The organism is Halomonas halocynthiae DSM 14573, from assembly GCF_000425725.1.
Lineage (GTDB): Bacteria > Pseudomonadota > Gammaproteobacteria > Pseudomonadales > Halomonadaceae > Halomonas > Halomonas halocynthiae.
The window spans coordinates 345,219-402,889 of record NZ_AUDZ01000013.1 but is presented as its reverse complement, the minus strand read 5'-3'; the positions used below and the strand labels follow the sequence as shown (position 1 = coordinate 402,889).

The following is a 57,671-nucleotide window of genomic DNA, read 5'->3' as shown; positions in this document are numbered from 1 at the left end:
GTGCAGAAGCTGCTAAAAAAAGCCCAGATCACAGCCAATGAAATTCGTGCTATCGGCAGCCATGGTCAAACCATCGAGCATGCCCCTGGAGGCTATGACGGCGGACCCGCTTATACATGGCAGCTGGATAACCCAAGCCTTCTGGCCGAGCTAACAGGCTGCTGCGTAGTTGGCGACTTCCGCCGCCGAGATTTGGCCGCCAATGGCCAGGCGGCACCATTGGCCCCTGCTTTTCACACCGCGCTCTTCCGTCACCCCGAGCAGTGGCGCTTAGTGTTGAATCTAGGCGGTTTCGCCAATTTGACGGTGCTACCGCCGGCTAGCGACTCTCGGCAGCCACTAGGTTTTGATACCGGTCCAGCCAATGCGCTGATGGATGCATGGATTGAGCGTCACCTTGGTGAAGCCTACGACAAGGATGGCTCTTGGGCAGCATCAGGCCAGGTAGATGAAGCCCTACTGTCGCGCTGTTTGGCTGACCCATTTTTCAGCCAACCCCCTCCGCGCAGCACCGGTAGAGAATATTTTCACCTTGACTGGCTAAACGGGCACTTACGGGGTGATGAACGCTCGGAAGATGTTCAGGCCACGCTTTCAGCGCTGACCGCTGCCAGCGTGGCTCAAGGCGTTGACCTCGCCATGCAAACGTTCAACGCCTCCACCCCTGCGGCACTTTTTGCTTGTGGCGGCGGCGCGTCCAATATCCACCTAATGACTCGGCTCGCGCACCATCTGCCAGGTACCGAGATATATGATACGTCACGCTTGGGCTGGTCAGCAGACTGGCTAGAAGCCGCCGCTTTTGCTTGGCTGGCATGGCGACGCCTAGAGCACTTGCCTGGCAATTTACCCTCAGTAACTGGCGCACGAGGACCGCGCATACTCGGGGGGGTTTACTCCCCCTGAGCTCCAGTTTCGCGACTCACTCACAGCCCGTTAATACACAGCGTTAACGCAAAACACTGCGGTTCAGAAAAACTCATCTCTTGCCTGGCTGGAGGCGTCCTCACACGTCACGACGTGAGAAGCCACCAGCTGAGCCAGCGCGTCGTCGAGCGTCTGCATCCCCAGGCTGCCGCCTGTTTGCATAACCGAATACAGTTGCGCCGTTTTACCTTCACGAATCAGGTTGCGTACCGCATTGGTCGCCACCAATATCTCGTGCGCCGCCACACGTCCTGAGTCTTTCCGTTTAAGCAGCGTCTGGGCAATCACCACCTGTAACGATTCAGACAGCATTGCACGCACCATGGCTTTCTCATCGCCGGGAAATACATCAACAATACGCTCAATGGTTCTGGCGGCCGAGCTGGTATGCAGCGTGCCAAACACTAAGTGACCTGTTTCAGCAGCCGTCAGCGCCAGCCGAATAGTCTCTAGATCCCGTAATTCACCAATCATGATCACATCAGGATCTTCGCGCAGGGCACTGCGCAATGCAGCACTAAAGCTTCGGGTATGACGGTGAACTTCCCGCTGGTTAACTAAGCAGCCATGACTTTGGTGAACAATTTCTATCGGGTCTTCCAGCGTCAGTATGTGTGCACAGCAGTGTGTATTGATGTGATTGATCATGGCGGCAAGGGTAGTCGTCTTACCTGATCCAGTGGGCCCCGTCACCAGTACCAAACCGCGCGGCAACAGGGCAGCTTTTCTGAACACCTCACCCAACCCGAGGTCGTCCGCGCTTGGCGCAGTATTAGGCACCGTGCGAAATACAGCACCAACGCCTCGTGCCTGATGAAACGCATTAACGCGAAAACGCCCCACATCAATCAGCTCGAAGGAAAAATCGGCTTCCAAATGCTCGTTAAAATCACGACGCTGATCTTCCGTCATCGTCTGACCTATTAAGTCGCGAACCTCATCATCGCCCATGATCGGCGCACTAAGCCGACGCAGCTCTCCATCAACACGAATCATCGGCGGCATTCCCGCTGACAAATGCATGTCGGATGCACTCTGCTTTGCCGAGAACGTCAGCAATTCGGTAATATTCATACGATCTCCCTGCTCCCTGCAATGGAGCTTTTCTTTCATATAGCAGATATACAGCAGGCCGCTTCCATGACGGATACTGATATCCAACAATCCCTTGCTACCGCTCATCACCGCATGGAAATGGCGTTGGTGAGCGCTGGGCGCGACCCACAAGGCGCACGACTGCTTGCGGTCAGCAAAACCAAACCGGCTTGTATGCTTCGTGAAGCGTGGCAGCACGGGCAGCGTGAGTTCGGTGAAAACTATGTTCAGGAAGCGTTAGGCAAACAGGCCGAACTTGCGGACCTTGAAGGCATCATCTGGCACTTCATTGGACCACTGCAGTCCAATAAGAGCCGTGACGTTGCTGAACACTTCGACTGGGTACATAGCGTAGACCGTATCCGGCTAGCACGACGCCTAAACAGTCAACGTCCTGACTCCTTGGCACCTTTGAATGTATGTATCCAGGTCAATGTCAGCGGCGAAGGCAGCAAATCCGGCATTGCGCTGGATGCTCTGATACCGTTGGCCGAACAGGTGCTCGCACTACCTCGGCTCCGGCTACGCGGACTGATGGCGATACCCGCCCCAGCGGAGACGCTAGATGCCCAACGCCAGCCATTGGCCGCGCTTCACAGTGCCTTTATAAAACTCAAAAAGCGCTTTCCCGACGCACCGCTGGATACGCTGTCGATGGGCATGAGCAGTGACCTGGAAGCCGCGATTATTGAAGGCTCAACCTTGGTTCGGCTGGGCACCGCCATCTTCGGCGCACGCGACAACTACAGCGGCGCATCACAATGATCCGTATACTGACAAGCTGCACGTAGCGGCCTTTCACCTCTGAACAGGACAACAGCATGGCTAGCCATATCACCTTTATCGGCGCTGGAAATATGGCGTCGGCCATTATCGAAGGACTGATCAACAGCGGGCACGATGCCAGTTCGTTGACCGCAACGGCCACCAGCGATACCACACTGTCACCGTTGCGCTCCCGACTGGGCATCAAAACCTCAACGGACAACATACACGCCATTGCCGACTGCGATGTGGTCGTGCTTTCGGTAAAACCACAAATCATGCATCAAGTCTGTGAACAGATTCGCGACAGCATTCAAGCCCGTAAACCTCTGGTCATCTCAGTAGCCGCTGGGCTGACAGCCGATACGCTGGAACGCTGGCTGGGTGGTAATTTAGCTGTCGTGCGCTGCATGCCTAATACACCATCGTTGGTTGGCGTGGGCGCGTCCGGCCTATATGCCAATGCCAATGTCAGCTCCAGGCAGCGCCAGCTTGCTGAAGATTTGCTCAACGCAGTAGGTATTGTTGAATGGGTTGACGATGAGCAGCTACTCGAAGTCGTGACAGCCGTTTCAGGCAGCGCACCGGCCTATTTCTTTCTGATGTTTGAGGCAATGGAAGAAGCAGCCGTGGCGCGCGGACTCCCCGCTGCTACCGCTCGTCGATTAGCCCTGCAAACGGCTCTAGGCGCAGCGACAATGGCCATGGATAGCGATCAGTCGCCCAGCGAACTCAAACGTAACGTTATGTCGCCCGGCGGCACCACTGAGCGCGCCATTCAACGCTTAGAAAGTGGCGGACTGCGTCAGCTGTTACAAGACGCCATGGGCGACTGCGCCAACAAAGCAAGCGAGATGGCCAAACAGTTCAGCACTCGCTAAGCCTCACATCACCAAGCGTTTTTATCTCACATAATTTGGAGAAGCTCGATGGGCAGCAACCTTGGAGGCGCAGGCCTTCTACTAATCAATACCGTTGTTAATTTCTATCTGCTGCTGCTGATGCTGCGCTTTTTGCTGCAGGCGTCTCGAGCCGATTACTTTAACCCTCTTAGCCAATCGGTGGTTAAAGTCACCCAGCCAGTGGTAAGGCCATTTCAAGGCTTTTTAAAGCCACTGCTAGGGCGATTTGACTTAGCCACACTGGTCAGCGCGCTGCTGATAAAAATGGCTGTAATCACCATGATCCTTCTGATTTCTGGCTTTGGCATGCCGCCGCTAGTACAGCTGATCATTGCTGGCATAGCCACACTCGCCAGCACTATCTTGAAGATTTATTTCTTCGCCTTGATTGCCATGATCATTCTTAGCTGGGTTGCTCCTCAGTCAGGCCACCCTGCCGCCTTATTAGTCATGCAATTAGTGCAACCAATCATGGCCCCGGTTCAGCGCGTAATACCCCCTCTGGGCATGATTGACCTCTCACCCATTGTCGTGTTTATCGCCATCAATCTGCTCGACAGCTTCGTGGTCGGCCGACTCATCCAGGCTTCTGGGGCGCTGGCTGTACTAGTGGGTTTTTAATTTCATATGACAACTACACACACACCGACATTTCCTAGCGGTTCGGTCGGGCTGATTAGTCCTCAGACGCTACACTTCGACGAGCCGCTACCTTTAATCTGCGGCAAGACGCTGTCAGCCTACGATCTCATCTTTGAGACCTACGGCACGCTCAATGCCAACCGCACCAATGCTGTGCTTATCTGCCATGCTCTTTCGGGGCATCACCACGCAGCCGGTTACCACTCGACGGATGACAAAAAGCCCGGTTGGTGGGACGCCCATATTGGGCCGGGCAAATCCATCGACACCAACCGTTTCTTTGTGGTTTCACTGAATAATCTTGGCGGCTGCCACGGCAGTACCGGCCCCAACACCATTAACCCAGAAACCGGTAAACTCTGGGGACCTGACTTCCCTATGGTGACCGTTCAAGACTGGGTGCATAGCCAAGCACGCCTGGCCGACCGTTTGGGTATCGAGCGTTTTGCTGCTGTCATCGGCGGCAGCCTTGGCGGCATGCAAGCGCTACAGTGGACACTAAGCTACCCAGAGCGCGTAGCCCATGCCGGCGTCATTGCCGCGACTCCTAAGCTGTCGGCACAAAATATTGCCTTCAACGAGGTGGCGCGACAGGCTATCCGCTCTGACCCAGACTTCCACGACGGCCACTACAGCGACCACCACACCCTGCCTCGGCGCGGCCTGAAGCTGGCACGCATGGTGGGGCACATTACTTACCTGTCAGAAGGCGCCATGGGCAGTAAGTTTGGCCGTGACATGCAAGGCGATCAGAAGTTTAACTTCGATTACGATGTGGAGTTTCAGGTCGAGTCCTACCTGCGCTACCAGGGAGATACGTTCTCAAACTCGTTTGACGCCCACACGTATTTGCTGATGACCAAAGCACTGGACTACTTCGACCCCGCCTCACGTCATGACGGTGATTTAGCCAAAGCGCTGGCACCCGCTCAATGTCCGTTTCTGGTCGTCAGCTTCAGTACCGACTGGCGCTTTCCGCCATCACGCTCTAAAGAGCTGGTTAATGCTCTGGTTCGGGCTGACAAGGCAGTCAGTTACGTCAATATCGACTCGACTCACGGGCACGACGGCTTTCTGATGCTCGACTCTCGTTATCAGGATGTATTTGCTGCTTATATGGACCGAATTGCCAAGACACTGAGCCTGGGAGAGCGTTTGTAATGCGCGCCGACTTAACCGTAATTTACAACTGGATTCCCGATCGGGCTCGTGTTCTTGACCTCGGGTGTGGTGACGGCACTCTGCTCAATGCCTTGGCGCGTGACAAAAACGTGACGGGTTACGGGTTAGAAATAGATCCTGACGGCATCACAGCCTGCCTTGCCCGCGGGGTTAACGTTATTGAGCAAAACCTCGATGATGGCCTGGCCAACTTTGACGATAATGCCTATGACTTGGTGGTAATGACCCAGGCGCTGCAGGCACTACGACGCCCCGACCTAATGCTGGATGAAATGTTCAGAGTGGCCAAGGAGGGCATCATCACATTTCCTAACTTTGCTTACTGGCGCCATCGCGTACATCTGGGGCTGCGCGGCTACATGCCGGTCTCCAAGTCGCTACCCCATGCTTGGTACGATACACCCAACATTCATTTGTCGACCTTCAACGACTTTGAGCACCTGTGCCGTGAAAAAAACCTAAAGATTATTGACCGAGCGGTCGGTGTTGGCGGAAACAAAGGCAGCCTCTTGTCTCGCCATTGGCCGAACCTGTTTGGCGAAATAGCAATCTTTCGTGTGGCTCGCCAGTGCTAATCATACGACCTAGAACAATGCGGAGAGACATTTCATGGTGGCAATAACACGTACTTTCTTCAGCGGACTGATTGCCTTGGCTTTGCTAATCAGTACGCCCTCAATGGCTGAGCAATATCAGCAGTTTGGTGACTACCAAGTTCATTACAACGCCGTTAACACCAGCTTTCTCACACCCGAGGTAGCCGCGGCATCAGGCATTACTCGTAGCCGTGCCACAGGTTTTCTTAATGTGAGCGTGCTGAAGGTACAGCCTGACGGCTCACTTAAAGCCGTCAACGTACCTGTTGATGGCAGCATCAAAGCATTATCTGGCCAAGACATACCGCTGCCGTTTCGCACCCTTCGCGATGGCGACAGTATCTATCGCCTCGCTACCTTTGGTATTCAAGATGGGGAAGCCATGCGTTTCACACTCAACGTTGGCCTAGAGCGTGACGAGCCGCCAGTAAGCGTTAACTTCATGCAGCGGCTGTACGTTGACCCTTAATGCGACAGCGCCATGTTGAGCTCGCGCTGCAACACAACCGGCAGCGGCTGCCCAAGAGCCACTGCTGCCGGGCGCCCATCACGCCAGCTAAAACAACACGCTCTTGCCAACACCTCCACGCCTTGGGCTGTAGCCTGTCGTAGTGCCTTGGCATAGGCAGGGTCTAGATGGTCTGCTGGAGCAACTGACTCAATCCCTTCATGAGCCACAAAAAACAACAACACTGCGCGATGACCTTGACGAGCAAGTGCCATTAACACCTCAAGATGGCGTCGCCCTCGCTCGCTCACCGAGTCAGGGAAATAGCCGTGTCCGTCACTCTCTCGCAGCGTGACCTGCTTGACCTCGACATAAGCTTGGCGCCCATCCGTATTACTCAGACAGAAATCCAGCCGCCCTCCGTCTACCGCCACTTCTCGACGCAACTGGTCAACATCGGACAACTCATCCACACGTCCAGCCACCAGCGCTTCTTCCACAATTCGGTTCGCTCGCCCTGTGTGCACCGATACCAGCGCCATATTTCCTTGTGGCTGCAACAGCTCAATCAGCTCCCATGTCCAGGCAAGCTTACGGCGAGGGTTGTCGCTAGGTGACAGCCACACGCGGCTCCCCGGCACGTTGACTGCCCGCATGCTGCCGGTGTTGGGACAATGGGCGACCACCTCACGACCATCATCGAGACGCACATCAGCGAGAAAGCGCTTATAACGACGCAGCAACACACCCGGCACCAGAGCGGGATAGTCCATTACACGCCCCCTTGGTACGCAGGATCATACCGCGCCAGAAAGCGGCTCAGTCGTGCCACCGCTTCCTCGAGCCTCGCCACCCCAGTAGTAAACGCAATTCGCACATGATGCTCGCCACCCTGCAGCGCAAAATCAGTACCCGGCGTAATCGCGACATTTTCTTCGATGAGTAGCTGGCGACAAAACGCTTCGCTATCAGTGCTATAACGAGAAATATCCAGCCATAGATAAAACGCTCCCTGAGGCGGCAACTCAGGTGCCAAACCCAATGGCGCAAGGCTTGCAATTAACGCATCACGACGCCGCTGCATTTCCTGACGCCGGACTTCAAGCTCGGCCAGGCATTCTGGCGTGAATGCTGCCAGCGCCGCGTGCTGAGCCGGGGTCGATGACGCCAGAAAAACGTTCTGCATCAATCGCGTCAGCGGTTCAACAGCAGCCTTCGGTGCCACCAGCCAGCCCAGCCGCCAACCGGTCATACCAAAATACTTAGAAAAACTATTCACCACGAACGCATCGGGTGTGACTGCAGCGGCAGATATCGGTGCGGTGTCGTAACACAAGCCCTGGTAGATCTCATCAACCAACAAGTGGCCTCGGCGGCGAGCAACTTCCTCAGCCACCTTACGCAGCTGTGGCTCGCTCAAGGTATGGCCAGTCGGATTAGACGGCGTTGCTAACATAGCTAGCCGAGTGTTTTCCTGCCAATGGCTGGCAACCAGCTCCGACGTCAGCTGCCAACCACTCTCAGCAGATACCGGCACAGCATCTACTGTAGCGCCTGCCAGCGCCATAAAATGGCGATTACACGGATAAGTAGGATCAGCCATGACGACACGATCACCACTTTCCACCAGCAGCTGACTTGCCAACAGCAGGGCACCAGAGGCACCCGGCGTGACCAGTATCCGCTGCGGGTCAATGTTAGTACCGAAGGTATCCGCATAGTGCCTAGCAATCGCTTCGCGCAGCGCGGGTAGCCCAGCCGCTGGTGTATAGCGTGTGCGCCCTTCCGACAGAGCCCGCTGGCCAGCATCGATAACCGGCATCGGCGTGGGAAAATCTGGCTCACCGATTTCTAAGTGAATCACATCATGGCCCGCCGCCTCTCTGGCTTGAGCGATTTCCAACAACCCCATGACACGAAATGCAGCCACTTCTTGAATGCGTGAGTTCCAAGGCATCACGGTCTCCTTTGTTCATAATACGTTGGCCTGCTGTACCAGCCCTTCCATGACCTCAGTATTGTTCGAATTAACTGTGACACGGCACGGCGCTAACGCGGCTGCCAGAGTCATACTTTGGATTTATTTCTGCGACCGATTTGGCAAGAATAGTTGCAAATCCTGACGTTTTTAGCTAAACAAGCACACCTTTGGCGTGACATGTCCTCAAAACGGACATTGGTCAGAAATCATTTAACGTAGCGAGGCCGTCAAATGCCAGTCACTGAAAAGAAAATGGATGTGCCCCGTAAGTTCGTGCCCTACGAACCAGCGAAGGGCGAAGAGTACATGAATGAGCAGCAGCTCGAGCACTTCCGTGACATCCTGCTGACATGGAAGCAGGAGCTAATGGAGGAGGTCGACCGCACTGTTCGTCACCTTCAGGAGGACGCGAGTAATAACTACGCCGACCCCGCTGATCGTGCCACTCAGGAAGAGGGCTTTAGTTTGGAGCTGCGCACTCGTGACCGCGAGCGTAAGCTGCTCAAAAAAATTCACGAGACCATCGATAAAATTAATGAGGACGACTACGGCTTCTGTGAAGCGTGTGGCGTTGAAATCGGCATTCGCCGCTTAGAGGCACGCCCCACCGCAACACTATGCGTCGACTGCAAAACCTTAGCCGAACTTAAGGAAAAGCAACTCGGAGGCTAAGCCACCACCTTTCGACGCTGCATCATTCAACCAACGACGGGGAGCCAGTAGCCACCCGTCGTTGACTAACGCTACCTGTCGCTACCCGCTCGGAGCCGACAATGGGCGCTTACCGCGGTCGCTTCGCCCCTACACCCTCTGGCCCGCTACATTTCGGGTCTCTGGTTGCCGCACTGGCCAGCTTTCTCGACGCCCGCCAAGCCGGCGGTCATTGGGCATTGCGCATTGAAGATATTGACCCTCCACGCTGCCCGCCAGAAAACACTGACATCATCAAACAGCAATTGACGGCTTTTGGCCTAGGCTGGGATGGCCCAGTGTTATATCAACACCATCGTTACGCTGCTTATCAGCAAGCACTGGATCACTTGGTCAATACTAACTTGGCGTATCCCTGCAGTTGCTCGCGACGTCAATGGAAAGCATATGACATTTACCCCGGCTGGTGCCGACATGCCATTTGCGAACCTGACAAACCCGTTGCTTGGCGGCTACGCAGCGACCGTGGGCTACGCCCTGTGACTTGGGAAGACCGGCGCTTCGGCACATGCCGCTTCGACCCAGCCAAACTAGGTGATACCGTGCTCAAGCGCAAAGATGGGCTATGGGCCTACCAGCTAGCAGTGGTCATCGATGATGCAGACCAAGGTATCAATCAGATAGTCCGTGGCGCTGACTTACTGGATAACACCCCTTGGCAGCGCCAGCTACAGCATGCGCTTGGCCTTCCTATGCCATACTATTTACATTTACCGCTGATACTGGGCGAGGATGGCCAAAAATTGTCCAAACAAAACCTGGCACCTGCGCTGCCCCTCAACGAGCATCAAGCGCGTCCACTGCTCTTTCAGGCACTTGCTGCTCTTAAGCAATACCCTCCAGACGAACTCATTCATGCGCCGGTCGATGAGCAATTGGCCTGGGGCATCGCTCACTGGTCACCAGAACGCTTACGCTGCAACGCCCCTACTAGCGCCTGAGGAAATACTGTGTACGTCTATCGCATCATGCTGTTACTGGTCTTTTGTGGCTACTTATTTTCCCCGCTATTAATGAGCGGCTGGGGCAACTCTGACATGGCGTGGTACCGTCCTTTTGCTATTTGGGCGGTACTGATTGCGCTGACGGGGTGGCTTTCCTGGAAACGCCGACAGGACAACCTGCGCCAACGCCGCGGCCATCACGAGCCGTCACAATGATCCCCTCTGGATTAGCCGCTTTAACGGGACTCGGCGTCGGTTACCTGATGCTATTGTTTGCCTGCGCAACCGCTGTCGACCGCGGTTGGCTCCCGCGCAGCTTAGTGCGTCATCCAGCAACGCATATTCTGGCACTGGGCGTTTATGCCAGCGCCTGGGCGATTCATGGCAGCTTAGAGCTTGCCCAACGTAGCGGCTTTGGCTATCTGGCTTATTATCTGGGCGTCGCTGGCACCTTCCTGCTCGCTCCTGTGCTATTAATCCCCATCCAGCGCCTGTCACGCACCTATCAATTAGCCTCTCTGGCTGACCTGTTCACTTTCCGTTTTCGCTCACGCTGGGTGGGTACGCTGGTCACAATAGTCAGCCTGCTAGCCGTACTGCCGCTGCTAGCACTTCAAGTTCAAACCATAGGAACATCAATCTATCGGCTGTCCGGCATCGGCTCAGCTGACTGGTATGCACTAGGTTTCAGCGCCCTGATTGCTCTCTTTGCTATGTTATTCGGCGCACGGCATAACCACCTAAACGCTCGTCATGACGGCCTATTAGCCGCTATCGCCTTTGAGTCGCTGGTCAAGCTGGCCGCTATGCTGGCACTTGGCGCCATTGCTCTTTTCGGCATCTTTGATGGCCCAGCGGACCTACAGGCATGGCTAAATGGCCCAGGCCAGCAGGCGCAACAGTTAAGCGAGCCACTGGATGCCAGCCAGTGGCGCACGCTGCTTTTACTGTTTTTTGCCGCGGCCTTACTGATGCCACACATGTTTCACATCACCTTTGCCGAAACACTCAGTCGACGCACCCTGCTGAGAGCAGGCTGGGGACTGCCGCTATATTTGCTGTTAATTGCCTTACCGATTCCACTGATCCTTTGGGGAGCCCAGCGCCAAGGTATTGATGTTGGCGCCAACAACGTCGCTTATCTCGCCTTTGACTTATCCTATAGCTGGTGGGCAGATGCACTCGCCTTCTTGGCCGGGCTAGCCGCTGCCAGCGGCACACTCATTATTCTGTCGCTGGCACTTTCAGGCATGCTCATCAACCACTTGGTGCTAGTCGCCCGCTCTCCGCTTGATCGTCCCAACCTATATCACTGGCTGCGCTGGTTGCAGCGCGGCCTGATTGCAGGAGTCATAGCGGCTGGTTGGCTTTTTTACCGCCTAGTTGGCATCGAACACGACCTGTCATCGCTAGGCCTTGCTGCATTTGTCGGTATGGCACAGTGCCTACCAGGGTTGCTGGCACTGCTCTACTGGCCCGGCGCTAACCGTACCGGCATGGTGAGTGGCCTGTGCACAGGTCTTCTTATCTGGTTGTTAGGCCTAGGACTGCCTCTGGTTGGGGTTGACCAACCACTCACACTCCTCATGCCTGACGGGTTGACCTCCTATCCGCCCTGGTATCTCACCGCCCTGACGTCACTGATCGCAAATGGCTTAGCGCTGATTCTGGTGTCATTGACAACACCAACGTCAACTGGCGAGCGAGCCGCCGCCGAGGCCTGCTCAGTAGATGCCGTGGTTCGCCCTATGCGACTTCCATTAATGGCGGCTAATGCAGACGAAATGACCCACCAGTTGAGCCATGCACTCGGCGAGTCCGTAGCGCAACGCGAAATCGAACGCGCTCAGCAAGCACTGGGGCAATCCCCCAGTGAAGCCCGCCCTTATGCACTACGTCGCTTACGTGATCGTATTCAGGCCAACCTGTCGGGGCTAATGGGGCCTGCCATTGCCCAAGATATTGTTGACCGTTGGCTGCCTTACCGCCAGATGAGCCAGCCAGCAACAGAAGATATCCACTTTGTAGAGCGCCGGCTGGAAGGGCGCCGTACTCGTTTGACAGGCTTACCCCGTGAACTCGACGACTTACGTCGCCACCATCGGCAAACATTACTGCGGCTTCCTACAGGGTTATGCGTCTTCGGTAGCGATGGTGAACTGCTGATGTGGAACGACGCACTAGCCAAGTTTTCTGGTATCGCAGCAAGTACCGTCGTCGGCGCCCACCGCAATAGCCTACCAACACCATGGAGCGCGTTGTTTCAACGTTTGCTGTCAGAGCCCAGCGGTAAACTTTATAAACAGCCGGCCCAAATCAGCGGAGACACTCGCTTTTTGGGTCTACGCCGCTCCTCACCTCACCCACTAGAGAGCAACGGCAGTACCGTCATCCTGGTCGAGGATCAGAGCGAAATGAAATGGCTGGAAGATGAGCTAGTACACTCAGCCCGGCTCGCTTCAATTGGCCAACTCGCGGCAGGCGTCGCACACGAAATCGGCAATCCAGTCACAGGTATTTCTTCGCTAGCCCAAAACCTACGCTATGACACTGACAACCCCGAGCTACTGGAAACTGCTCACCAGATCCAGGAACTCACGACACGCATTTCAACTATCGTTTCTTCATTAGTGGGCTTTGCGCACGGCGGGCGTCAAGCCATCAATGCTGACATGGTGCCGGTCTCCATCGCACGAGTCACCGACCAAGCGTTACACTTGATCCAGCTGACTCGCTCAGGCGAAGATATTTGCTTTGTTAATCGCTGCTTACCACAGCTTCAGGTGATCGGAGACGAACAACGACTGCAGCAGGTGATGGTCAACTTACTGAGTAACGCCAGAGACGCCAGCCCACCTGGTGATACCATCACCATCGACGCTCACATCGAATGTGATACAGCGCATGGCAGCAACAGCAACCTACTGCGCATCAGCGTCACAGATAACGGCGAAGGTATCGATCCGGCAATTCGTGATCACCTGTTTGAACCCTTTACCACCACCAAGGCGCCAGGCAGCGGCACAGGGCTCGGGCTACCGTTGGTCCATAGTATTATTAGTGAACACAACGGACAGATTGACATCGAGTCACCACCAACAGGCCAAGCCCAGGGCACACGCATTGTACTGCGACTCCCCGCTCACCAGGAGCCGCCTCCCATAGACGAGCCCTTGTAATCACGGCCCCATAAATCGCGCGCCATAAATGCTATGTGGTCACGCATGGAGACAAGAGTTGCCGATGAGTCGCATCCTGATCGTTGAAGATGAAGCCATTATTCGCAGCGCACTCAAGCGTCTGCTCGAACGGCATAACCACCAAATCAGCGAAGCTGGTTCCGTGGAAGAAGCCCGCAGGCTCAAGCCAGCCAGCTTCGATCTCGTGCTCAGTGACCTACGCTTACCTGGGGAGCCTGGCACTGAAATGATCTCTCTGGCAGAGCCAGTCCCCGTCCTGATCATGACCAGCTACGCCAGCATGCGCTCAGCCGTAGATGCACTCAAGCTTGGCGCTGTGGACTATATCGCCAAGCCCTTCGACCACGACGAACTCCTCGAAACAGTCGAGCGCCTGCTGCACCAACAGGCTTTGGCTCAGGGAAAAACACCCGAATTAACTAGCACCGATAACCAACGCCAAACGATGATTGGCAGCTGCACAGCCATGCAAATGGTCTATAACCGTATTCACAAGACAGCACCGACCGATGTCACCGTTCTCGTTCTTGGCGAGTCAGGTACCGGCAAAGAACTGGTGGCCCGCGCCATCCACCACCAGAGCCAGCGCGCTCAACAGCCATTGATCAGCGTCAACTGTGCAGCAATTCCCGAAACCTTGATCGAGTCAGAGCTGTTCGGCCACGAAAAGGGGGCATTTACTGGCGCCTCGGCAGCGCGTACTGGGCTGGTTGAGGCCGCTGACGGCGGCACCCTGTTTCTCGATGAAATTGGTGAACTGCCACTGGACGCTCAAGCGCGCCTACTGCGTGTTTTACAAGAAGGAGAGATTCGTCGCATTGGTGCAGTAGAAACGCGCCACGTCAACATTCGCCTGATTGCCGCCACCCACCGCGACTTGCATGAGATGTCAAAAACTGGCGAGTTTCGCCTCGACCTCTACTATCGCCTGAATGTCATGCAGGTCGACCTGCCAGCATTACGCGACCGCGACGACGACATTTTGGAAATTGCTGACGCGCTACTCAGCCAGGTTTGTCAGCGTCACCAACGAGAAGGCCTGCGGCTAACTCAAGCCGCACGCCGACTCATTCACGAGTACCTGTGGCCCGGTAATGTACGTGAGCTTGAAAACGCGCTAGAGCGCGGTGTTATTCTCGCCGAGGGTCATCTGATTCATCCGGAGGATTTAGGTCTAGCTCCCACCAATAGCGAGCACCTCTCAAGGCAGGCCAGGCCGCCCGCAGAACGCACGAGAAGCCTCGCGCCAGCAACCGAGACAGAGACAGAGACAGAGACAGAGACAGATGACAACGAGGAGGAGGACCTGTCACTTGAAGACTACTTCCAACATTTTGTGCTGGAACATCAAGACAGGATGAGCGAAACCGAACTGGCTCAAAAACTCGGGATCAGTCGAAAATCGCTATGGGAGCGCCGCCAGCGCCTGGGAATACCTCGTAAGAAAGCCTCACGCCGCAGTAGTTCATGACAGACAGCGTTACGCCAATGTTACCTTCCCACACACACAGCACTCAGATAATGGCATTAATGGGTAACACTTCTAGACATCATCAGGTTACTGGCGCCTAAAAAAATCGCAAGCTCATGATATAAAAGAAATATCAAAAAAATGGCACGCCAAGTGCAACATTCTGGGTAAGAAAAATAATTTCGGCCGTCACGTGCGATACCAATAACAACAAGATCGCCAAAATGACGAGAGTCTGCCAGCAACAACAACAAAATTTGCGCAGACCTGTACGACGTGAGTGGAGTCACCAATAACAACAATAACGTGAACGCCACACCTGATACGTCGATCGAGCCAAAACAATAACAACAAGCTCGGGACCCGGAGTGAAACACGATGCAACCAAGCAGCCTACGATAAAAACAACTGGCACTGGTGCAACCCCGTGAATAATAACAAAAAACGGGGAAGGTCATCACACCTTCGTGGATTTGGATTATTGTTTTGAATACGAGACGGTTGCCATACAGGTCATGGAACCTCAAAAACAACAACATTGCTTGCCTGAGAGCCAATAGGTGACTGTGATACGTATTCAGGGCGATGTGCCATAAAAACAGAACAAGCCAGTGACACGGATGCTGCACTCCGCTTGAACATCTCTAGGGAAGGCCAATCGGCCTTCCCTTTTCTGTGCTGACTTTTTACTGAGTTATCTTTAGCTACCCAGCGACTTTTGTCTCATATCCAGCCCAGTGCCCAGCGATATTCCGGCCTGAGCCCACAGAGGCTTTCACTTGGGCTATTGCACTTTGCTTTCCAAGGTGTCAAGCGTCCGCTACACTGCCAGACTATCTCCATAGCCCCCGCGAGTCGAAAACGACGCATGATCAAAGGTTTTACCCGCTTTCTAAAGAGCCCCGGCGAGCATCTGAGATCGCTGCTTGGCCCCGAGGCGGCCCCATCCGGCCCTGCCGCACCTCGTGTCATTCCACGCTCGGAACATCCGGTATCACGCCAGCATTTTAGCGAGCCGGCACTCAAGGTATTGTACCGCCTACATAATTCCGGCTACGACGCGTACCTGGTGGGAGGCTGTATCCGTGACGCTCTGCTGGGCCTGATGCCTAAAGACTTTGACGTTGCTACCAACGCCACACCAGAGCAAGTACGCGAACTATTTCGCAACTCACGAACCATTGGCCGACGCTTTCGTATCGTTCACGTGCGCTTTGGCCGCGAAGTGATCGAAGTCACTACCTTTCGTGGCAAACCCAACGATGACCATGCCAACCATATCGCTCAGCAGGCCGATAACGGCATGCTATTACGCGATAACGTATGGGGAAGTATCGAACAGGACGCACTGCGCCGGGACTTTACCATCAATGCGTTGTACTACAGCATTGCCGATTACTCGATTCACGACTTTGCCAATGGCGTCGCCGATATCCATGAGCGCACCCTGCGCCTGATTGGAGACCCAGCAACGCGCTACCGAGAAGATCCGGTTCGCATGCTGCGTGCCGTGCGCTTTGCTGCCAAACTCGACTTTCAACTGGCAGCAGAAACGGAGGCCCCTCTTCATGAGCTGGCCCCTCTGCTGTTACAGATCCCGCCAGCACGCCTGTTCGATGAGTGCCTCAAGCTATTCATGAATGGCCATGGCTTGGCAACATTCCGCCTATTGCGCCACTACGGGCTTTTCGCCATGCTGTTTCCCGCCGCTGATGAAGCCATGGCAGAGCTGCCATGGGCTGAAGCGGTGATTGAAAAAGCCTTGGCCAGTACCGATCAGCGCATCCAGCAGGAGCGCCCAGTAACGCCAGCCTTCCTGTTTGCCGCACTGCTCTGGGGACCTGTTTACCTTCAGCGCCAGCAGCAAGAACACGATGGTTTGTCGCCGGTACCAGCCCAACAAACGGCGGCCCAAAACGTTATTCACCGTCAGCTTAAGCATGTGTCAATTCCTAAGCGCTTCAGCATGCCGATGCGTGATATCTGGGACCTGCAGCTGCGCCTACCCCAGCGTCGCGGAAAGCGTGTTTTCCAGACTCGCGAACACCCACGTTTTCGTGCTGCTTACGATTTCCTGCTCATTCGTGAAACAGCTGGTGAACTGGCACCGGGTCTCGGCAGCTGGTGGACAGCTTTCCAAGAAGCAGACGAGCATGGCCAGCAGCGCCTAATGGCAAAGGCGGACGCTGACCCCAATGCACCGCGCAAACGCCGCTCTCGCCGGCGCAAGCCACGACGTGCCAACCCAGAACAATGACACTATCCTTAGCCTGGATTGGCCTAGGCAGCAATATTGATGGCCCTCACGAACATATTGAGCGGGCGTTTCGCGCGCTTGATCAGCTGCCTCTAACTCGCTGCCAACAACAGTCATCGCGCTACCGAAGCCGCCCTGTTGGGCCGGCTGACCAACCAGACTTCGTCAATGCTGTAGCTCAGCTTGAGACGCGGCTCTCGCCACTGGCACTGCTTGATCAGCTGCAAGCATTAGAGCAACAGCACGGCCGCGTTCGCCAGCGTCACTGGGGGCCACGCACCCTAGACCTAGACCTGCTGCTGTTTGATGATCGCCAGCTATCAACACCCCGGTTAACCGTGCCACATGCTCATATGCATCAGCGCGGCTTCGTGCTGATCCCGCTCGCCGAACTGGTCCCCGACTTGCGCCTGCCCAACGGGAAGCGTATTGATGAACTACTGGCAACGCTTGATACCAGCGACTTACAGAGAGTGTTACCAAAGAACACATTAACACCCCAGTGATGCCACCTATCGACACCACTGTGTACATCAGGTAACAATTAGCTTACCCACGAGGGCCTACTGCCCTCAGCGACCCGAACACACAACGAGAGACAATCATGAAAACCGTCACCCTGAGCACGCTGCAAGCCTACAAGCGCGCCGGTGAAACCTTCAGTTGCCTTACCGCCTACGATGCCAGCTTTGCCCACGCTGCTAGTGCGGCAGGCATTGACGTCCTGCTAGTTGGCGACTCACTCGGCATGGTTCTTCAGGGCCATTCCAGCACACTACCGGTAACACTGGAAAACATTCGCTATCACACCCATTGCGTGGCCCGTGCCAACCCGCACAGCCTGCTAATGGCCGACCTACCCTTCATGAGCAACGCCACCACCGAGCGCATGTTAGAAGATGCAGCAGTACTGATGCGTGCAGGGGCTCAGATGGTTAAGGTCGAGGGCGAAGCCTGGATGGCGGATGGCATTCGTGAACTGACGCGACGCGGCGTGCCCGTCTGTGCACACCTTGGACTGACCCCGCAAACGGTCTACCAGTTGGGTGGATACAAAGTTCAAGGACGCAGTGCTGAGCAGGCCCAGAAGATTCTTGACGATGCACGCCAGCTAGTTGAGGCCGGCGCCTCGATCATTCTGCTGGAATGCGTGCCCTCTGAGCTAGGTCAAGCAGTGGCCGAAGCCCTTGATGTACCAGTGATTGGCATTGGCGCAGGCCCAGGCACCGATGGTCAAATTCTCGTCATGCATGACATTCTTGGCGTTTCAAGCGGAATAAAACCACGCTTCGTCAAGAACTTCATGGCCGAAGCCAACGATATCCATGACGCATTTCGTCGTTATCACACCGACGTTAAAGAGCGCCGTTTCCCTGCCCCTGAGCACGGTTTCTAATGCAACAAATTCAAGATATTTCCGAGCTACGACAAGCACTTGAAATCATTCGGCAGCGCAATCAGCGTATTGCCCTGGTTCCCACCATGGGCAACCTTCATGATGGCCACTTGGCGCTCGTTCATGAAGCCCGCCGACGCGCAGACTTTGTCGTGGCAACAATCTTCGTCAATCCGATGCAGTTCGGCCCTAACGAGGACCTGGCAACCTACCCACGCACACTGGCCAGCGATCAAGCGCGCTTAGCGGAGGCAGGTTGTGATTTACTGTTTACGCCAGATGCCGCTGATATTTACCCGCGAGGCTTGGAAGCCCAAACTCGCGTCAGCGTACCAGAAGTCAGTTTGGGGCTTTGCGGCAGCTCACGCCCTGGCCATTTCGATGGCGTTGCCACTGTTGTCACCATGCTGTTTAACTTGGTACAACCACAGCTGGCATGCTTTGGTGAAAAAGATTACCAGCAGTTAGCCGTGATCCGACGCTTAGTGAGCGATCTCCACCTGCCGGTCGAGATTGTCGGCGTACCCATTGTTCGCGCCACAGACGGTTTGGCACTGTCGTCGCGCAATGGCTATCTCAATGAACAAGAGCGCCAGCGCGCTCCTCGCCTACAAGCCATTTTGATCGAACTACGCGACGCCTTACAAGCAGCCCAGCCTTCGGAACAAGTGCTAGAAAAAGGCCTGAAACAGCTTGTTAATAGCGGATTTGTACCCGACTATCTAGAACTACGAGCAGCAGACCTAACGCCGCTGCGAGCCGACACGCATAACGCAGTGTTGCTAGTTGCCGCACATCTTGGCAATACCCGCCTGATCGACAACCTAGTACTGACTCTGCCCTACCAAAGCGAACATTGAGCAGGCCTAAACACCACCACCCTACGTCAACCGACACTGGAGAACTGTAGACCGTGCTGACTACCATGCTGAAAGCCAAGCTACACATGGCTCGGGTTACCCATTCCGTGCTTAACTACGAAGGCTCTTGCGCCATCGATGGCGAACTTCTAGACATGGCCGGAATACGCGAAAACGAACAGATACAGATTTACAACGTCGAAAATGGTCAACGCTTCACCACTTATGCCATTCGTGGCGAAGAGGGATCAAAAATCATTTCGGTCAACGGGGCTGCTGCCCATTTGGCCGAGGCAGGCCAACGGGTCATTATCTGCAGTTATTGCCAGTACACTTTGGCAGAGCTTGAAGTCCATGCCCCGTCACTGGTCTATTTGCAGGAGGGTAACGTAGTCAGCCACACCAGTAACGCCATTCCTGTGCAGGTTGCGTAACAAGCTACCTGAAAAACAAAAGACAAGATCGATCACTGAAACTAGCACCGGTATAGCCCAAGGCGTAATACTCATACCTTCAGACTGCTCTATACTTGAAAGTCGATCCTTAGGGGCTGCTAGTACCTAAGCACCCCTTACTTTCTAGCGCAGAACGAAACGTCGTAAATCGCGTCGGTGAAACGCAAATCTGTACAATTCAGTCCGTGAACCTCAGGAGTATTTCTTATGCGAGATGTGGTGATTGTTGCTGCTCGTCGGACCGCCGTAGGTACTTTTGGCGGCTCTCTAGCCGGCATTCCTGCCAGTGACTTGGGTGCCAGTGTGATCAAGGACATTCTTGCAACCACTGGCGTTGCTGGTGAGCAGATCGATGAGGTACTGCTTGGTCAGGTGCTGACAGCAGGCACGGGGCAAAACCCAGCCCGCCAAGCGGTTATCAAAGCTGGCCTGCCTGACGGCGTTCCTGCTATGACGATCAATAAGGTTTGTGGCTCAGGCCTCAAAGCACTACACCTTGCTACCCAAGCTATTCGTTGCGGCGATGCAGAGATAGTTCTAGCGGGTGGTCAGGAAAACATGTCGCTGTCACCACACGTTCTGCCGAACTCACGCACAGGACAGCGCATGGGCGACTGGAAAGCCGTCGACTCCATGGTGCATGACGGACTGTGGGACGCATTCAATAACTACCATATGGGTATCACTGCCGAAAATCTGGCAGAGAAATACAGCATCACCCGTGAAGAGATGGACGCGTTTGCTGCATCGTCACAACAGAAAGCTCGCGCCGCCATCACCGAAGGCCGGTTCAAAGGCCAGATTACTCCGATCGACATCCCGCAGCGCAAAGGCGACCCGATCGTATTTGACACCGACGAAGGCCCACGTGATGTCACTGCCGAGAAGCTAGGTGGCATGCGCCCCGCGTTCAAAAAAGACGGCACCGTGACGGCAGGAAATGCGTCGTCTATCAATGACGGCGCAGCCATTGTCATGCTGTGTTCCGCCGAAAAGGCTAAGGAGCTAGGGTTAGAGCCATTGGCACGCATTAAGGCTTACGCCAATGCTGGCGTTGACCCCGCAATCATGGGTATCGGCCCAGCCCCAGCAACTCGTCGCTGCCTGGAAAAGGCTGGCTGGAATATCGATGATCTCGACCTGATTGAGGCCAATGAAGCTTTTGCTGCTCAGGCTTTATCAGTCAATAAAGAGCTTGGCTGGGACGCAGAAAAAATTAACGTTAACGGCGGTGCCATTGCTATTGGCCACCCCATTGGCGCTTCAGGCTGCCGTATTCTGGTTACCCTAGTGCATGAGATGATGGCTCGAGACGCCAAAAAAGGCTTGGCAACACTATGTATTGGTGGTGGACAAGGTGTGGCCCTGGCCATTGAGCGTTAAACCGCGCTTCGCACCAGTAGGCGTTTAAACAACATCGCCCCCGCAGCCTTAGGCTGCGGGGGCGATGTACGTTACCGTCGAGTCTTTACGGCTTACTGCGCGGCAGCACTTTCTTCCGCTTCAAAAGCCGCCTTCTCTTCGTCAGTCATTTCTTTAATGGTCAGCTTGACTCGGTTGCGGTTATCGATATCGAGCACCTTAACGATCGGCTCATCTCCCTCATTGAGGAAGTCGCGCACATCGTTAACCCGCTCTGGCACAATCTGGGAAATATGTACCAGCCCATCGGTACCAGGCATGATATTAATAAAAGCACCAAAGTCAGCAATACGCACGACTTTGCCGCGATACAGCTTACCAATTTCTGCTTCAGCGGTGATTTCAAGAACCGTATCAATCGCTTTTTTGGCCGCGGCCTTATCTTCAGCATAGATACGCACAGTACCATCATCGTCTAGGTCGATTGAGGCTCCGGTATCTTCGCAAATCTTGCGAATGGTCGCGCCGCCTTTACCGATCACATCACGAATCTTGTCTGGGTCAATCTTGATGGTAGCCATCGAAGGCGCGTTGTCAGAAACATCCGCTCGGCTTTGATTGATGACGTCATTCATCTTACCAAGAATGTGCTGACGTGCTGCATGTGCCTGCTGCAGCGCCTGCTCCATGATCGGCTCGTCGATACCTTCAATTTTGATATCCATCTGCAGCGCAGTTACGCCTTCCGCAGAGCCGGCCACTTTGAAGTCCATGTCACCGAGATGGTCTTCGTCGCCCAGGATGTCAGTCAGCACGGCAAAGCCGTCGTCATCCTTGACCAGCCCCATGGCAATACCAGCCACCGGTGCTTTCAATGGCACACCAGCGTCCATCAACGCCAAAGAGGCACCACACACAGAAGCCATAGAGCTGGAACCGTTAGACTCGGTGATTTCAGAAACCACGCGAATGGTATACGGAAAGTCTTCCTCGTTGGGCAACATCGCTTGAATACCACGACGCGCCAAACGACCATGGCCAATCTCGCGACGCTTAGGACCGCCCATAAAGCCGGCTTCACCCACGCTGTAAGGAGGGAAGTTGTAGTGCAGCATAAAGCGGTCTTTACGCTCGCCTTCCAGCGATTCGATCAACTGAGAGTCACGCAGGGTGCCCAGCGTCGCCACTACGATAGCTTGTGTCTCACCACGTGTGAAAATCGCTGAACCATGCGTCTTAGGTAGGCTGCTCACTTCAATATCCAGCGGCCGTACCGTTTTGAGGTCGCGGCCATCAATACGCGGCTCACCTTTAACTACGCGTGAGCGCACAACGCGCTTTTCAAGACCAGCAAAGGCACTTTTTATCTCATCAGCTGCATACTGGCCGTCTGCATCACCAGCCAATTGCGCAACCGCAGCGTCTTTAAGCTCGGACAGCGCATCCTGACGTGCCATTTTGTCGGTTATGCGATACGCATCGCCTACTTTAGCTTCAAAGGCTGCAGCTACCGCTTGCTTGAGCTCAACATTTTCAGCCGGAGCACTCCACTCCCAACGTGGCTTACCCGCCTCTGCAACCAATTCATTGATAGCGGAGATAGCCGTTTGCATTTCCTGGTGGCCATACAACACGGCACCCAGCATCTCGTCTTCGAGCAGCTCTTGAGCCTCGGACTCAACCATCAGTACGGCTTTTTCAGTACCTGCTACAACCATATTCAGTTCAGACGTGGTCAAGTCTTCAACCGTAGGGTTGAGGTAGTAACCACGCTCTTCATCAAAGCCAACCCGCGCAGCGCCAATAGGCCCGTTGAACGGTACGCCAGAGATGGCCAGCGCAGCTGAAGTACCAAGCAGGGCTGCTATATCCGGGTCTTGATTGCGATCAGCCGACAGCACCGTACACACGACTTGCACTTCATTCATGAAGCCTTTAGGAAACAGCGGACGAATTGGGCGGTCAATCAACCGCGATGTCAGCGTTTCTTTTTCAGTAGGCCGCCCTTCGCGCTTGAAGAAGCCACCGGGAATCTTGCCGACCGCATAGGTCTTTTCTTGGTAATGGACAGAAAGCGGAAAGAAAGACTGCGATGGATTCGCTTCTTTTCTTCCAACAACGGTGCATAACACCACGGTATCGTCCATGGTGACCATTACGGCACCTGAGGCCTGACGGGCAATACGCCCTGTTTCCAGGGTGACAGTGCTACGACCATACTGGAATGATTTCTTGACCGGATTCACGGCAACTTCCTTCGACGTTTGCGATTCATATTGGGATCATTTTGACTCGGCAACCATTTTAGGGGTTGACGCGCCCGACGGCCACCATTAGCGGCGTTTCAATACCCCGCAACGTAAAACGGGCGGCCCCAAAGGGCCACCCGTTTTACTTCTTGAGGCGCTTGAGGTGATCTTACCGCCTCTTGCCACAAGCTAAGCCTGTCTTAGCGACGCAGACCGAGGCGCTTGATCAGCGACTGATAGCGCTCTAAGTCTTTGCGGCGCAGGTAGTCCAGCAGCTTGCGACGCTGGTTAACCATGCGAATCAGGCCGCGACGCGAGTGGTGGTCATGCTTGTTGGTCTTGAAGTGGCTCTGCAGACCATCAATATTGGCGCTCAACAGGGCAACCTGAACTTCAGGGGACCCAGTATCGTTATCACCACGACCAAATTCGCTGACGATTTCTGACTTCTGTTCGGCAGTAAGTGCCATCTGTCTCTCCAGTAGCAATATGCTAGATAATGAATGTCGAAGACCACGCATATTTGCAGTCTTCATGCCCGTTCAACGAACGGTTATACCAAGCCCGCCTCATCGGCAGTACTCAATAAGCGGCGCGGAGCAACTTCCCCCACCGCTGGCACTACACCAAGGCCCAAAAAGACCCTGTCGCAGTAAAGTCGTGTCACATCGCCCGCCACAAGACCCCTCGTGTCAAAGCGTGTACTTTGTCCATAGCGCAAGCATCGTGATGCCTGTGTATCCAGGTCAAGTCTCGGCAAACCAGCCACCAACACATCCACTGGCATCAGCACAGCCTCTCGGGCCGCTTGGTCTGGCAGCGCCTCAAGCGTGTCAGGCGTCAACATAGCGTGTGCCGAAAAAGGCCCGACCTGCAACCGACGCAGCTGGCTAATATGCGCCCCACAGCCGATGGCATTACCAATATCTTCGGCCAGGGTCCGTATATACGTGCCTTTGCTGACCCGCACCTCAAGCTCAAAGGACGTGCCTTCAAACCCAAGCAGGCGGGCATCATACACCGTCACTCGCCGAGCTGCACGTGCGACTGTCTTACCTTCTCGCGCCAACTCGTAAAGCTTACGCCCCTGATGCTTAAGCGCTGAATACATTGGCGGAATTTGTTCGATCTCGCCGGTAAAACGCTGCAGCACTTGCTCAAGCCCAGCAGTGCTAAGTTCGGGCACGGCACAACGTGCCATCACCTCTCCCTCGGCATCGCCGCTATCGGTGGTTACACCCAGCTCAACTCGAGTGCGGTAAACCTTATCGGAATCCAGCAGCCCACTTGAAAACTTGGTGGCCTCACCAAAACATACCGGCAACAAGCCAGTCGCCATTGGGTCCAGCGTGCCGGTATGCCCGGCTTTCTGGGCCTGAAACAGGCGACGAGCCCGCTGCAGTGCATGGTTGCTTGACGCGCCTTGGGGCTTATCAAGCAGCAGCACGCCATTGACCGGCAAACCTCGACGCCGACGCGCCATCAGTTTTTCTCGTTATCCGTGGTTGAACTAGCCTCGCTCGTGTCATCGCTGACTTGACGCGTAAGATCTTCGGCCACAGCCTCTTCGATTAATGAGGACAGACGCTGCCCCCGCACCACGCTCTCATCAAAATGAAAGCGCAGCTCTGGCACATGGCGTAATTTGACGCGCTGCGCTAACCGGCTACGTAGAAAACCCGCAGCGCGCTTAAGCACACTCAGGTTTTCCTTGACCCGCTCAGCATCAGTATCACCAAGTAACGTCACATGAACATCGGCATAACCGAGGTCACGACTGACTTCAACACCACTGACCGTCACCATACCCAAGCGAGGGTCTTTCACCTCACGTTGTATGAGAACCGCCAGCTCCTTCTGGAGCTGGTCGGCCACTCGATCGGTACGTTTGAACTCGCGCATTCACCTTGCCTCGCGACTAGAGCGTCCGTTCGACTTTGATCTGATCGAATACTTCGATCTTATCGCCAACCTGGACGTCGTTGTAATTCTTCACGCCGATGCCACACTCCATGCCATTACGCACTTCGTTAGCATCATCCTTGAAGCGGCGCAGCGACTCCAGCTCGCCCTCATAGATCACCACGTTGTCGCGCAATACGCGGATCTTCTTATGACGGTAGACAGTACCCTCAACCACCATACAACCGGCAACGGCACCAATCTTCGGCGCCCGGAAGACATCACGGACTTCAGCCACACCAACGATCTCTTCCTTCCACTCCGGCTCAAGCATGCCACTCATGGCCTGCTTAACTTCATCGACCATGTGGTAGATGACGCTGTAATACCGAAGATCCAAGCCTTCGCGCTCGATGATTTCACGGGCAGAGGCGTCAGCACGCACGTTGAAGCCTACCACGATGGCTTCAGAAGCCAGCGCCAGGTTAGCGTCAGTACCGGTAATGCCACCCACGCCCGAGGACACGACAGCGACCTCGACCTCATCGGTAGACATCTCTTCCAACGCACCCTTGATCGCTTCTAGCGAACCCTGCACATCGGCTTTAAGCACGATATTGAGCTTGGCAGCAACATCCTGACCCATCTGGCTGAACATGTTCTCCAGCTTGGCCTTTTGCTGACGCGCCAAACGCACCTCGCGATACTTGCCCTGACGGAAGTTGGCGACTTCACGCGCTTTCTTGTCGTCGGCAACCACCATGAAGTCATCACCAGCCTCAGGCGTTCCACCCAAGCCCTGGATCTCCACCGGCATCGCGGGGCCAACTTCATCCACTTGCTGGCCAAGCTCGTTGGTCAGCGCGCGCACACGGCCGTAATGCAAGCCTGCGAGCACAATGTCACCTTTTCTGAGCGTACCATTCTGCACCAGCACGGTAGCCACCGGACCACGGCCTTTGTCTAGGCGCGACTCGATCACCACACCCTTGCCTGGCGCTGATGGCACAGCTGTCAGCTCAAGCACCTCAGATACGAGCTGAATGGCCTCGATCAGGTTGTCAATGCCTTCGCCTGTCTTGGCTGATACATGAACGAACTGGGTATCACCACCCCATTCTTCTGAGATAACACCATGCTGAGACAGCTCATTCTTAACTCGGTCAGGATCTGCCGTTGGCTTGTCAATCTTGTTGACCGCCACCACCAGAGGCACACCAGCAGCACGCGAGTGCTCAATACCTTCAATGGTCTGGGGCATCACGCCATCATCAGCAGCCACCACCAACACCACAACATCGGTAGCCTTGGCACCTCGTGCACGCATGGCGGTAAACGCTGCGTGACCCGGTGTATCTAGAAAGGTAGCACCGACCTTACCGTCGTCAACGTGGTAAGCACCGATATGCTGGGTAATACCACCCGCCTCGCCAGTAGCGACCTTGGCACGACGAATATAGTCGAGCAGCGAGGTCTTACCATGGTCAACGTGACCCATTACCGTCACAACCGGTGAACGGGCAATCTGTTCACCTTCGTAGGAAATGTCCAGCACTTCGGTTTCAAGCGCATCATCCTTGACCAGCTTAGGCGTATGCCCCATTTCCTCAACCACGATGGCCGCGGTGTCCTGGTCAATGGTTTGGTTGATAGTCACCGCAGCACCCATGGTGAACATGGCCTTGATGACTTCATTGGCCTTGATCGACATTTTGTCGGCAAGGTCAGCCACACTGATTGACTCAGGAATGGATACTTCACGCACGATAGGCTGTGTCGGCTTCTGGAAGCCGTGTTTGCCACCGCTGGCCTGCGCTCCGCCGCGACGACTACCACGCCGCTCGGTACGCTTAGCTTTACGGCCACCACGACGACGCTCTTCACGATCGCCACGGTCATCCTCGCGCTCTCTTCTTGAGTTCTTGCCACTGGCTTTCTTAGCCGGTGCACGGCGCGTATCGCCACGGCCTTCCTTGGGCGGAGCCGGTGCGTCGCCAGGAGCCGGTGCCAGATCAACAGGCGCCAAATCAACAGGCAGCGGCACATCTGGCACTATCGCGTCAGCTTGTGCTGCCTTAGCAGATGCCTTCTGCTCTGCTTCCTTCGCAGCCTGCTCTTCAGCACGTTGCTTCGCTTCTTCGGCGGCACGCGCTTTTTCTTCTTCACGTTGCTTTTGCTGTGCCTGCTGAGTGTCAGCCATATCGCCAACCAGCTGGCGCGGCCCACTTTCTTCTGGCGCGCTCTCTTGAACAGGCGTTTCTTCACGCTTCACGTAGGTACGCTTCTTACGCACCTGCACTTCAATGCTTTTGCCACGCTCACCCGTTTTAATTCGGCTGCGCGTGTTTCGCGTCAGGGTAATCCGATTACGCCCAGCACCAGCGCCAGCACCATGACTTTTGGTCAAATGCTCAAGTAATGTGCGCTTATCTTCCTCAGACACCGCATCACTTTCCGCTTTGTGCTCAAGCCCTGCATCTTTCATTTGTTCAAGCAGGCGGGGTACATCGCGACGTACCTTCTCTGCTAAATCCTTAACGGTCATTTCTGACATTACGACCCTCCTCAGCCCGTGACCCGTTTCACTGTTCGTTTTCGAACCATGGTGCACGGGCAGTCATGATCAATGCTGCTGCGCGCTCTTCATCAAGCTCTTCGATATCTATCAGATCATCGACCGACTGCTCAGCAAGATCTTCCATGGTAACGATGCCTCGACTAGACAGTAGATAAGCCAGCTCACGCTCCATGCCATCCATATTCAGCAGATCATCAGCTGGCTGCGCACCATCGAGTTTTTCTTCGGAAGCAATTGCTAAATTGAGCAGCTCGTCTTTTGCACGAGCACGCAGCGCGTCGACGAGTTCTTCGTCGAACTCTTCGATTTCCAGCATCTCTTCAACCGGAACGTAAGCAACTTCTTCCAGCGAGGTAAAACCTTCCTCAACCAACAAGCGGGCCAAATCGTCTTCGATATCAAGATGCTGGATAAAGTGCTCTACCAGCGTGTCTTCTTCTTCGTCTCGCTTGGCTTCTGCTTCAGTCTCACTCATCACGTTCAAACGCCAACCCGTGAGCTCAGACGCAAGACGTACGTTCTGACCACTGCGACCAATCGCTTGAGCCAGATTATCCTCAGCCACTGCAACGTCCATGGCGTGAGCATCTTCATCCACAAGAATCGATCCGACATCTGCTGGTGCCATCGCGTTAATCACCAGTTGGGCGGGGTTGTCATCCCATAGCACAATATCAACACGCTCATTCTGCAGCTCGTTGGATACGGCCTGAACCCGAGATCCACGCATGCCTACGCAGGCACCGACTGGATCAATGCGACGATCGTTGGTTTTAACCGCGATTTTTGCCCGTGAACCGGGGTCCCTCGCTGCGCCTTTGATCTCAATCAATTGCTCAGCAATTTCAGGCACTTCGACCTTGAATAGCTCAATGATCAGTTCCGGACAAATGCGCGATAGCACAAGCTGAGCACCGCGCGACTCGGGGTCAACCTGGGTCAATAACGCGCGCACCCGCTCGTTCATACGATAGCGTTCACCTGGAATCATTTCGCCACGAGGCAAAAAGGCTTCCGCCTTGTCGCCAAGATCAATGATCAAACCATCGCGTGTCGTCTTCTTGACGATGCCAGCAACCAGCTCGCCTTCACGATCAGCGTACAAGCGCACCACTTCTGCACGCTCAGCTTCACGGACTTTTTGCACGATGACCTGCTTGGCCGTCTGTGCAGCAATGCGGCCAAAGGCCTCATTTTCAATCTGCTCTTCAACCACATCGCCAAGACCCAGTGGTGGATCACGGCGCTCGGCAAAGCTCAGTTTGATTTGGGCGTCAGGACCATCAAAGTCATCATCTTCCACGACTTCCCAGCGGCGAAACGTTTCATATTCGCCACTGCGGCGGTCAATGTGTACGCGCACACTCGCTTCTTCGCCTTCGAAACGCTTGCGTGACGCACTGGCCAGCGCCGCTTCGACGGCCTCGAAAATCACTTCGCGAGACACACCGCGCTCATTAGAGATCACTTCGACGACCGCTAGAATTTCTTTACTCATGCTTTAGCCTCGCCAGTAAACCAACCCATGCATGAACTCAACTGTCGAATTGCGGGACGACCCGCGCCTGTTCAATAACTTCAACAGGGAAACAGTATTCTTCGCCATCAACCTGCAGCAGCACTTCGTCTGCTTCAACGCCGGCCAACAACCCCTGAAACTTGCGCCTGCCATCGAAAGCCACCCTCAGCTTGACCGCTACCACATGTCCGGCATAGCGCTCGAACTGGCCAATTGTAAACAAAGGGCGGTCCATACCTGGCGATGACACCTCAAGCCGATATTCACCAGCAATCGGGTCTTCGACATCAAACACCGCACTAATTTGGCGACTGACATCGGCACAATCGTCCACACTCACGCCATTGTCTTGATCGATATAGATCAGCAGGCGCGAATGCTTTCCTTGAGAGATATAATCAACACCCCAGAGCTCGAAGCCCATGGCATCAACCACAGGTTCGATCAGAGCGTGCAGTGCTGCATCCTTGATTGTCACGAAGAGATCTCCTACAGCCGTTGCGTCAGGCACCTGGCCGGGAGTAAACAGGAAAGTCAGGTGGCTGAGGGCATTGCCGATACAGACTTGCCAGACACTCTGCCCAGCATGCTGCGTGCTAACAAAAAGCCCCTTCACTGGAAGGGGCTTTTACAAAAACCTGTATACCACTTCGGCACTGGCATGACTTGATACCGCATGCCGCCTGAAAAATGGTAGCGGGGACCGGATTTGAACCGATGACCTTCGGGTTATGAGCCCGACGAGCTACCAGACTGCTCCACCCCGCATCAATCTAGGTCGGTAATACTACGCCTGACCAATATAGATATCAATACTTATTTAACGCCTTGCGATTTCTATTACTCTTGCTGACTCACTTTCACCAGCTTAATGGTGCCGAAGGCGGGACTTGAACCCGCACGACCTTACGGTCACTACCCCCTCAAGATAGCGTGTCTACCAATTCCACCACTTCGGCATCAGGGGGACGCTGAATACGACGTTACTTACCGCTTTCATCCAACGTTGGCGCTGCATTATCCACGCCCAATGACTGATCGTCAAGCGTTGGCAGCTGATTCTGCTGTTCAATCAACTCTGCCGCTGGAATACCCAGCTCTGGCTCACTATTAGCCTGGGAAGCGAGATAGGCGAGCCCCAGAGACGTGACAAAAAACAGCGCGGTCAACACCCCGGTCAATTTAGCCAAGAAGCTACCGCTGCCACGCGAGCCAAATACGGTCTGGGAAGCACCACCACCGAAGGAAGCGCCTGCATCAGCACCCTTGCCCTGCTGCACCAGAATCAAAACAACCAGTGCGATGGCAATCGCCACATGGATCATGAGAATAACAGCTTGCATGAGTTAACCTGCTGACTGACAAATGGCTAAAAAATCGTCGACCTGAAGAGAGGCTCCTCCCACCAGACCACCGTCGATATCCGGCTGAGCTAGCAAGTCAGCAGCGTTTGCTGCCTTCATACTGCCGCCGTATAGAATTTTCGTACGTTCTTCCAAGCCGCCACTGTAATCCGCCAGTCGCTGACGAATCGCCGAATGAACGGCCTGAGCCTGCTCTGGTGTCGCCGTACGCCCTGTGCCAATGGCCCAGACCGGCTCATACGCTACGACCAACTGGGCGCGCTCACTCGCATCAAGCGCATCAAAAACGGCATCAAGCTGGCCCAAAACAACCGACTCGGTGCGGCCTTCATCACGCTGCTCTAAGGTTTCACCCAGGCAGAGTATTGGCGTCAAACCAACACCAAGCGCTGCACGTACCCGACCCAACACCGCCTGATCATTTTCATGGAACATGCTGCGGCGTTCGGAGTGGCCAACCAATACCATGCTCGCACCCAGCTCGCGCAACATTGCACCACTGACTTCGCCAGTTAGCGCACCGCTGGGCTGATCGCTAAGGGTCTGCGCACCAACACTCACTCCGGCAACATTCAGCGCCTGGGCAGCCTGAGCCAAGTAAGGAAAAGGAACCATCAACGCCACGTCTACCCCTTCAGGTAGCTCAGTCGTAGCGAGCGCACGACCGAACTCATCGATCAGCGCTAAAGAGCCATGCATTTTCCAATTGCCCGCGATCAGTGGCTTAGCCATCAGACCTCCTCTAGAGTGGTGCGAAATGGTATAGGAGCTGCTTCATCAAAACAACCAGCTAAATTACGCAAGCAGCGCTTCCACCCTATTAGCCAAACGATGCGCGAGCCCTTCGACATCCAGGTGCGAGCGCCCCTCTACCATCACTCGAATCAGCGGCTCGGTACCTGAGGCCCGCAACAACACCCGCCCTTCATTGCCAAGCTCTGCTTCCAGTTCAGCAACTGCACGGTTGATCTCTGGTGAGGAAATAAGCTCCTGAGCACTAGCTCCTGGTGTTAGGCGCACATTAATTAAAGTCTGTGGCGCTTTTTCAAGATCACAAAGCAGGTCAGCCAGCGAACGTTCCTCACGAATCATAATCGCCAGCACCTGTAGCGCTGAAACAATACCATCACCAGTGGTCTGAATATGCCCACATACAATATGCCCTGACGACTCACCACCCAGCTGCCAGCCGTTGGCTGCCAAGCGCTCGATAACGTGACGATCACCCACCTTGGCTCGCTCAAAGGGTATACCAAGGGTTTCAAGCGCAGCTGCTAATCCAAAGTTGCTCATCACGGTGCCCACAACGCCACCGCCAAGCTCGCCTCGAGCGTGACGATCACGGGCAATCAAATAAAGCATATCGTCACCATCAATTAGGCGACCTTCCGCATCAACCATCAAAACGCGGTCACCATCACCATCAAACGCTATACCCAGGTCGGCGCCTTGCTCAAGCACCGCCTCACGCAACGCGCCAGGGTGAGTCGACCCCACCTTATCGTTGATATTCAACCCATTGGGAGAAGCCCCAATAACACTGACGTCGGCACCCAGCTCTTGCAATACACTAGGTGCAATATGGTAGGTGGCACCATGAGCACAGTCGATCACCATCCGAAGCCCATGCAGGCTGACACGATCAGGAATGGTCGATTTACAGTATTCGATATAGCGGCCATCAGCATCATCTATACGACGCGCCTTACCCAACGCCGACGGCGCAACAGTGGTCAGCGGCTGATCGATCATCGCCTCAATACGCGCCTCCACCTCATCGTCCAGCTTGGTTCCTTTGGCGGAAAAAAACTTAATGCCGTTGTCTTCAAATGGATTGTGTGACGCCGAAATAACGATGCCCGCATCTGCACGAAACGTGCGCGTTAAATACGCAATACCTGGTGTAGGCATTGGGCCGAGCAGAATGGCATCAACGCCAGCCGCAGACAGCCCTGCCTCTAGTGCCGACTCAAACATATAACCGGAAATACGCGTATCTTTGCCAATCAGCACTCGCGTTCGGCCTTCTTTTCTTGCCAGCACCCGACCGGTCGCCCAGCCTAGCTTAAGCATGAAATCGACAGTAATAGGGCTCTCGCCTACCGTGCCGCGAATCCCATCAGTTCCAAAATAGCGTCTTGTCATTTCCTTGACCCTTCTTCCAGCACGGCCCATGCCATGCCGATTGCATCTATATGGGCTTGCACGTCATGCACTCTGATGAGTTTTGCACCGCGCTCCACCGCCATCACAGCCAACGCCAAACCACCATATAGGCGCTCATCCACTGGCCGCCCCAACGTTTGACCAATCATGCTTTTGCGCGACATCCCAACGAGCAGAGGGCGCCCCAAGCGCTCAATTTCCGCCAACTGGTTAAGCAACCGCAGGTTATGCGCCACACTTTTGGCAAAGCCAAAGCCTGGATCAAGAATCACACGCTCACGAGCTAAGCCAGCCGCCTCGCACTCAGTCATGCGCTGCTCAAGAAAAGCCGCAACCGCTTGCTCTACTGGGCCGTCATAGCGCGGGGCATCTTGCATATTGCTCGGATCACCCAACATGTGCATGAGGCACACCGGCAAGCCACTAGAGGCTGCTGCATTGAGCGCACCCTCTCGGCGCAACCCACGCACATCATTAATCATACCCGCGCCAACACGAGCAGCTTCCTGCATCACCTGTGGCGTACTGGTATCTACCGAAACCAGCGCGCCCAGCTCTTGCACCAAACGCTCAATTACCGGCAAGACACGGTCCAGCTCCTGCTGCTCTGACACCGGCTCGGCTCCCGGCCGAGTAGACTCGCCCCCGACGTCGATGACTGCAGCCCCTTGAGCCAGCATTCGCTCAGCATGCCCAACAGCCTCACCCACATCTCGGTGGTGGCCGCCATCAGAGAAAGAGTCCGGCGTTACATTGAGTATACCCATGACACGCGGAAAACTGAGATCAAGGCGGTGACGACCGCATTGCAGGTAAGTCATTGTATGCTTCACGTATCCAAGCGTTCCATTGGCATAGCGAAAAGTTACCGCTTATTACGACAAGAGCGCCCACAAGGGGCGCTCGCGGGCTGACTCAGCTTCAGCTACTGGCAGGCCCACCCAAAGGGTCTGATGGACGCCGCGACGGGCGATCCTCATCCTCACCATCACCCGACTCGTCTTGATCGCTCGAGTCTGTTGGCGCAGCACCGCTGTTAGCGCCTTCCTCAGCAACCGGCGCACCACCCCCTGGCTTACCATCTTCCCAGTCTTTGGGCGGACGCGGCGTACGGCCCTCCATGATGTCCTTAAGCTGGTCTGCATCGATAGTTTCATACAGCATCAGCGCTTCGGCCATGGCATCCAGCTTGTCGCGGTTTTCTTCAAGAATTTTTTCAGCCTGCGCATAACACTCGTCGATAATCTTGCGAACTTCTTTATCGATTCGCGACGTGGTCTCGCCAGAATTCAACTTACCGCCCTGACCAGGGCCGCCGAGGAACTGGTGCGACTCATCCTCGTCATACATGATTGGGCCCATCGCCTCAGACAGCCCCCACTTGGCCACCATATTGTGAGCAAGCTCTGTCGCACGCTTAATGTCGTTGGATGCACCCGTGGTTACGCCATTGGCTCCCAACGTCATTTCTTCAGCGATACGACCACCGAATAACGAACAAATCTGGCTAAGGATCTGCTGACGAGACAAGCTATAACGGTCCTCTTCCGGCAGGAACATGGTAACGCCCAAGGCGCGACCGCGCGGAATAATACTGACCTTATAAACCGGATCATGCTCCGGCATCACCAAGCCAATGATGGCATGGCCTGACTCGTGGTATGCCGTATTGAGCTTATCCTTGTCAGTCATGACCATGGACTTGCGCTCAGCACCCATCATAATCTTATCTTTGGCCAGCTCCAGCTCTTCCATGCCAACCAAGCGCCTGTTGCCGCGCGCAGCAAACAACGCCGCTTCGTTAACCAAGTTGGCTAAATCAGCACCAGAGAAGCCGGGCGTACCGCGCGCAATCACCGCCGGCTTCACGTCATCGGCTAGCGGCACCTTACGTAAGTGAACATTAAGAATATGCTCTCGACCACGGATATCAGGCAGCCCAACAACAACTTGGCGATCAAAGCGTCCTGGGCGCAGCAAGGCCGGATCCAATACATCAGGACGGTTGGTCGCAGCAATCACGATCACGCCTTCATTGGCCTCGAACCCATCCATTTCTACCAGCAGCTGGTTAAGCGTTTGCTCACGCTCATCGTTGCCGCCACCCATACCAGCGCCGCGCGAGCGACCTACCGCATCAATTTCGTCAATAAAAATAATACAAGGCGCTTGCTTTTTGGCTTGCTCAAACATATCGCGTACCCGCGAAGCACCAACACCAACAAACATTTCGACAAAGTCAGACCCCGAGATCGAGAAGAACGGCACCTTAGCCTCTCCCGCAATCGACTTGGCTAACAGCGTCTTACCAGTACCTGGCGGACCAACCATCAGCACACCGCGAGGAATCGTCCCGCCGAGACGCTGAAACTTGCTAGGATCGCGCAGGAAGTCAACTAACTCTTCCACTTCCTCTTTGGCCTCATCACAACCGGCCACGTCAGCAAAAGTTGTTTTGATCTGATCCTGAGACAGCAGCTTGGCTTTAGACTTGCCAAAGCTCATCGGCCCGCCCTTGCCGCCACCGCCACCTTGCATCTGGCGCATAAAAAACATGAAAATGCCGAGAATCAGCAAAATCGGGAAGCTGGCAATCAGCAGCCGTGTCCATAGGCTTTGCTGCTCAGGCTTCTTGCCAATGACAGTGACATCATTAGCCAACAAGTCATCCATCAGCTTAGGGTCCTGAGCGGCTGGGCGGATGGTCTGAAAATCCGTGCCGTCCGTACGTTCACCACTGATGGTATAACCATCAATCGTGACGCTTTTAATCTTGTCGCTCTGCACCTGTTGGACGAACTGGGAATAGTTCATCGACTGCGGCGCGCTTTCGGCATTGAAGTTGTTGAACACCGTAAGCAAAACTGCCGCGATGACCAACCACAGAATCAGGTTCTTCGCCATGTCGTTCAAAGAACTACCCTCGTTGCATAAATCGCATGAATCCGCTGGCTAAACGCTTATCAAACATTCGACACCTTAACAGCCGTGAGCGTTCAACCAACCTATGAATACGCCAATAGAGGCAAATGCTACCCGTTGAACAGCTACCCCTTAAAGCCCTGAGCCAGCAGGTACACCTCTCGCGAACGCGCTCGAGACGCCTCTGGCTTACGTGTCACCACCCGCGAAAAGCTATCGCGCAGTGATTTCAAATACGCATCAAACCCCTCCCCCTGAAACACCTTGGCCAGAAAGCTGCCTCCTGGGCGCAACGTTTGCTGAGCCAGGTCAAGCGCCAGCTCCACAAGATACATGGACTGAGGCTGGTCAATAGCCGCCATACCACTCATATTGGGGGCCATATCTGACATAACAAGGTCAACCGGACGATTTTCCAGCTGTGCAAGAATTTCATCAAGCACCGCTTGCTCAGTGAAATCGCCCTGAATAAAGCTCACACCTGCCAAGCTGTCCATTTCGAGGATATCAGACGCGATGACGACACCATCATCACCCACTCGCTCTGCCGCCACCTGACTCCACCCTCCGGGCGCTGCTCCTAAGTCGAGAACAGTCATACCGGGGCGAAACAGCTTATCCTTGTCATCCAGTGCAAACAGCTTGTAACTAGCACGGCTACGATACCCGTCTTGCCAGCTTTGCTGCACAAAACGGTCATCAAAATGCTCTTTGAGCCAGCTAGCACTAGTTTTACTGGCAGCACCCTTACGACTGGCTTTATCTTGCGAACGGCCCCGTGAGCGGGAATCTGGAGATCGTGCCACTGCATCACCCGTAAAAGAACACTCTGACACCCTTTGGTATATCAGAGACTCGTGCAGAAAATGTAAAAGGCGGGCCTGACACGCATTGCAACATTTCAGCGGTAAAACAAGCAACTCGTACAGCAAGCCAACGTGTTTTGCGCTTTCACCACATGATGATTCACCGTACCATGTCAGTATACATGTAGCATGTGTGCGTCAACCGAGGATAGTCAAAGATACCATGAGCTTGTCACAGGCACAAAAGAAAGCATTTCGCAGCATTGGCCACCACCTTGATCCGGTGGTAATGGTTTCCGAGAACGGTCTCTCAGAGAACCTTCTTGATGAGCTGAAGCGCGCATTGACTGATCACGAACTGATCAAAATCAAGCTCCTGCTTAACGAGCGGGAAGAGCGCAATGCCATGCTTGACGAGCTGGTCAGCAACAGCGGTGCCGAACTAATACATAAAATTGGCAAGGTTGCACTACTCTACCGCCCCAATCCCAAAGCCAACCCAAAACTCTCTAACCTGAAACGCTACGAGGGACACCACGGGCGACACTAACGCACCGCGCTTTAATCAAGCACCAAGCGCTAGTTTAATAGCAAAAAAAAACACGTCCCCGCAGCACAGCTGCGGGGGCGTGTTTCACTAGTACAGCACGTTATAAGTGCTCGACACTCTCAATTTCGTACTCAACATCACCACCAGGCGTACGCACTAACACCACGTCACCCTCTTCCTTGCCAATCAGCGCTCGTGCAATAGGCGACGTTACCGAAATTCGACCAAGTTTTATATCGGCTTCATCTTCGCCCACAATGCGATACTTCACTTCATCGTCGGTTCCCATATTGAGCAAACCGACAGTGACACCAAAAATCACCTTACCGGTCTGAGGCAGCTTGGCAACATCAATAACCTGAGCATTAGACAGTTTTCCTTCAATTTCCTGAATCCTGCCTTCGATAAAGCCCTGCTGCTCACGCGCCGCATGGTACTCAGCATTTTCTTTCAAATCGCCGTGCTCACGCGCTTCAGCAATAGCCGCGATAACTCTGGGTCGCTCAACACCTTTAAGCGTGTCGAGCTCTTCTCTGAGCCGCTGCTCACCAACAACGGTCATCGGGACCTTGTTCATTAGTGCACTCCTGCATGCAGTTCTTGTAACCGCCGCACAGTAATGGCGTTGCCATATTCAAGCGCAAGACACACTGCCTGAGCACCCGCCAGTGTAGTGGCATAGGGAACCTTGCGAGCAATTGCGGTGCGACGGATAACCGAAGAGTCACTGATAGCTTGACGCCCCTCGGTAGTATTAACGATATAGGCGATCTCGTCGTTCTTGAGCAAATCAACAACATGCGGACGACCCTCGTACACCTTGTTGACGATATCCACAGGCAAATCGACCGCTTGTAGCGCCGCTGCCGTGCCACGTGTCGCACAAAGTGTAAAACCTAATGCTAACAAAGAACGCGCCACGTCAATAACACCTGTTTTGTCAGGCTCACGTACTGAAAGGAAGGCTTTACGCTCGCCAGTCAGCGGTGGAATTGCCTCACCAGCACCTAGTTGCGCCTTATAGAAAGCTTCAGCAAAGGTATCACCAGACCCCATCACCTCACCGGTGGACTTCATTTCCGGGGCCAAAATCGGGTCAACACCCGGAAACTTGTTAAATGGGAACACCGCCTCTTTAACACTGAAGAACGGGGGCACTACCTCAGCGACAAACCCCTGATCAGCTAGGCTGGCGCCCGCCATGCAGCGCGCCGCAACCTGCGCTAAGGATGTGCCGATACACTTGGAGACAAACGGCACCGTACGCGAGGCCCGCGGGTTAACCTCAATCACATAGATCTCGCCATCCTGCCAGGCCAGCTGAACGTTCATCAACCCTTTAACGCCCAGCTCTACCGCCATACGTTTGACCTGGTCGCGCATCTCATCTTGTACGTCAGCAGGCAGTGAGTAAGGAGGCAGCGAACATGCAGAGTCACCTGAGTGCACACCCGCCTGCTCGATGTGCTGCATGATGCCGCCGATTACCACCTGCTCACCGTCACTGACCGCATCAATATCAATCTCAATCGCGGCATTCAAGAAGCGATCGAGCAGCACCGGCGAGTCATTAGACACCTTAACCGCATGAGTCATATAGGTTTCAAGCTCTACGGCATCATAGACGATTTCCATCGCTCGCCCACCTAGCACATAGCTTGGCCGCACCACCAACGGATACCCAATAGCATCCGCTTTGGCAAACGCCTCTTCAAAGCTACGCGCAGTCGCGTTGGGCGGCTGCTTCAAACCCAGCTTGTCGATCATCTGCTGAAAACGCTCACGGTCTTCAGCGCGATCAATCGAATCAGGCGTTGTACCGATAATCGGCACTCCCGCCGCCTCAAGCTCACGGGCTAACTTTAATGGCGTTTGACCGCCGAACTGAACAATCACGCCAACTGGCTTTTCCTTATCGGCGATTTCCAGCACATCCTCAAGGGTGACCGGCTCAAAATACAGGCGGTCTGACGTGTCGTAATCCGTCGACACTGTTTCAGGATTACAGTTGACCATGATGGTTTCATAGCCATCTTCTGCCATGGCTAGCGCCGCATGCACACAGCAATAGTCAAACTCGATTCCCTGACCAATCCGGTTAGGGCCGCCTCCCAGCACCATGATTTTATTGCGATCAGAGACTGCCGCTTCGCACTCTTCTTCATACGTGGAGTACAAATACGCGGTATCCGAAGCAAACTCAGCCGCACACGTATCAACTCGCTTATACACAGGGCGAATACCTGCCTGCTGGCGCGTCTGGCGCAACGCTTTCTCTGCAACACCGAGCAACGTTGCTAGTCTCGCGTCACTAAACCCCTTGCGCTTGAGCGCATACAGCTCAGCAGGCGACAGCTCAGACAACTCGCGTGTAGCCAGCCCAGCTTCGATACGAACCAGATCTTCGATCTGTACCAGGTACCACGGATCAATCCGAGTCAACTCGTACAGCTCATCGATACCCATGCCCGCGCGCATGGCGTCCGCCACGTAAAAGATACGGTCGGCACCTGCAGCCTGCAGCTCACCTTTAATATGCGCCATCGTCGCATCGGTAAACTCAGTAACAATAGGATCAAGGCCATCGTTACCGGTCTCTAGCCCGCGCAACGCTTTTTGCAGCGACTCCTGGAAGGTGCGACCAATGGCCATCACCTCGCCTACCGACTTCATCTGAGTCGTCAGACGGTCATCAGCCTGGGGGAATTTCTCAAAGGTGAAGCGCGGGATCTTGGTCACAACATAGTCGATAGACGGCTCGAACGAAGCCGGCGTCCGACCACCGGTGATATCGTTTTGCAGCTCATCCAGGGTATAGCCGACAGCCAGCTTAGCGGCGATCTTGGCAATCGGGAAACCAGTGGCCTTAGAGGCCAGTGCCGAGGAACGCGAAACCCGCGGATTCATTTCAATCACGACCATACGCCCGGTTTCGGGGTCCACGCCAAACTGCACGTTGGAGCCACCGGTCTCGACACCAATTTCACGCAGCACAGCCAAACTGGCATCGCGCAGGATCTGGTATTCCTTGTCGGTCAGCGTTTGAGCCGGCGCCACGGTAATTGAGTCACCGGTGTGCACGCCCATGGGGTCAAAATTCTCGATAGAGCACACGATGATGCAGTTATCATTGCGGTCGCGGACCACCTCCATCTCGTACTCTTTCCAGCCCAGCAACGACTCATCGATCAGCAGCTCATGGTTGTTGGAAAGCTCGAAACCGCGCTGACAGATTTCCTCAAACTCTTCCTTATTGTAAGCCACACCACCACCAGAACCGCCCATGGTATAAGAGGGGCGAATAATGACGGGAAAGCCCAGCTCGGCCTGAATGTCACGCGCCGTTTCTATGCTGTGAGCGACCTTTGCCTTGGGACACTCAAGGCCGATACGCTTCATGGCCTGATCAAACAGGTCGCGGTCTTCAGCCATGTTAATGGCATCAGCATTGGCACCAATCATTTCCACGCCGTAACGCTCAAGCACACCGTGTTTTTCCAGATCCAACGCACAGTTGAGCGCAGTCTGCCCGCCCATGGTGGGCAGCACAGCATCTGGCCGCTCCGTTTCAATAATTTTCTCTACCACCTGCCAGGTAATCGGCTCGATATAAGTCGCATCGGCCATGGCGGGATCAGTCATGATGGTAGCCGGATTGGAGTTAACCAGAATGACCCGGTAACCCTCTTCACGCAGCGCCTTACACGCCTGAGCGCCGGAATAATCGAACTCACAGGCCTGGCCAATCACGATGGGACCGGCGCCAATGATCAGGATGCTCTGGATATCTGTACGTTTTGGCATGGTGCTTCCCGCTGAAAAAAGTGACAAACGAAAAATAACGACCTGGGTGGTGGCAGCTCAGGCGTCAAAAGCAGGCGATGTGGCTCGAGACTCAGCTCCTAGCCTGCATCATCTCGATAAAGCGGCCAAACAGCGATGCCACATCATGCGGCCCCGAACTCGCCTCAGGGTGACCTTGAAAACTGAAAGCTGGTACATCAGTGCGCTCGACACCCTGCAAGGAACCATCGAACAGCGAGCGGTGCGTCACACGCAACGTTTTCGGTAGCGTCTCATCATCAGCGGCAAAACCATGGTTCTGGCTGGTAATTAACACCTTCCCTGTCGCAAGCTCTTGTACTGGATGATTGGCACCATGATGGCCGAATTTCATTTTTACGGTGCGCCCACCACTCGCCAGTGTTAGCAACTGATGCCCTAAGCAAATGCCGAAAATAGGCACACCAGAGCCCAGCAGCTCACTAATGGCCTCAATGGCATAGTCACAGGGTTCGGGATCGCCAGGGCCGTTGGACAAGAAAATACCGTCCGGCTTCAGCGCCAACACCTCTTGCGCCGAGGTCGTCGCCGGCACCACCGTCAACCGACAGCCTAACGAGGCCAGCATGCGCAAAATATTACGCTTCACGCCGTAATCATAGGCCACTACATGGTAAGGACGCTCGGTCTCACTGACATCGGCGTATCCCTCGCCCAGCACCCACTCTCCCTGGCTCCATTCATAAGGCGTCTCACATGACACCTCTCGTGCCAGGTCCATACCTTTTAGCCCTGGAAAATCCTGAGCCAGCGCTAATGCGCGCGCCGCCGCATCGTCACCCTCAGCATCAGCACCAGCAAGAATGGCACCACTTTGAGACCCTTTGTCACGCAGAATCCGGGTAAGACGCCGTGTATCAATATCCGCAATACCGACGACATTATGCTCACTCAGATAGTCGGCCAGCGTCTGCTCAGAACGGAAGTTGCTAGCGAGCAGGGGCAGATCGCGAATCACTAAACCGGCGGCCTGAACGCCGTCGGACTCCACATCCTCGGCATTAATGCCGGTATTGCCGATGTGTGGATAGGTCAAGGTAACGATCTGACGGGCATAGGAGGCATCTGTGATGATCTCCTGATAACCGGTCATGGACGTATTGAACACCACTTCTCCACTGGTTTGCCCATCTGCGCCTATCGCCGTGCCATAAAAGATGCTGCCATCTTCCAAGGCCAGTATCGCGGGTCTGTTCAATGCAGGGTCCTCCCATGCTCGTCCAAGAAATGTCGAAGAGTGATGGCCGAAAAGCGCCAGCAGCGGGCCGAAAAAAAGCGGGACGAAGCCGATAGAAATCGGTCTCATCCCGCTTGTTGTCTTTTGCTCAGCATACTGGGCCGCCACAACAAGCGCTGTAAAAGGCGTTTCGCCTATGCGCCCGGCCAAAATTTATGGAATATTACAGCACCGCTGAAAAAATGACCACCCCCAAACCATTAGTTCAGTGCCAACACATCCGCCATATCGTAACGCCCAGCCTTTTGACCAACTACCCATCGCGCTGCACGCACCGCGCCACGTGCAAACGTCATACGGCTTGATGCTTTATGAGTGATTTCGATGCGCTCGCCTTCTGTGGCAAACATCACTGTGTGCTCACCCACAATATCGCCAGCACGCACAGTAGCAAAACCGATTTCCCTGTCGCTGCGCGGACCACACTGACCCACCCGCTCAAAAACACCGTGCTCCCTGAGCGTGCGCCCCAGCGCACCGGCGACCACTTCGCCCATGCGCAGCGCCGTGCCCGACGGAGCATCCACCTTATGTCGATGATGCGCCTCTATCACTTCAATATCATAGCCTTCATCACCTAACGCTCGGGCTGCGGTTTCAAGCAGCTTCAGCGTCAAATTAACTCCCACACTCATGTTAGGTGCAAACACCATGGCAACACGGTTGCTATAATGATCCAGCTCAGCCAGCTCTTCGTCGGAAAATCCTGTCGTACCAATCACCATGGCCTTGCCATGCTCAGCACAAAAGGCCAAATGGTTAAGCGTCACGCTCGGAGACGTAAAGTCGATCAGCACATCAAAGTCATCGACCATGTCTGTCAACGACGCGACTGCCACGGCCCCCATACGGCCACAACCCGCCAGCTCACCAAGATCGCTACCCGCCAGCGTACTGTCCGGCGACACACTGCCACCCGCCAGCCTCGCCTGTTCATCCTGAGACACGGCGGCAACAAGAGTACGCCCCATACGACCTGCAGCACCCGCGATGGCAATTGAAGACATGCAAACTCCTTTACAAGAAAACACATAACAGCAATATGGGCACAGATAAATACACAACCCGCCACCCTGACCGCCAGTATAGCGCGTCACTATTCCCATGCGACCACGCTATTGCCTAGCGATTATCATTATCCAGCACACCACCCTGGCTATTGGTGGCGTAGTGATACAAAAGCAGCAGACGTGAAAAAACGTCTGGTTACCTGCCAAGTCACTAAACCATCGACTTACCTGCTGCACAACGGAAGCAGCCATGACTCAGCCAGCCACAGCACTAGCAGGTAGCGCCCGCCTTTAGCCAACAAAATCCAGAACGCAGCGCGCCACCAGGGTAACCTCAGCACACCGGCAATCACCGTGAGCGGGTCACCGATCAACGGCACCCAGCTCAGTAACAAGCTGACTTCACCAAATCGCGCATACCAGCGCTCAGCGCGCGCCAAAGCTGCCTGCGAGACAGGAAACCAGCGACGCTGCTGAAAACGCCGCGCATAGCGCCCTAAGCCGACATTGACCAGACTACCGATGGCATTGCCTGTTGTTGCCACTAACCACAACAGCAGCACCGGCTCGCCCAAGCACCACAGCCGAGCCAACCATAGCTCCGACCCCCCTGGCAGCAGAGTGGCACTGGCTAACGCCACAACAAACAGGCTCAACATGGAAAAACTCCCCGCCGCTGACGTATGCTGGACATCACTCTACAGCCCCCATGGCAGCCCCCACGCTCCCTTTTCACGAGTTGAACGCACAATGACCTCAATTCCCCATACCCTGACCATTGCAGGCTCCGACCCCTCTGGTGGCGCGGGCTTGCAGGGCGATATCAAAACGTTGTCGGCCCTTGGCACCTACGCAACGAATGTGATTACCGCGGTGATCGCTCAAAATACCCGCGGCGTTACCAGCGTGCACCCCATGTCGGCCGACGTCATCGCCGAGCAGCTCGACAACTTACTAGACGATGTTCACATCGACGCCGTCAAAATCGGCATGGTTGCCAGCCGCGAGGTAGCTGAAGTCATTCGCGACAGCCTGAGCCGCCACCGCCCGCGCTGGATTGTGCTAGACCCTGTAATGGTCGCCAAGAGTGGCGACACCCTGGTCGACGCCGCTGGCATTGCTGCCGTACGCGACATTTTGGTGCCGCTGGCTGATGTCATCACCCCCAACCTGCCTGAGGCAGCGGTACTGGTCGGCACCCTGCCGCCCACATCAGCAGCAGAAATGGAAACCATGGTGCCAAGCCTGCGGGCGCTTAACTCACCCTATGTGCTCCTCAAGGGCGGTCATTTGCGCGGCAAAAACTGCCCTGACTTAATGATTACACCTCAACAGCATACTTGGCTTGCCGCACCGCGTATTGATACCAAAAACCTGCACGGCACGGGTTGTGCGCTATCATCAGCAATCACTGCCTTACTTGCACAGCTGCCACCAGATGCCAACCACGAAGCAATCATCAGCGCCATTGGCGAAGCCAAAGGCTGGCTGCACTCTGCCCTTGGTGCCAGCCGCCGCCTATCAATAGGTCATGGCCGTGGGCCCGTTCATCACTTTCACGCTTGGTGGTAATCACGAGTGGCGACCCCGCCATCACCCATAGAAATGATTCGCATAATGGAGAGGTAATGAAAGCCCTTATACAACGCGTCAGCCAAGCCTCTGTGCAAGTTAACCAGCAGAGTGTGGGTGCTATTGAGCACGGACTGCTCGTTCTCGTGGGTGTAGAGAAAGGCGATAACAAAACGTGCGCAGACAAACTACTACACAAATTGCTGCACTATCGCGTGTTCAGTGACGACGACGGCAAGATGAATCGTAATGTGCAGCAAGTGGACGGCGGGCTGCTGCTGGTCTCTCAGTTCACTCTAGCCGCCGATACTGGCCGAGGGCTTCGGCCCAGCTTCTCACGCGCAGCGCCTCCCGACGAAGGCGAGCGCTTGTTTCACTATCTTGTGGAAGAAGCCAATAAGGCATGGCCCAACGTCGCCACAGGAGAGTTCGGTGCCAACATGCAGGTATCACTGATCAATGACGGCCCAGTGACTTTCCTGCTGGAAGTCTGACCGGGAGGCCGTCGCCCCTCATACCGTCAAGCCTCTAGACGCTGCTCAGCTTCCTCCAGCGCTTCTTCGGCAGCAAGCCAGGCGTGCTCTTGATCAACCAACGCTGAAGCCAGTTCAGCCTGCTCAGCTAAGCGCTGGTTCAACTCGCTTTTGCGCGCCTCATCGGTATAAAGCTGGCTATCACCCAGCGCCTCTTCCACCACCGCTAACGCCTGCTGCGTTTTTTCCATGGCTTGTTCAGCCTTATCCCGTATGCGCTTGAGCGGACGCAACGCTTCACGCTGTTCAGCAGCGGCACGGCGAGCGGCTTTGCGGTCTTCACGAGGCGCGTCATTGTCAACCTTTGCAGCTCTGGCATCGCGGCGCTCACCTTCCAGCCGTGCCTTAAGCCAGGCGCGATAGTCATCCAGGTCGCCATCAAACGGCTCAACGCGATGATCCGCCACCTTCCAGAATTCATCCACTGTGGCACGTAGCAAATGTCTATCGTGAGAAACAACCAACACGGCGCCGTCGAAACTCGCCAGCGCCTGAGTCAGCGCCTCGCGCATTTCTAGATCAAGGTGGTTGGTCGGCTCATCGAGAAGCAGCAGATTAGGCTTGTGCCAAGCCACAAGCGCCAACGCCAAGCGAGCTTTTTCGCCGCCAGAGAAGCGTGCGACCTCACTGAACACCTCGTCGCCACGGAAACCAAAACCGCCCAAAAACTGGCGAATATCCGCATCAGCAGCACGTGGTGACAAACGCTGCACATGCAGAAAAGGCGTTGCCGACAGATCCAAACTTTCAAGCTGGTGCTGGGCGAAGTAACCCACCGCCAAATGCTCACCGGCAATACGCTTACCCGCTAACAACGGTAGCTCGCCTGTCAACGACTTGATCAGCGTCGACTTGCCAGCACCATTAGGCCCTAACAGCCCAATACGCTGCCCCGGCTGAAGCGACAGCGAAACATTCTGCAGTTGGCGCACGTCAGCATCCGCACTGCGATAACCCAAGTCAGCCTCGTCGAGTACCAGGAGTGGGCGCGAAATACGGTCAGCACAAGGAATGCTGAAATGAAACGGCGAGTCGGCATGAGCAACCGCGATATCGCCCATGCGCTCAAGCATTTTCAGACGACTCTGCGCCTGGCGAGCCTTAGTCGCCTTATAACGAAAGCGCTCAACAAAACTCTCGATTTCCGCACGCCGCGCTTGCTGCTTGGCCGCTTGAGCCTGCTGCAGCGCCAGCTTCTCAGCACGGGTGCGCTCAAAGGTGCTGTAGTTACCGCGATACAACACCAGCTGACGACGCTCAAAATGCACGATATGGTCACAAACGGCATCAAGAAAATCGCGGTCATGAGAAATCAGCAATAAGGTGCCGGCATAACGCACCAGCCATTGCTCCAGCCACAGCAACGCATCAAGGTCGAGGTGGTTGGTCGGCTCATCAAGCAGTAAGACATCCGAAGGCATAAACAACGTACGAGCCAGGTTAACCCGCATCCGCCAGCCACCGGAAAAATCCGACAGTGGGCGCGCCAAGTCATTCTGACGAAAACCCAACCCTACCAATAGCTGGGCCGCACGCGCCGGAGCCGTATAGCCATCCAGTGCTTCAATAGTGCCATGCAGTTCGGCTTCGCGATGCGCATCTTCCTTCTGTTGCGCCTGAAGTAGCGCTGACTCAGCCTCACGCAACGCACAGTGGCCATCGATCACATAATCATGAATCGAGCGGTTAAGTGTGCCCACTTCTTGCGCCATGTGAGCGATACGCTGGCCACCACTCATCTCCAGCTCCCCCTTTTCTGGGGCCAGGTTACCGAGCAACAGGCTGAACATGGATGACTTACCGGCACCATTGGGGCCGACAATACCAACGCTATAACCCGCGTGCAGCGTAAGATCAGCGTCTTCCAGAAGCGCTTGGGTACCACGTTGCAGGCTGACTTGCCGCAGTGCAATCATGCCAACTCCACTAACAATGCATGAAGCCGCCACCTCAGAGGCAACAGCCATAAATGAATACCAATTCTACCGAATTGACGCCACAGATGCGGCGTGAACTGAAGAATCACCCTCTTTGGAATTTTGCCTTAACACTTTATGCCCGCCCCGGCGTCGAGAAAGCGTGTCTAACGCTTCAGGATGACGCTGGGCTAGATGTCTGTGAGCTACTGTGGATGTGCTGGCTCTCATACCATGGTCTGACATTGACTGAACACGCGGCGCTATTACTGAACCCCGTGCGCACATGGCAACGCGAGATAACCGCTCCGCTGAGGCTTCAGCGTCGTACACTAAAACCCTTGTGCGCAGGGAACCCGGAGCGTGAAAAGTTGCGCCAAACGATTAAGCAAGCCGAACTGCTCGCCGAACAGGAGGCGCTGCGCCAACTAGAGCAGCTAACCTATCAAGGCCACGTAGTACGCGCACAACAAGCCACCGACGACAACTGGACCGTTCAGGCTGCCAACCGAGTCTCGGGGGACGCACAGGCGGCTTACCTCAGCCTCGACGTGCTAGCCTCTCAAGCACGTTGTAATTAAACCGCCAAATCACTATTACTATTATTAACAATAATCTCGCTATCTCCCGCTAACGTCCTAACAACATTGCTATCCGTCAACACTGGCGCTTTGAGAGAGTGGCAGCTTCTCATCAAATTCTGTAGCGTCAGAAGTCAGTGCCGCATAACAACATGACTTCCTGCAAATAAAAAAAGGATCGGACCATGACCGCCAGCACTTTGCAGTCAACAGGCTTCGGCCAGAGAAAGCCACCGCTCTGTGTCGGTAGGCCAGCGCCAAGCAGGTGCACCATATGAGCCTACAACCCAAGCCCAACAATATACGCCGCCGCCGAATACGCAAGATAATGCGCCCGCTCAGCAAGCTAGACCGTGCGCTTGGCATGCTAGAGAAGTGGATCATTACTACCAGCATCCTCGTCATGGCGCTGCTAATGAGTAGCCATGTAGTCAGCAACCTACTGTTCAGCAAAGGTATCCCTGGCACTTACGAAGTTACCGAGATGCTTATTGTGGTAATTACCTTCGTAGGGGTTGGTTATGCGGCACGCAATGCTCGACACATCAGTATGTCAGCCATTTATGAACAACTCAGCGGGACTCCTCGCAAGGTACTCCTCATTATCATCAGTATTGGTACTGCTATCCTGATGTTTTACTTTGCTTACCTCTCTGCCGACTATGTTTCGGTACTACACTCGCGCGGCAGAACCAGCTCGTCCTTACACATTCCACTATGGATTGTGTACCTCGCACTACCCATCGGTTTCACCCTGGCCGGTATTCAATATGTCCTAACCACCATTCGCAATATGGTCAGCCGTAATATTTACCGCACCTTCAGAGACAGGGAAATGTTTGACGAAGTCCCTACTGAAGAGCTTCAGACAGCAACCTCCAATAGTGGCAATGCCGAGACAGGGCAGCGTGACAAGTAAACGTTAAACAATAAATCGAGGACGATCGCATGCTGGCTTTGCTAGGTATCATAATGCTTGTTCTCCTACTGCTCGGGTTCCCGATGATGGTTCCCTTGGCGGTAGGCACCTTTTATATGATGTTCACCGACATGACTTTTTTTGGCCCCGATCAAGCCGTAAGCTGGATGATCAACGGGGTCGGCAGTTGGGTACTGGCAGCCGTACCCATGTTCATTTTCGCTGCAGACATCCTAACCAAAGGGCACACCGCTAACCGCCTGCTAGATGTAGTCGATGCGTTCACCCGCCACATCCGCGGCGGACTGCCGATTACCACTGCGGCATCCTGCGCTCTGTTTGGCGCAGTCTCTGGCTCAACCCAGGCCACAGTTGTCGCCATGGGTGGCCCCATGCGCCCGCGCTTGCTGGCCAAAGGCTATTCCGATTCCTTTACTTTGGCTCTGATTATCAACGCCAGTGATATCGCGTTGCTGATTCCGCCCAGCATCGGCTTCATCATCTATGGCGTGGTGATGAAAACCTCTATCGGCGACCTGTTCCTGGCAGGCGTGCTACCGGGCCTGATGATACTGGGGCTGTTTGCCATCTACTGCTACCTCGATGCACGCATCAAAGGCATTGAGCCAGAACCGCGTGCTACCTGGGCCGAGCGCTGGACCACCATCCGCAAGGTTGCCTTACCTATGGGCTTTCCGATTATTGTGGTTGGCGGCATCTACGGTGGCTTTTTCAGCGCTGTTGAAGCATCGGCCGTAGCCGTCGCCTATGCGCTGATCCTTGAAGTGATTATTTATCGTCAAGTTTCCATCCGCGACCTTGGCAGCCTGGCCATGTCTACCGGCCTGATCACCGCCGTCGTCTTTATTCTGGTAGCTATCGGCGCAGCATTCTCCCAAACGCTGGGAACCGCTGGCGTGCCGGAGCAGATTCTTGGCCCAATGATTGATGGAATTGGTGATAACCAAACACTGGCTCTGATGTTGATTGCTGCCGCCTTCTTTATTGGCTGCATGTTCGTTGACCCTATTGTGGTCATCCTGATCTTAGTGCCGATTTTCAAGCCTCTGGTCGTTGCAACAGGCCTGGATCCTGTACACGTAGGTGTTATCGTGACGCTACAGGCTGCCATCGGTTCGGCAACACCGCCTTTTGGCTGTGACATCTTCACCGCTATCGCCGTCTTCCGTCGTCCGTATATGGATGTCATCCGTGGCACACCACCGTTCATTGCCATCATGGTGCTGGCTACCTTCCTGCTGATTTTCTTCCCGCAGATCTCACTGCTGCTACCTTCGCTGGGAGGCTCCTAAAGCCAGGGGGTATGACCCTGGCCACCACCCCTTTATCGTCACACGCAAACGCTCAGGGCACCCTAGGGTGCCCTGAGCGCTTTCTATCTCAGCCACAACGGAACACCGACGCGTGTTGTCACCTTAAAATCATGCACACATATAGACGAAACATATAAAAAACCGGTTAATCCAGCCGCCCTTTATGGGCAACAGATCAACCGGTTTGGTAGCACAGCGTGTTATAACTGATTTAAGGCGAAGGTAACTTTCCAGAGGCAAGACCCAGCAAGTCAGTCATTACTGGGGCCCGCCAAAAGCATCAGCCCAAATCAGGCAGCCTGCTTATTTTTCTTCCGCGTTGTCACTAGAGCCGAACTGCTCCAGCAGAATTTCAAGGGCCTGACCACCACGTTCGCCGACATCTTCAACAAAGATCTCGCGTACCGGCTCAACTTTCTCACGGAATTGTTCGCGCTGCTCATCTGTCAGCTCAATAACCGTGATATCGCTATTCTCCTTGATCGTTTCCAAACGTGTAGAGTTAAACTCCGTCTGAATATCATGGCCAACCTGCACCAGCTCACTGGTGACATCGTCAAGCATAGAGCGCTGCTCATCGCTCAGGCTGTCATACCACTCCAGGTTCCCCATTAACGTAGCCAAGAACTGTGATTGCTTGGCAAAAATCAGGTAGTCCTGAACTTCATAAAAGCCCATTTCTTCATGGGCAAATACTGGCTGAATGTTGCCTTCTGCCTGCCCTTGCTGCAGTGCGCTGTACAGTTCGCCATAAGCGATCGAAATAGGCGAGGCGCCATAGCCTTTGTACGTCTCGCGCAGCAAGCTGTTGTCCATGACACGAATCTGGAGGTTATCCATATCTGCTGGCGTGGTGACTTCCTTATTGGTTGTCCACACCTGATAGCCTTCGGCAAGCTCAGCCAGCGGCACTAAGCCACGCTCGCGGAACGATTCCTGCCAGGCATCGCTTTTCAGAAATTCATCTGAATTGAGTACGGTGACGGCTTCCATCTCATCGGCCGGCATAACAAAGTTAAGACTGAGAAGCTGACTTTCCGGCACGGTGCCACCCAGAGCGCCCGAGCCAAAGCCCATTTGAATGGAGCCTCCCTGAATAGCGTCATAGAGCGCCGAATAGGTCGACCCCCACTTACCATAAGGAAGGAGTTGAACAGTAACGTCGCCGTCGGTTTTTTCTTCAACAAGCCGTTTAAATTCTTCTGCGTAACCATGCTGGACGCTGCCCTCGATCTCCTCAAGACCAAAGCGCCAGGTTTCTGCGCTGGCGGTTGTCGCTACGCCCATCATGCTTGCAACTGCAACTCCTAACGCTACCTTTTGCAATTTCATTACGCTCTCCTTTTTATATTGGTACATATAGGGAAGAGTAAAGACCCCTACATGTCAAGGCGACATATCTACACCAAAACACCCCCCTCCATTAAAGTTACACTAATTAACTGCTTGGCTGCGGAACCCAGCCGCTTCTGCTAGTGTCCAACATTTGTCACACACTAAACGGTGCAAAACTGCATCAATTCGACAAGGTTGTTTCATGAAAACATTGCTAACCTCTGCGTCACTAGTTGCGCTACTTGGCGCTTCGTCACTGACTTTCGCTGCACTTGATACTGAACAGCAGAAATTAAGCTACAGCTTAGGCGCCACACTGGGACAATCCATTTACCAGGATGTTGATGACCTGGATATCGATAGCTTCACCCAAGCGATCGAGGATGTTTTCGCCGGCGAAGAGCTTGCCTTGAGTGATGAGGAGATGGCCAAAACACTGACCGATTTCCAAGAGGAAGCTATGCGTAACCGCGCGGCCCAGGCCGAAGCCGCCGCCGAAGCTAACGCAGCTGAAAGCCAAACATTTCTTGATGAAAATGCCGACAAGGATGGCGTCACTGTTACCGAATCAGGGTTGCAATACCGTGTACTGGAATCCGGTGATGGCGCTATGCCCAAAGCTGGCGACAGCGTTGAAGTGCATTATGAAGGCACACTGATTGACGGAACGGTGTTTGACAGCTCCTACGAGCGCGGAGAGCCGGTTCAGTTTAAAGTCGGCCAAGTCATCGAAGGGTGGCAGGAAGCGCTTACACTGATGAGCGAAGGCGATACATGGGAGCTAGTGATTCCTTCTGAGCTGGCCTATGGCAAACATGGTCAAGGACCGATTGGCCCGAATGAAACGCTGATATTCAAAGTCGAGTTGCTCGGTGTTGATGCCGCCGATAAGAAATAAGCGCATGAAAACCAGAACTACGCTACTGACAGCCAGCCTCCTCGGGGGGCTGGCTGTTGCGCTTACCACACCGCTGCTGGCTAAACAGCAAGCGACGCCCGACGACGACAATACTCCAGCTGCCTCCCTTCCCGCGCTCGGTGCCGCCAATGACGACACCAGCGTCATTGGGGTTTCATCAGGTGGCTATATGGCCAGCCAGCTAGCGGTTGCTTGGCCCGAGCGCTTTGTCGGCCTGGGAGTCATTTCTGCAGGTCCTTGGGGCTGCGCTCAGGGTTCATTAAGTTTAGCGCTAACCCAATGCATGCTAACGACCAAAGGGCCGATCAACCTGGATGCCATCAACGACCGCTATCAGTCTTATCTAAAGCGTGAGTTAGTCGGCCCAACGCAGCAACTCTCATCACTGCGTGTGTATACCTGGCACGGCAGTGCTGATTCCGTGGTAGCTCTCTCAGTTGGCCAATCGTTAACACAACAGCTAGAAGCGTGGCTAACCCACCCCAAGCAGCAATTACGGAGCATTGTTGACGAGGGCGCGGCTCACGGCTGGCCAGTGGGCAGCGCCAGTTCGGATGACATACAGCGTGCTGACTGCGCTACAGGCGGTGGCAGCCACTTACTTAACTGCGATCGACAGGTCGCTGAAGAAGCCTTGGACTGGCTACACGGCCCTGCTCCACTCAGCAATGATGAAAGCACCGAAACTGACAGCCAGCAACAACGTCAACAAGGCAAACTGGTGCGCTTCGACCAAAGCGATTTTGAAGCCCGAGGCCTTGCCGATGAGGGCTACCTGTTCATTCCGGCTTCCTGCGAAGCTGGTGGCTGTCCAGTTAGCATCGCGCTACACGGTTGCAACATGAGTGCCAACGATGGCGATGAACGCTTTGTTCGCCACAGCGGTTTGAATGAGCGTGCCGCACGTGAAAAACGCGTGATACTGTACCCACAGGCCAAGCCAAGTATGGCTAACCCTCAAGGCTGCTGGGATTGGTGGGGCTTCACCGAAAGCAGCTGGCAAATTGACCCACTGCATGACTCTCGCCAAGGCCGCCAGGCTAACGCGCTGATGCAAATGCTGGATACCTTGCAGTCAGCCCCGGAGAGTTGACTGCAGGCAGCTAAAATACGTCAGTGTATCGCCTAATCACCTCGCTTTCCGAGGCAGCCAGCGCCTCGGAAAGCGACTTTCTCTGAACTCAAGCACCCAGTAACTCTGTTCCAGCTTGCTCTATATTCCAAGCTGCTCTTCCAGCGCCGTCAGTAGCGGCTCTGGTGTCGATGAGTGCAGCACGCGGCGCAGTATTTCACCCTCCCGATTGACGACATACAGTAAGGCGCTGTGATCAATGGTGTAATCTGCTGCCGAGTCAGGGGTATCAACCTTACGCCACACCACCTGATAACGTTCTGCAATATCTTTCAGTTCAGCCTCACTGCCCGTGGCACCAATAAATCCATCGCCAAAAAAAGCAAGGTACTCTGTTAAGCGCTCCAACGTGTCGCGCTCAGGGTCTACCGATACCATCAACGGCACAATTCGCTGACGCTGTTTCTCATTGAGTTGCTGGCGCACGTGATTCAGCACACCCAAGCTGACCGGACAAACATCAGGACACCAGGTATAGCCAAAAAACACCACAGCCAGCTGATCCTCGTCCAATTGGCTAAGGGAGAACTCACCAACAGTAGAGTTCAGAGCAATATCGCCACCTTCGGGCAGGCCATCACTATTTCGCTGACGATCACCCCACCAGCCAGCCAATGTTACTGCGATAGCAACAACAACCACAGCCACAACTGCCCACGGCCCTGTGCGCTTCATACAACAGCTCCTAATAGGATGATGCTAATTTTTAACCACCTGAAAATCGAACCAGCTTCCAACTCGCCCATCAGGGGTATCGACAATCACGCGGGCACGCCAGTCCATAATATCTTCAGTACACAACGCGATCTGGCCTTCTCCCTGAAAGATGTCTCCCATAGCCGTAAGCGGGAAACGGTGCAGCCCCATGTCCATATCAAGACCTTCAAAACGCACCACAGCCGCCGTTGCGCTGCCCCCTTCAAGCTCAACCACGAGCGGCAATAGCGTTAAGGCATGTATTGGACCATCTGACTGCATTGAAAAAATGAGCTGCTTGCCATCCCCTAGCGGTGTGCTACACGGCCCCTGTGAAATATCACAAGTCCCAGTCGGCGGAACCCAGCGCACGTCAGTGTCAGCATCCAGCGCATAACGCAGTAAGTACCATAGCGCTAAGCCAAGGGTGATCAAGGTGGCAATCACCAACAGACGCATCTGTGGCGAGTGCACCCAAGAGGATTCCTGTACGGAAGATGACGCTGTATTCATAAGCCTTGACTACACCGAGGGCAGGATACAGGTAAGCTTAACAGTATTTGCTATCGCATCCTCTGCGCGCCGTTGTCGCAGGGAGCTGGCAGATACCAATAACCTACCAGTAAGCCTGATGAGTGGAGACGCATGTCATGGAAGGTATCTCAAGCGCGCTTGGCCCGCTGTTTCTGCTGATTCTTCTCGGCCTAGTGTTACAGCGGCTTAATATACCCGGCGGCGACTTCTGGCCACGCCTTGAACGGCTGGTTTATACCCTGCTATTCCCAGCCATGTTGGTGTCAACACTTGCCCAAGCCGATATGCGAAGCGTGCCAGCGGGGCAGCTGGGGTTAGTGCTACTGGGCGCAATGCTCTTTTTTGGTGCCCTCCTGTGGGTATTACGCAAAAAGCTCACGTTAGAAGCCGCCCCTTTTACCTCCATATTTCAGGGGTCTCTACGTTTTAACACATACGTAGGTGTAGCAGGTGCCGCTGCACTGCACGGCAGCGCAGGCACTACCGTGGCAGCCGTTGCTGTCGCCCTAATGGTGCCTGTGGTTAACGTTATGTGCGTTGCAGGTTTCGTTGCCGCTGGCACTCTGGGGAGTGCTGGCCTACGCGCCAGCATAGTTGCGCTGACCCGCAACCCACTGATTTTAGCTTGCTTATTGGGCATCATCCTGAACCTGTCTGGCGTCGGCCTACCGGGCTGGAGCGAACCCGCCGTCACCCTGCTAGGACGAGCCGCATTACCACTAGGACTGGTGGCAGTTGGCGTTGCCCTACGCCCCTTATCATTATTAAGGCGCGACCTCGGCATTTGGCTGGCCAATGGCATCAAGCTGGTAGCCATGCCTGCGCTGGTCCTGCTGCTTGGTCAAATCGTTGGGCTGGACCCAGTCAGCCGCGATGTGGCGCTACTGTTTGCTGCCCTGCCCACCGCCACGTCAGCATATATACTGGCTCGACAACTGGGTGGCGATGCCGAATTGATGGCAGCATTAATCACCAGCCAAACACTACTGGCCATGCTGAGCCTACCCCTATGGCTACAACTTGCAGGCACGTGAGTGCCGCGACAGCACTTTAATAAAAAAGATTCTCGTTTGTGTTGACAGCGCAAATGAGAATGATTTACTCTACATTCATGGTGTTGATGAGACGCCATGGCCCGACAGGGTTCTTGCCAGTCTCCTGTCAGGTTTCTCCTCCTCATTGTTAGTCACGGTCTTTTGCCGCTCCTTATTGGAGCGGCTTTTTTTTGCGTGCTAGCACTAGATAAGCAAATGTCGATCTGCCTTCGCTCTAGCTCGAGCACCCGGCCAAGGGCCGACCTTGCCCAGCCGCTCGCGCAACATATCAGCCAGTGCCTGCACTGCTGGCCACGATGGGGCGTCGATGCGGCGGCTGAAATAAAGGCATGCCTGGCTGTCACTTAGCTGAGGTAAACCGTCACTCTCATCCAATATTCGCATGCTGGGTAATAGTCGTTGACGGTCCAAAATGCTGATGGCCAAGCCAACATCTACCGCCTTTTCTACCGCATGAATGCTGGTGCTAGTAAATACGGCATACCAGCTTCGGTCACGAGCCTCTAGCGCCTCGACACCTAACGAACGAAACGGGCAGTCCAGTGGATGAACCGCCAGCGGCAGGGGTGATTCAGCATCGATACTGAAGTCTCGTGCAGCAGCCCAAACAGGTGACGCTTTCCACAAGGCTTCCCCGCCAGCCAACCGATGTGGCCTGTCCAGTGCGACAATCAGTGATAACTCACCACGCTCTAGCCGTCTCGCCAACTCACCGCTTGGCGCAGTCACCGCCTCTAGAAGGACATTGGGGTGACTGGCCAAAAAATCGGGTAACACCTGCTCTACCAACTGCGGCGCATAGCCTTCGGGCATGCCAAAGCGCACTCGCCCCGATAATCCCTGCCCTGTTAGCCGAGCTATCAAGCCATCGTGCTGACGCAGCAGCTCCCGGGCTTCTCGCAACAACACCTCACCCGCCGGTGACGGTGTAACACCACGCGGGCCACGTATCAGCAAACGTGTTTCCAGCCGCTCTTCCAGCCGCTTTATCTGCATGCTCAGGGCACTGACGGTGCGATGCCGTTGCTCAGCCGCCGCCGCCAAGCTGCCCTGCTGCACAATAACCATGAAGCTGCGTAGCGCTTCTAGATCCAGCGTTGCGCCTGAAATTTCTGCCATGCCAAAACAGCCTTAAATTTAATTGAAGCCTGACTGCAATAAGTTTCGCTAGCCTAAAGCCTAGCAGCATCCCAAAATTCATGCACACCATCACTAACAGCCAACTCGGGGAGGTGCCATGTTCAGTCTGCCACGCGTATTTACGACGCGACCTCGTATAAAGCGCCTGCCACATGTTTCGACGCCCTCCTTACTGGTAGCGGTTGGCTTTGTACTGTGCTGGAGTAGCGGCTTTGTGGGCAGTCGGCTGGCAGTCGATGCGACTGGGCCGGTAGTTGGCTTCTATGCTTGGCGCTTTGTTATAGCGGCGCTGATCGCTTGGGCAGTCGTCGCCTGGCATCGTGCGAAACCTGGCTATCGACCCAATCGCCCTCAGGTAATTCATGAACTACTGACGGGTAGCCTAACCTTAGGCGTTTACTTATTAACTATGTTGCTGGCCGTGGCTGAAGGCGTCAGCGCTTCCGTCGCTGCGTTAATCGGCGCACTACAGCCATTAGCGGCTGCACTGCTGGCCAGCAAGCTATTGCGTGAGCGCAGCTGCAAAGCTCAGTGGTGGGGCATGGGCATTGCCACGCTAGGGGCCGCCGCCATGGTAACTGGCGATATACAGGGCGCAGGCGGTGCCCCCTGGTGGGCATATACGCTACCACTGGTTGCCGTGGCAGCCGTTTCGCTAGGCAGCG

General features: G+C 54.7%; 53 protein-coding genes, 2 tRNA genes and 1 pseudogene (2 of these 56 cut by a window edge). 28 read left to right on the top strand and 28 right to left on the bottom strand.

Annotated elements, in window-relative coordinates:
• Positions 1 to 906 carry the 3' portion of an anhydro-N-acetylmuramic acid kinase gene (locus H616_RS0101940; RefSeq protein ID WP_027965843.1) on the top strand. Its footprint begins 225 nt before the window's first position, so only the last 906 of its 1,131 coding nucleotides appear in the window; the start codon falls outside the window, past its left edge; the stop codon is at positions 904 to 906.
• Between the two features lie 63 nt (positions 907 to 969).
• Here the strand turns inward: H616_RS0101940 and H616_RS0101935 are convergent, their stop codons facing one another.
• Positions 970 to 2,001, bottom strand: coding sequence for a type IV pilus twitching motility protein PilT (locus tag H616_RS0101935; protein ID WP_027965842.1), 1,032 nt, complete (start codon positions 1,999 to 2,001; stop codon positions 970 to 972).
• Positions 2,002 to 2,067: 66 nt separating this feature from the next.
• On the opposite strand from H616_RS0101935, the gene H616_RS0101930 reads away from it, so the two are divergent.
• Genes H616_RS0101930 through H616_RS0101905 form a run of 6 tightly spaced genes read left to right on the top strand, consistent with a single transcriptional unit; the run spans position 2,068 to position 6,578 of the window.
• Positions 2,068 to 2,787 carry a YggS family pyridoxal phosphate-dependent enzyme gene (locus tag H616_RS0101930; protein ID WP_027965841.1) on the top strand — a complete coding sequence of 240 codons (720 nt, stop codon included), beginning with the start codon at positions 2,068 to 2,070 and terminating at the stop codon, positions 2,785 to 2,787.
• A 56-nt stretch (positions 2,788 to 2,843) separates the two neighbouring features.
• Complete coding sequence (gene proC, locus H616_RS0101925; protein ID WP_027965840.1) at positions 2,844 to 3,668, top strand: pyrroline-5-carboxylate reductase; 825 nt, start codon at positions 2,844 to 2,846, stop codon at positions 3,666 to 3,668.
• Between the two features lie 48 nt (positions 3,669 to 3,716).
• Entirely contained in the window at positions 3,717 to 4,310 is a 594-nt protein-coding gene (locus H616_RS0101920) for a YggT family protein (RefSeq protein WP_027965839.1), read from the top strand.
• Positions 4,311 to 4,316: 6 nt separating this feature from the next.
• Positions 4,317 to 5,492: a homoserine O-succinyltransferase MetX gene (gene metX / locus H616_RS0101915; protein ID WP_027965838.1), complete on the top strand. Its 1,176-nt coding sequence runs from the start codon at positions 4,317 to 4,319 to the stop codon at positions 5,490 to 5,492.
• Positions 5,492 to 6,088 (top strand): methionine biosynthesis protein MetW, encoded by a 597-nt coding sequence (metW, locus tag H616_RS0101910; RefSeq protein WP_027965837.1) that lies wholly within the window; start codon positions 5,492 to 5,494, stop codon positions 6,086 to 6,088. Before metX ends, metW begins: the two co-directional genes overlap by 1 nt.
• Positions 6,089 to 6,122: 34 nt before the next feature.
• On the top strand, positions 6,123 to 6,578 hold the full coding sequence (locus H616_RS0101905; protein WP_027965836.1) for a DUF4426 domain-containing protein: 456 nt from the start codon (positions 6,123 to 6,125) through the stop codon (positions 6,576 to 6,578).
• On the opposite strand, the gene sfsA is transcribed toward H616_RS0101905, so the two are convergent.
• Positions 6,575 to 7,330, bottom strand: coding sequence for a DNA/RNA nuclease SfsA (sfsA, locus tag H616_RS0101900; protein WP_027965835.1), 756 nt, complete (start codon positions 7,328 to 7,330; stop codon positions 6,575 to 6,577). The two genes, H616_RS0101905 and sfsA, sit on opposite strands and share 4 nt — an antisense overlap.
• Complete coding sequence (locus H616_RS0101895) at positions 7,330 to 8,514, bottom strand: aminotransferase class I/II-fold pyridoxal phosphate-dependent enzyme (protein WP_027965834.1); 1,185 nt, start codon at positions 8,512 to 8,514, stop codon at positions 7,330 to 7,332. Before H616_RS0101895 ends, sfsA begins: the two co-directional genes overlap by 1 nt.
• A gap of 255 nt (positions 8,515 to 8,769) precedes the next feature.
• Here H616_RS0101895 and dksA point away from each other — a divergent pair, with 255 nt between their 5' ends.
• From dksA to H616_RS0101835, 11 genes are all read left to right on the top strand, one after another.
• The gene (gene dksA / locus H616_RS0101890) at positions 8,770 to 9,210 is read left to right on the top strand and encodes an RNA polymerase-binding protein DksA (protein ID WP_027965833.1); all 441 of its coding nucleotides are present in this window, start codon (positions 8,770 to 8,772) and stop codon (positions 9,208 to 9,210) included.
• A gap of 101 nt (positions 9,211 to 9,311) precedes the next feature.
• Positions 9,312 to 10,190, top strand: a complete 879-nt coding sequence (gene gluQRS, locus H616_RS0101885; RefSeq protein WP_027965832.1) for a tRNA glutamyl-Q(34) synthetase GluQRS — start codon at positions 9,312 to 9,314, stop codon at positions 10,188 to 10,190.
• Positions 10,191 to 10,199: 9 nt separating this feature from the next.
• Positions 10,200 to 10,409, top strand: a complete 210-nt coding sequence (locus H616_RS0101880; RefSeq protein ID WP_027965831.1) for a hypothetical protein — start codon at positions 10,200 to 10,202, stop codon at positions 10,407 to 10,409.
• Entirely contained in the window at positions 10,406 to 13,372 is a 2,967-nt protein-coding gene (locus H616_RS0101875; RefSeq protein ID WP_035572268.1) for an ATP-binding protein, read from the top strand. The genes H616_RS0101880 and H616_RS0101875 overlap by 4 nt, the downstream gene beginning before the upstream one ends.
• A gap of 64 nt (positions 13,373 to 13,436) precedes the next feature.
• Positions 13,437 to 14,864: a sigma-54-dependent transcriptional regulator gene (locus H616_RS0101870; RefSeq protein WP_027965829.1), complete on the top strand. Its 1,428-nt coding sequence runs from the start codon at positions 13,437 to 13,439 to the stop codon at positions 14,862 to 14,864.
• 868 nt (positions 14,865 to 15,732) lie between these two features.
• Positions 15,733 to 17,121 carry a polynucleotide adenylyltransferase PcnB gene (gene pcnB / locus H616_RS0101860; RefSeq protein WP_027965827.1) on the top strand — a complete coding sequence of 463 codons (1,389 nt, stop codon included), beginning with the start codon at positions 15,733 to 15,735 and terminating at the stop codon, positions 17,119 to 17,121.
• Complete coding sequence (folK, locus tag H616_RS0101855; protein ID WP_027965826.1) at positions 17,118 to 17,627, top strand: 2-amino-4-hydroxy-6-hydroxymethyldihydropteridine diphosphokinase; 510 nt, start codon at positions 17,118 to 17,120, stop codon at positions 17,625 to 17,627. Before pcnB ends, folK begins: the two co-directional genes overlap by 4 nt.
• 98 nt (positions 17,628 to 17,725) lie before the next feature.
• Positions 17,726 to 18,517, top strand: a complete 792-nt coding sequence (panB, locus tag H616_RS0101850; protein ID WP_027965825.1) for a 3-methyl-2-oxobutanoate hydroxymethyltransferase — start codon at positions 17,726 to 17,728, stop codon at positions 18,515 to 18,517.
• On the top strand, positions 18,517 to 19,377 hold the full coding sequence (gene panC / locus H616_RS0101845) for a pantoate--beta-alanine ligase (RefSeq protein WP_027965824.1): 861 nt from the start codon (positions 18,517 to 18,519) through the stop codon (positions 19,375 to 19,377). The genes panB and panC overlap by 1 nt, the downstream gene beginning before the upstream one ends.
• 53 nt (positions 19,378 to 19,430) lie before the next feature.
• A complete protein-coding gene (gene panD, locus H616_RS0101840) occupies positions 19,431 to 19,811 on the top strand; it encodes an aspartate 1-decarboxylase (protein ID WP_027965823.1) in 381 nt (126 codons plus the stop codon).
• Between the two features lie 228 nt (positions 19,812 to 20,039).
• On the top strand, positions 20,040 to 21,215 hold the full coding sequence (locus H616_RS0101835; RefSeq protein ID WP_027965822.1) for an acetyl-CoA C-acetyltransferase: 1,176 nt from the start codon (positions 20,040 to 20,042) through the stop codon (positions 21,213 to 21,215).
• A gap of 92 nt (positions 21,216 to 21,307) precedes the next feature.
• On the opposite strand, the gene pnp is transcribed toward H616_RS0101835, so the two are convergent.
• From pnp to rlmE, 15 genes are all read right to left on the bottom strand, one after another.
• Positions 21,308 to 23,440 carry a polyribonucleotide nucleotidyltransferase gene (pnp, locus tag H616_RS0101830; protein ID WP_027965821.1) on the bottom strand — a complete coding sequence of 711 codons (2,133 nt, stop codon included), beginning with the start codon at positions 23,438 to 23,440 and terminating at the stop codon, positions 21,308 to 21,310.
• A 203-nt stretch (positions 23,441 to 23,643) separates the two neighbouring features.
• A complete protein-coding gene (gene rpsO / locus H616_RS0101825) occupies positions 23,644 to 23,913 on the bottom strand; it encodes a 30S ribosomal protein S15 (protein ID WP_027965820.1) in 270 nt (89 codons plus the stop codon).
• 83 nt (positions 23,914 to 23,996) lie between these two features.
• Complete coding sequence (gene truB, locus H616_RS0101820) at positions 23,997 to 24,926, bottom strand: tRNA pseudouridine(55) synthase TruB (RefSeq protein WP_027965819.1); 930 nt, start codon at positions 24,924 to 24,926, stop codon at positions 23,997 to 23,999.
• Complete coding sequence (rbfA, locus tag H616_RS0101815; RefSeq protein ID WP_027965818.1) at positions 24,926 to 25,345, bottom strand: 30S ribosome-binding factor RbfA; 420 nt, start codon at positions 25,343 to 25,345, stop codon at positions 24,926 to 24,928. The genes truB and rbfA overlap by 1 nt, the downstream gene beginning before the upstream one ends.
• Before the next feature lie 16 nt (positions 25,346 to 25,361).
• Complete coding sequence (gene infB, locus H616_RS0101810; protein ID WP_027965817.1) at positions 25,362 to 27,899, bottom strand: translation initiation factor IF-2; 2,538 nt, start codon at positions 27,897 to 27,899, stop codon at positions 25,362 to 25,364.
• A 28-nt stretch (positions 27,900 to 27,927) separates the two neighbouring features.
• On the bottom strand, positions 27,928 to 29,421 hold the full coding sequence (gene nusA, locus H616_RS0101805; protein WP_027965816.1) for a transcription termination factor NusA: 1,494 nt from the start codon (positions 29,419 to 29,421) through the stop codon (positions 27,928 to 27,930).
• 37 nt (positions 29,422 to 29,458) lie between these two features.
• Positions 29,459 to 29,920 carry a ribosome maturation factor RimP gene (gene rimP, locus H616_RS0101800; protein ID WP_027965815.1) on the bottom strand — a complete coding sequence of 154 codons (462 nt, stop codon included), beginning with the start codon at positions 29,918 to 29,920 and terminating at the stop codon, positions 29,459 to 29,461.
• Between the two features lie 213 nt (positions 29,921 to 30,133).
• A tRNA-Met gene (locus tag H616_RS0101790) sits at positions 30,134 to 30,210 on the bottom strand.
• Between the two features lie 104 nt (positions 30,211 to 30,314).
• Positions 30,315 to 30,401 (bottom strand) — tRNA-Leu (locus tag H616_RS0101785).
• A gap of 24 nt (positions 30,402 to 30,425) precedes the next feature.
• Positions 30,426 to 30,785, bottom strand: coding sequence for a preprotein translocase subunit SecG (secG, locus tag H616_RS0101780; protein WP_027965814.1), 360 nt, complete (start codon positions 30,783 to 30,785; stop codon positions 30,426 to 30,428).
• Between the two features lie 3 nt (positions 30,786 to 30,788).
• Positions 30,789 to 31,538: a triose-phosphate isomerase gene (gene tpiA / locus H616_RS0101775; protein ID WP_027965813.1), complete on the bottom strand. Its 750-nt coding sequence runs from the start codon at positions 31,536 to 31,538 to the stop codon at positions 30,789 to 30,791.
• Positions 31,539 to 31,601: 63 nt separating this feature from the next.
• Positions 31,602 to 32,951 (bottom strand): phosphoglucosamine mutase, encoded by a 1,350-nt coding sequence (gene glmM / locus H616_RS0101770; RefSeq protein ID WP_027965812.1) that lies wholly within the window; start codon positions 32,949 to 32,951, stop codon positions 31,602 to 31,604.
• Positions 32,948 to 33,793 carry a dihydropteroate synthase gene (folP, locus tag H616_RS0101765; RefSeq protein WP_035572264.1) on the bottom strand — a complete coding sequence of 282 codons (846 nt, stop codon included), beginning with the start codon at positions 33,791 to 33,793 and terminating at the stop codon, positions 32,948 to 32,950. Before folP ends, glmM begins: the two co-directional genes overlap by 4 nt.
• A gap of 100 nt (positions 33,794 to 33,893) precedes the next feature.
• Positions 33,894 to 35,885 (bottom strand): ATP-dependent zinc metalloprotease FtsH, encoded by a 1,992-nt coding sequence (gene ftsH, locus H616_RS0101760; protein WP_027965810.1) that lies wholly within the window; start codon positions 35,883 to 35,885, stop codon positions 33,894 to 33,896.
• Between the two features lie 134 nt (positions 35,886 to 36,019).
• Positions 36,020 to 36,700 carry a 23S rRNA (uridine(2552)-2'-O)-methyltransferase RlmE gene (gene rlmE / locus H616_RS0101755; RefSeq protein ID WP_027965809.1) on the bottom strand — a complete coding sequence of 227 codons (681 nt, stop codon included), beginning with the start codon at positions 36,698 to 36,700 and terminating at the stop codon, positions 36,020 to 36,022.
• 223 nt (positions 36,701 to 36,923) lie between these two features.
• Here rlmE and yhbY point away from each other — a divergent pair, with 223 nt between their 5' ends.
• Entirely contained in the window at positions 36,924 to 37,250 is a 327-nt protein-coding gene (gene yhbY / locus H616_RS0101750; RefSeq protein WP_027965808.1) for a ribosome assembly RNA-binding protein YhbY, read from the top strand.
• A gap of 100 nt (positions 37,251 to 37,350) precedes the next feature.
• Here the strand turns inward: yhbY and greA are convergent, their stop codons facing one another.
• From greA to H616_RS0101725, 5 genes are all read right to left on the bottom strand, one after another.
• Entirely contained in the window at positions 37,351 to 37,827 is a 477-nt protein-coding gene (gene greA, locus H616_RS0101745) for a transcription elongation factor GreA (RefSeq protein WP_027965807.1), read from the bottom strand.
• Positions 37,827 to 41,054 (bottom strand): carbamoyl-phosphate synthase large subunit, encoded by a 3,228-nt coding sequence (gene carB / locus H616_RS0101740; RefSeq protein ID WP_027965806.1) that lies wholly within the window; start codon positions 41,052 to 41,054, stop codon positions 37,827 to 37,829. Before carB ends, greA begins: the two co-directional genes overlap by 1 nt.
• Before the next feature lie 91 nt (positions 41,055 to 41,145).
• Entirely contained in the window at positions 41,146 to 42,291 is a 1,146-nt protein-coding gene (gene carA, locus H616_RS0101735; RefSeq protein WP_027965805.1) for a glutamine-hydrolyzing carbamoyl-phosphate synthase small subunit, read from the bottom strand.
• Between the two features lie 239 nt (positions 42,292 to 42,530).
• Complete coding sequence (gene dapB, locus H616_RS0101730) at positions 42,531 to 43,337, bottom strand: 4-hydroxy-tetrahydrodipicolinate reductase (RefSeq protein WP_027965804.1); 807 nt, start codon at positions 43,335 to 43,337, stop codon at positions 42,531 to 42,533.
• Positions 43,338 to 43,564: 227 nt separating this feature from the next.
• On the bottom strand, positions 43,565 to 43,999 hold the full coding sequence (locus H616_RS0101725) for a YqaA family protein (RefSeq protein ID WP_027965803.1): 435 nt from the start codon (positions 43,997 to 43,999) through the stop codon (positions 43,565 to 43,567).
• A gap of 91 nt (positions 44,000 to 44,090) precedes the next feature.
• On the opposite strand from H616_RS0101725, the gene thiD reads away from it, so the two are divergent.
• Positions 44,091 to 44,912 (top strand): bifunctional hydroxymethylpyrimidine kinase/phosphomethylpyrimidine kinase, encoded by an 822-nt coding sequence (thiD, locus tag H616_RS0101720; protein WP_027965802.1) that lies wholly within the window; start codon positions 44,091 to 44,093, stop codon positions 44,910 to 44,912.
• A gap of 56 nt (positions 44,913 to 44,968) precedes the next feature.
• On the top strand, positions 44,969 to 45,406 hold the full coding sequence (gene dtd, locus H616_RS0101715; RefSeq protein ID WP_027965801.1) for a D-aminoacyl-tRNA deacylase: 438 nt from the start codon (positions 44,969 to 44,971) through the stop codon (positions 45,404 to 45,406).
• 26 nt (positions 45,407 to 45,432) lie between these two features.
• Here dtd and H616_RS0101710 read toward each other — a convergent pair whose 3' ends face one another.
• Entirely contained in the window at positions 45,433 to 47,361 is a 1,929-nt protein-coding gene (locus H616_RS0101710) for an ABC-F family ATP-binding cassette domain-containing protein (RefSeq protein WP_027965800.1), read from the bottom strand.
• A 53-nt stretch (positions 47,362 to 47,414) separates the two neighbouring features.
• Between H616_RS0101710 and H616_RS14020 the strand changes: the two genes are divergently transcribed.
• The 3 genes from H616_RS14020 to H616_RS0101690 all read left to right on the top strand — a co-directional run bounded on the left by H616_RS14020 (position 47,415) and on the right by H616_RS0101690 (position 50,174).
• Positions 47,415 to 47,942, top strand: coding sequence for a TIGR02444 family protein (locus H616_RS14020; protein WP_051233890.1), 528 nt, complete (start codon positions 47,415 to 47,417; stop codon positions 47,940 to 47,942).
• 274 nt (positions 47,943 to 48,216) lie between these two features.
• Positions 48,217 to 48,861: a TRAP transporter small permease gene (locus H616_RS14015; protein ID WP_084155633.1), complete on the top strand. Its 645-nt coding sequence runs from the start codon at positions 48,217 to 48,219 to the stop codon at positions 48,859 to 48,861.
• Between the two features lie 29 nt (positions 48,862 to 48,890).
• Positions 48,891 to 50,174 (top strand): TRAP transporter large permease, encoded by a 1,284-nt coding sequence (locus H616_RS0101690; protein WP_027965799.1) that lies wholly within the window; start codon positions 48,891 to 48,893, stop codon positions 50,172 to 50,174.
• Between the two features lie 324 nt (positions 50,175 to 50,498).
• Here the strand turns inward: H616_RS0101690 and dctP are convergent, their stop codons facing one another.
• A complete protein-coding gene (dctP, locus tag H616_RS0101685) occupies positions 50,499 to 51,527 on the bottom strand; it encodes a TRAP transporter substrate-binding protein DctP (RefSeq protein ID WP_035572261.1) in 1,029 nt (342 codons plus the stop codon).
• 205 nt (positions 51,528 to 51,732) lie between these two features.
• Between dctP and H616_RS0101680 the strand changes: the two genes are divergently transcribed.
• Complete coding sequence (locus tag H616_RS0101680; RefSeq protein ID WP_027965797.1) at positions 51,733 to 52,428, top strand: BamJ family beta-barrel-assembly machinery protein; 696 nt, start codon at positions 51,733 to 51,735, stop codon at positions 52,426 to 52,428.
• 4 nt (positions 52,429 to 52,432) lie between these two features.
• Entirely contained in the window at positions 52,433 to 53,542 is a 1,110-nt protein-coding gene (locus H616_RS0101675; protein ID WP_027965796.1) for an alpha/beta hydrolase family protein, read from the top strand.
• 120 nt (positions 53,543 to 53,662) lie between these two features.
• On the opposite strand, the gene H616_RS0101670 is transcribed toward H616_RS0101675, so the two are convergent.
• Both H616_RS0101670 and H616_RS0101665 read right to left on the bottom strand, forming a co-directional pair.
• A complete protein-coding gene (locus H616_RS0101670; RefSeq protein WP_027965795.1) occupies positions 53,663 to 54,256 on the bottom strand; it encodes an SCO family protein in 594 nt (197 codons plus the stop codon).
• A 24-nt stretch (positions 54,257 to 54,280) separates the two neighbouring features.
• Positions 54,281 to 54,751, bottom strand: a complete 471-nt coding sequence (locus H616_RS0101665) for a hypothetical protein (RefSeq protein ID WP_027965794.1) — start codon at positions 54,749 to 54,751, stop codon at positions 54,281 to 54,283.
• A 176-nt stretch (positions 54,752 to 54,927) separates the two neighbouring features.
• Between H616_RS0101665 and H616_RS0101660 the strand changes: the two genes are divergently transcribed.
• A complete protein-coding gene (locus H616_RS0101660) occupies positions 54,928 to 55,845 on the top strand; it encodes an AEC family transporter (RefSeq protein WP_027965793.1) in 918 nt (305 codons plus the stop codon).
• Between the two features lie 204 nt (positions 55,846 to 56,049).
• Here H616_RS0101660 and H616_RS14010 read toward each other — a convergent pair whose 3' ends face one another.
• Positions 56,050 to 56,985 (bottom strand): LysR family transcriptional regulator, encoded by a 936-nt coding sequence (locus H616_RS14010; protein ID WP_051233887.1) that lies wholly within the window; start codon positions 56,983 to 56,985, stop codon positions 56,050 to 56,052.
• Between the two features lie 118 nt (positions 56,986 to 57,103).
• Between H616_RS14010 and H616_RS15340 the strand changes: the two are divergent.
• Positions 57,104 to 57,671 (top strand): annotated as a pseudogene (locus H616_RS15340) (DMT family transporter) (its annotated part continues 386 nt past the right edge of the window); the annotation flags it as partial.

Bases quoted from the DNA above. Each gene is read 5' to 3' on its own strand.
- panC (WP_027965824.1), top strand. From the start codon at position 18,517: ATGCAACAAATTCAAGATATTTCCGAGCTACGACAAGCACTTGAAATC.
- pcnB (WP_027965827.1), top strand. From the start codon at position 15,733: ATGATCAAAGGTTTTACCCGCTTTCTAAAGAGCCCCGGCGAGCATCTG.
- glmM (WP_027965812.1), bottom strand. From the start codon at position 32,951: ATGACAAGACGCTATTTTGGAACTGATGGGATTCGCGGCACGGTAGGC.
- H616_RS0101930 (WP_027965841.1), top strand. From the start codon at position 2,068: ATGACGGATACTGATATCCAACAATCCCTTGCTACCGCTCATCACCGC.
- folP (WP_035572264.1), bottom strand. From the start codon at position 33,793: ATGACTTACCTGCAATGCGGTCGTCACCGCCTTGATCTCAGTTTTCCG.
- H616_RS0101870 (WP_027965829.1), top strand. From the start codon at position 13,437: ATGAGTCGCATCCTGATCGTTGAAGATGAAGCCATTATTCGCAGCGCA.
- yhbY (WP_027965808.1), top strand. From the start codon at position 36,924: ATGAGCTTGTCACAGGCACAAAAGAAAGCATTTCGCAGCATTGGCCAC.
- truB (WP_027965819.1), bottom strand. From the start codon at position 24,926: ATGGCGCGTCGGCGTCGAGGTTTGCCGGTCAATGGCGTGCTGCTGCTT.
- gluQRS (WP_027965832.1), top strand. From the start codon at position 9,312: ATGGGCGCTTACCGCGGTCGCTTCGCCCCTACACCCTCTGGCCCGCTA.
- H616_RS0101905 (WP_027965836.1), top strand. From the start codon at position 6,123: ATGGTGGCAATAACACGTACTTTCTTCAGCGGACTGATTGCCTTGGCT.
- rbfA (WP_027965818.1), bottom strand. From the start codon at position 25,345: ATGCGCGAGTTCAAACGTACCGATCGAGTGGCCGACCAGCTCCAGAAG.
- sfsA (WP_027965835.1), bottom strand. From the start codon at position 7,330: ATGGACTATCCCGCTCTGGTGCCGGGTGTGTTGCTGCGTCGTTATAAG.
- panB (WP_027965825.1), top strand. From the start codon at position 17,726: ATGAAAACCGTCACCCTGAGCACGCTGCAAGCCTACAAGCGCGCCGGT.
- greA (WP_027965807.1), bottom strand. From the start codon at position 37,827: ATGAACAAGGTCCCGATGACCGTTGTTGGTGAGCAGCGGCTCAGAGAA.
- H616_RS0101670 (WP_027965795.1), bottom strand. From the start codon at position 54,256: ATGAAGCGCACAGGGCCGTGGGCAGTTGTGGCTGTGGTTGTTGTTGCT.
- nusA (WP_027965816.1), bottom strand. From the start codon at position 29,421: ATGAGTAAAGAAATTCTAGCGGTCGTCGAAGTGATCTCTAATGAGCGC.
- H616_RS0101680 (WP_027965797.1), top strand. From the start codon at position 51,733: ATGAAAACATTGCTAACCTCTGCGTCACTAGTTGCGCTACTTGGCGCT.
- H616_RS14010 (WP_051233887.1), bottom strand. From the start codon at position 56,985: ATGGCAGAAATTTCAGGCGCAACGCTGGATCTAGAAGCGCTACGCAGC.
- secG (WP_027965814.1), bottom strand. From the start codon at position 30,785: ATGCAAGCTGTTATTCTCATGATCCATGTGGCGATTGCCATCGCACTG.
- H616_RS0101835 (WP_027965822.1), top strand. From the start codon at position 20,040: ATGCGAGATGTGGTGATTGTTGCTGCTCGTCGGACCGCCGTAGGTACT.
- thiD (WP_027965802.1), top strand. From the start codon at position 44,091: ATGACCTCAATTCCCCATACCCTGACCATTGCAGGCTCCGACCCCTCT.
- proC (WP_027965840.1), top strand. From the start codon at position 2,844: ATGGCTAGCCATATCACCTTTATCGGCGCTGGAAATATGGCGTCGGCC.
- tpiA (WP_027965813.1), bottom strand. From the start codon at position 31,538: ATGGCTAAGCCACTGATCGCGGGCAATTGGAAAATGCATGGCTCTTTA.
- metX (WP_027965838.1), top strand. From the start codon at position 4,317: ATGACAACTACACACACACCGACATTTCCTAGCGGTTCGGTCGGGCTG.
- H616_RS14015 (WP_084155633.1), top strand. From the start codon at position 48,217: ATGAGCCTACAACCCAAGCCCAACAATATACGCCGCCGCCGAATACGC.
- metW (WP_027965837.1), top strand. From the start codon at position 5,492: ATGCGCGCCGACTTAACCGTAATTTACAACTGGATTCCCGATCGGGCT.
- H616_RS0101875 (WP_035572268.1), top strand. From the start codon at position 10,406: ATGATCCCCTCTGGATTAGCCGCTTTAACGGGACTCGGCGTCGGTTAC.
- H616_RS0101690 (WP_027965799.1), top strand. From the start codon at position 48,891: ATGCTGGCTTTGCTAGGTATCATAATGCTTGTTCTCCTACTGCTCGGG.
- dapB (WP_027965804.1), bottom strand. From the start codon at position 43,337: ATGTCTTCAATTGCCATCGCGGGTGCTGCAGGTCGTATGGGGCGTACT.
- infB (WP_027965817.1), bottom strand. From the start codon at position 27,899: ATGTCAGAAATGACCGTTAAGGATTTAGCAGAGAAGGTACGTCGCGAT.
- folK (WP_027965826.1), top strand. From the start codon at position 17,118: ATGACACTATCCTTAGCCTGGATTGGCCTAGGCAGCAATATTGATGGC.
- dksA (WP_027965833.1), top strand. From the start codon at position 8,770: ATGCCAGTCACTGAAAAGAAAATGGATGTGCCCCGTAAGTTCGTGCCC.
- H616_RS0101920 (WP_027965839.1), top strand. From the start codon at position 3,717: ATGGGCAGCAACCTTGGAGGCGCAGGCCTTCTACTAATCAATACCGTT.
- H616_RS0101935 (WP_027965842.1), bottom strand. From the start codon at position 2,001: ATGAATATTACCGAATTGCTGACGTTCTCGGCAAAGCAGAGTGCATCC.
- H616_RS0101660 (WP_027965793.1), top strand. From the start codon at position 54,928: ATGGAAGGTATCTCAAGCGCGCTTGGCCCGCTGTTTCTGCTGATTCTT.
- H616_RS14020 (WP_051233890.1), top strand. From the start codon at position 47,415: ATGAATACCAATTCTACCGAATTGACGCCACAGATGCGGCGTGAACTG.
- rpsO (WP_027965820.1), bottom strand. From the start codon at position 23,913: ATGGCACTTACTGCCGAACAGAAGTCAGAAATCGTCAGCGAATTTGGT.
- carB (WP_027965806.1), bottom strand. From the start codon at position 41,054: ATGCCAAAACGTACAGATATCCAGAGCATCCTGATCATTGGCGCCGGT.
- dtd (WP_027965801.1), top strand. From the start codon at position 44,969: ATGAAAGCCCTTATACAACGCGTCAGCCAAGCCTCTGTGCAAGTTAAC.
- H616_RS0101710 (WP_027965800.1), bottom strand. From the start codon at position 47,361: ATGATTGCACTGCGGCAAGTCAGCCTGCAACGTGGTACCCAAGCGCTT.
- dctP (WP_035572261.1), bottom strand. From the start codon at position 51,527: ATGAAATTGCAAAAGGTAGCGTTAGGAGTTGCAGTTGCAAGCATGATG.
- H616_RS0101675 (WP_027965796.1), top strand. From the start codon at position 52,433: ATGAAAACCAGAACTACGCTACTGACAGCCAGCCTCCTCGGGGGGCTG.
- H616_RS0101725 (WP_027965803.1), bottom strand. From the start codon at position 43,999: ATGTTGAGCCTGTTTGTTGTGGCGTTAGCCAGTGCCACTCTGCTGCCA.
- H616_RS0101895 (WP_027965834.1), bottom strand. From the start codon at position 8,514: ATGCCTTGGAACTCACGCATTCAAGAAGTGGCTGCATTTCGTGTCATG.